Raw genomic sequence first — 56,537 nt, forward strand, 5'->3', positions numbered from 1 at the left:
AGCGCTACCTGAGCGCCGTTGCCGACGCCGAGCAACGCGACCCCCGGCACGTCCCAGAGGCTGCGCAGACGTTCGATGTCCGAGGCGGCATGCGAGTTGTCGTAGGCAGTGTCACCCGGCGCAATCGCGTCGGTGCAGCTCGTCGTCGCGTTGTTGGAGATGTCGGACAGATTAGCGACCGGGTCGTCGCCGCTCTGGAATTGCGCCTGATCGCGCATCGCCTGACGGTCGGCGCGATCCCGGCAATCGATCGCGGCCGACATGCCGATGCCGCGGCGGTCCACGGCGACGATCGGGTGGGCCTGCAGCAGATCGTTGCCCGACCGCGAGAGCCAGACCGGCAACTGCGTCGACGACGGCAGGTCGGAGCCCGTCGTGAAGACGACGGGGCCGGCGTCCTTCGGGGTCTGGTTCGACCGGGCACGCACCACGCCGACGGAAACCGTCCCCGATCCGCCGTTGACCGGGTCGAGATCGGCGTCGTAGTTCGCGCAATCCAGCCGCACGCCGACCGGGGCGTTGCGCACGCCGGCGTCGTTGAACACCTTCGACGTGCAGTCGCGCCACGACAAGTCGTTCTTGGGGGCGGCGATCGGCGGCGGACCGGCGGGCGGCGGCTTGGTCGTGGCGGCGCCCTGTGGCCGGGCACCGGAGTTGGTCGCGAAGCGCGGGTCGGCGGCCAGGCCCGGAACGCAGGCGGTCAACAGCGCGGTCACCGCGACCACGGCGGTCGCGGACCTGATGTGCCGACTCATGCCGACCACAGTAGCCATACCGCGCGGTATCACCCGGCTCGGCACGATGGCCCGCTTCACCCCCGGCCGCTTTCGCGGCTGGGGGTGCCGCCACCTCGCCCCCAAGCGCGGGGCGCACCGGTCTAAGAGGGCCGATTCCGCACGTAGCGCGTGTACAGGTAGCCCGCGTGGTCGCTGAGGATGTGGGTGCAGTCCATCCGGGTCAGCGACTGACCGGGACCCGTGGCGATGCGCCGGGCCAGCCCGCCGACGACAAACGGCGCGATCGTCAGGCACAGCTCGTCGAGCAGGTCCCGTTGCATCAACGCGCCCAGCAGCATCGGCCCGCCTTCGGTCAGCACTCGACGCATTCCGCGGGCCCGCAGAATCGCCAGCAGCGCGCGCTCGTCGACCGTGTCGGGATCGCTTCCGGAACAGTCGATCACTTCGGCCAGGTCGCCGAGGAAGCGGCGGGTTTCGTCGGCCGCGGCCGTGCAGGTGAGCACCAGCGGCGGCACCTCGGTACGGGTGAACACCCCCATCTCCCGTTCCAGGCGACCGGATCTGGTGACGATGGCCAATTGCGGCACTTCGGTCTGGCCGCGAGCCTGCCGGCGTTGCCGCTCGGCGATGCCCGCGTGCGCGCCGGAATAGCCCTCGATCCGCACGGTGCCCGCGCCGACGACGATGACGTCCGCGAGCTCGCGCAGCAGCAAGAAGATCAACCGGTCACCGGGCCCGGCCATCGAGCCGCTCTTGCCCTCGGCGGTGGCGCCGCCGTCGATGCTGCTGATGAAATTCGCCCGCACCCAGGTCTTGTCCCCGTCCGGGTAGGCGTAGAGCCGGGGGAGTTCGCCCTCGTCGAGTTCGCGCCCCGATCCGAGCAGGGTCAACGAGTTGTCGGCGGCTCTGCCGGTGCCTGACTCGGGCATGAGGACGATCTCAGCACGCCGTTAAAGTTTTCGCATGCATGGGTCCACGTCCGCGGATGGTCTCGCGGGCGTGGAACATCTGGTGGATCGGCATCCGAGCGTGTCGCCCGAACGGCTGATCGCCCAATTACGGCCTCCGCCAACGTTCGCCGACGTCAGCTTCGGGACCTATCGCCCGGATCCGGCGGAACCGAGTCAGGCCGCCGCCCTGGTGGCGTGTCAGGACTTCTGCCGTCAGGCGCAGGAGCGGCGTGCGGGCCGACGAAAGCTGTTCGGTAAGCGGGCGGTGCTGCCCGGCGTGGGCATCTACCTGGACGGCGGATTCGGGGTCGGCAAGACGCATCTGCTGGCCTCGGCCTACTACCAACTGCCTGGGTCGGGGCCGGGTGTGCCGGAGCATCCCAAGGCATTCGCGACGTTCGGGGAGCTGACCCAGCTGGCCGGGGTGTTCGGGTTTACCGAATGCATCGATCTGCTGGCCGACTACACCGCGGTGTGCATCGACGAGTTCGAACTCGACGATCCGGGCAACACCACGCTGATCTCGCGGCTGCTGTCGTCGTTGGTCGAGCGGGGAGTGTCGGTGGCCGCCACCTCCAACACGCTGCCGGAGCAGCTGGGGCAGGGGCGGTTTGCCGCACAGGATTTTCTGCGCGAGATCAACACGCTGGCAAGCATTTTCACGACCGTGCGGATCGAGGGACCGGACTATCGGCACCGCGGCCTGCCGCCGGCGCCGCAGCCGCCGTCCGACGACGAGGTCGTCGCGCGCGCCACCAACGTGGCCGGGGCGACACTGGACGACTTCGATTCCCTGTGTGCGCATTTGGCGACCATGCACCCGTCGCGGTATCTGACGCTGATCGACGGTGTGACGGCGGTGTTTCTGACGGGCGTGCACGGCGTCGACGACCAGAACGTGGCGCTGCGACTGGTGTCGCTGACCGATCGCCTGTACGACGCCGGCGTTCCGGTGGTGGCCTCCGGCGCGAAACTGGACACCATCTTCAGTGACGAGATGTTGGCCGGTGGCTACCGAAAGAAGTACTTGCGGGCTATCTCTCGGTTGCTGGCGCTGACGGCCGCGGCGACCCAAACTCGCGGATCATGACGTAGTCGTTTTCCAGGTGATCGCCGACTTGAAACGTCCTTCTGCCGTTGATCTTAAATCCACTCTTGGCGTAAAAGCGTTGTGCACGTTGGTTTGCCTTGCTGACGCCCAGCCACACGCAGCGCACGCCCCAGTCGGCCGTGACCGCCAGCGCGCTTTCCATCAGCGCCGCCGACGCCCCGCTGCCGTGGTAGTCGGGCAGCACATACAACTTGGATAGCTCTGCGGCCGGGCGGATTTCGACCGCCTGCTGCACGCCCGGGTGGTCGGAGACGCCGCGCACAAGCATGGCGTAGCCGACAATCCGGTCGTCGCGCCGCGCGGTGAGAATGGCCCGTTGCGGGTCATTGAGATAGTCGACGAAGCGGTCGGGCGACAGGTTGGCGTCGACGAACGACGCGATGTTCTCGGGCGTTGCCGTGGGCGGGCACGCCAACGGAAAGGTAAGGGCCGCAACGTTAGCCAGCTCTGTGACGTCGACGGAATCCGTCGCGACACGCTGGATGGCTAGCGTCAGAGGTTCCACTGAGCGAGATGCTTGCCGGTCTTGCGGTCCAGCAGCACGACGTTGGAGACCGGATCGCGGTAGGCGTCCCAATACACCCCGCCGCGCACGGTCGCGCCGTTCGGTGCGTTGGTGAGCACGTTGTCCAACGCGTCAGGTGCGTCGGAGGCGCGTGGTTTGTAGGCGTCGGCGAACGGAGTCACCCCGTCGAAGCTGAACGCGGTCGCCATGATGAACGGGTTGGGCACCTGAATCGCGCGGACCGTCACGTCGGCGCGGTTGGGGGTGCTGCCGGGGAAGCTTTTGATGGGAACGCCGCTGCGGGTGTAGCCGAACCCGGGCGGTGGATCGCAGGGCGTCACGCTGCTGACGGTGACGTCGGCGATGTAGGTGCCGGTGTCTACCCGCAGGGTGTCGCCGATGTGACCGATCGGCGCGTCCTGCGCCCGCGCAGGCGCAGCGGCAACGCCGGCCGTGCTCGCGGCGGCGATGAGCAAGGTCGACAGGACGATCAGCCAGCGGCGCATCTTCGAATAATTGCACATCGAATGCGCCCGACGGGAGGGGTCGCACCGCCCGGTCAGCCGCCTTGACCAGCGCCCGGGTCGGTCGCGGCGGCGCGTTTTGTCGCCGGTGAGCGACTCGAGTGCGGCCATCAGCTCCGACTCCACCCGGCCGGGGTGAAGCGTCCGGAACCCTGTGCCGGGTCTGCCGGCAGTGGGATGCGAATTTGCCGCTGGTCTGCGACGATCATGGGGCTATGAGACGCCTCGTGATGCTGGCAAGCGCCGTCGCCATGGTCGGCACGGCCGCCCCCGCGTACGCCGACGCTATGGATGACCAATTCCTCGCCGCGCTGACGGCGTCCGGCGTCACCTTCCCGGACCCGGGCCGGGCGATCGCGGCGGGCAAGTGGGTGTGCCAGGCGGTCGGCCAGGGCACGCAGATGGTGGACGTCGTCAAGACCGTGGAAGACCGTAACCCCGGACTGCGCGAGGAGAATGCGGCGAAGTTCGCGGCGATCGCGGCCTCGGCCTATTGCCCCGCATCGCTGCCGCACACCACCTCGACCACCGCTCCTCAATAACGACGCGCTAGTTGTCGCCTTCGGGGGGCTCGGCCGCGGGCCGCACTGCGCGACCCCGCCCGGGGGCCCGGCCCAGTTCCAGCGGCCCCATCCCGGCCACGGTGCGCGGGGGAGTCGTCGGGCTGCGGCGCCTGCGCCAATGGCCGGCGCGTGAGACGCGAAAGTCGGCCGCCCATCGCCACTCGTAGGTTCGCGCCGTGCCCAGGTTCGACGCCAGCGCGGCCATCCGCAAGTCGGAGTTCTCGGTCGACATCCACGAGGCGATGACCCAGACATTGTCGAGCTCGTCTTCGGAAACCTCGAAACCCCAATACATTTCGGCGTCCTCGCAGCCCATCGACGGACGCATCTCGGGCTTGGGCGTCGACACGTCGAACGCCTTGCCGTCTGCTTCCAGATCCAGGCCCACCTCGTAGCGCACGGTGGGTCCGACCATGCGCAGGCTCACTTGCACACGGGCGATGTTCCTTCGGCGCGGGGTGAGCCGATCGACAACCAGGACGACGCCGTTGGCGCCCGACCTGCGGCGGCGTGCCCGCAGTTGATTCCACGTGAACAACAGCCCGACCACGGCGATGATGCCGACAAAGACATCGAGAACAATCAAGATGGCAGCCACGTCGTCCTAGCCAACACCATCCGCCGTCGGCTCGCCCGGGCAACTAGGCGGGATGCGTGTTCCCAGCAACTCTGGGAGAATTTTGAACTTATGAGACGTCTCGTGATGCTGCTCAGCTTCGCTTTCACGATTGTCCTGGCGGTTCCGGCGCACGCCGACCCCAGCCCGAGTCCCAGCCCCGAACCGGATCCGGCCGCCGATGCCAACTTCCTCAAGGAGCTCAAAGACGCCGGGCTCACCTTCCAGGACCCGGCTGCCGCGATATCCGCCGGCAAAACGGTGTGCTCACTGGTGGACGCGGGCCATACCGACCAGGAAATCGTCAACAACCTCCAGCTGCGCAATCCGGGATTCGCCGACAACGGCGCGGCCAAGTTCACGGCCATCGCGGCCGGTTCGTATTGCCCGCATTACCTGACCGGCGAGGGGCGAGGACCCAAGCCTGACGGCACTCCGTAACCGGGCGCGGGCTAAGCCGCAATACGCCGTGCGCCATGCCCGTTGATTCGGGCCCGCCGACATTGGTTACTTCTGCGCCCGGCTGCAAGGCGGATCCCGTTGCGCGCAGCAACTGCGTACTACTCGACATTGCATCGCTCGTGGGGGCCGGATCAGCGACTCGACCCCGAACAGGCCGCTGCCTCGGGGCTGTGGTGGCAGAACGACCCGCAAATGCGTGACCGGTTCCGCCGGGGCCAAGTGGGCCGCACGCCGTTCACATGCCCGCAATGCCGCTTACGGCTTCGTGGTAGCGCTGCGGGCCGGGGTGTGATTTGTTAATCGGGCAATCCGCTATGTTTCGCGAGACGCTAGCAAATCGGGATGACAGTCAAGGGAGCCAATCGTGAAGAAGGTATCGGTGGCGGCAGCTGGTCTGGCGGCAACCACTTTGGTGGTCGGCGTCGCGGTGACGGGGTGCGGCAGCGACAAGTCGTCCAACCCCTCGTCGTCGTCGTCGTCGAAATCGTCGACGACGAGTTCCTCGGCGGCGTCCTCGTCGTCGGCGGCTCCGACGTCGACCAGCGCTGCCGCGCAGGACTACAGCAACCTGCTGCTCAAGGCCACCGACATCGTGGTGCCGGGGGACAGTTTCACCGGACCCAAAACGCGGCAACTGACCGATCCGGCGCCGGGCATCGAGGGTGTGTTCACCAACCAGGCCGGTTCGCGTAGCGTCGTCGACTCGTTGCTGGTGTACCCCGACCCCGGTGCGGCGGACAAGGACCGCGACTCGCTCACCAAGTCCTACACCGACCCGCAGAGCGGCGCCATCAAGGGCGGAACGCCGGCGCCGGTCGACGTGGGCGTCGGCGGCACGATCGTTTCGGGGCCCTCCGCCGACGGCAATAAGGCGAAGACGTCGGTGATCTTCGGCGAAGGCAAGGTCGTCGCGCTCATCGAGTTCGAAGGTGCGCCCAATGACCCGGTGCCGCCGGAGATCGCGCTCGACGTAGCCCGCAAGCAGGACGCAGCCATCAAGGCCGGACTGCCCGGGTAGGCATCGAATACACTGCGGCGCAGCGTATTTCAGATCAGCAGCAGCGCTCGCCGCGCCAGGCGGTGCGGCCCTCCCGGATCGCCACGGCGGCAATCACCAATGCCACCACGGGATCTGCCCACGCCCAGTCGAACAGGTAGTTCAGCAGCAGCCCTACCAGCAGCACGCCGGAAAGGTAGGTGCACAGCAGGGTCTGGTTCGAATCCGCGACCGCGCTGGCCGAACCCAGCTCGCGCCCGGCACGGCGCTGCGCGTAGGACAGCAGCGGCATGACCACCAGCGACACGGCCGCCAAAACGATTCCGGCAGTGGATGATCCAGCGGTCTGGCCGCCGGCCAGGGCACGGATGGATTCGACCGTCACGTAAATCGCCAAGGCGAAGAATGACAGCGCAATGACCCGCAATGCCGCGCGTTCGCGGGCCTCGGGGTCATGTCCGGAGAACTGCCAGTAGACGGCGGCGGCCGAGGAGACTTCGATCACGGAGTCCAGCCCGAACCCGATCAGCGCGGCCGACGAGGCCACCGCCCCGGCCGAGAGCGCGACGATCGCCTCGATGATGTTGTAGGTGATCGTCGCCGTGACCAGCAGGCGCACCCGTCGCGATAGCACGGCACGCCGTTGCGGCTCAACAAGGCTCGTGGTCTCGGTGCTGCAGCATCCGTCATTGCAGCAATCGGCCTGCGGTGCCGAGAGCGGCAGCATGGGGCCAACCTGGCCTGGGGCATCGCTATCGGTCATCGCGCCGCACCCGTCTTGCCGGCGGCGGACTCGTTTAGGCACGGCTGGTCGGTGTCTACGGCGAGCACCACCTGAACCAGCTCGCTCAGCGCTCGGGCCAGGTGCGCGTCGGCCAATGCGTAGCGGACCTGCCGTCCCTCGTAGCTGGCCACCACCAAGCCGCAACCACGCAGGCACGACAGGTGATTGGACACGTTCGACCGGGTCAGGCCAAGCTTGGATGCCAATTCGCCGGGGTAGCGCACGCCGTCGAGCAGCGCCACCAGAATTCGGCATCGCGTCGGATCCGCCAGCGCCCGCCCCAACCGGGCCAGCGCCGATTCTCGCGTCTCACACGTCAGCATTGGCAGAACAATACAGCCGTGGCTGTATTGACGCTAGCGCCCCGCGCGGGCGGCCTCTTCCAGGAGATCGGCCGCGCGGCCGACGCTTTCGGCCGGCGTGGCCATCAGGGCGGCAATCGCACGGGCGCGGGTGGCGTACTCCGGAGCCAGGATGCAGCGCAGTGCCGCGATCAACGAATCCAGCGTGGTCGTCCGAAATTCGCCGCCGGAGCCGACTTTCAGCCGTTGCACGGTCTCGGCCCAGACCTGTTGATCGTCGACCCCGAGGCCGAGGATCAACGCCGGGATGCCGGCCCGCATGCCCGCCGCCGTGGTGCCGGCGCCCCCGTGGTGCACGACCGCGCGGCATGCCGGGAAGACGGTCGCATGGTTGACCTCGCCGACGACTTTGACGTGGTCGAAGTGCGCAACGGCGGTGAAGTCATTGGGGCCAGAGCAAATCAGCGCCCGCTCGCCCAACTGTGCGCAAGCCTCGGCGATCACCGCGACCGTGTCGGCCGAGGCGACCCGCACGCCGCTACCGAAGCCGAAGTAGATCGGCGGCGTCCCGGCCTTGATCCACGCCAACGCCTCGCCGTCGGCGTCCGCGCGCAACTCCAAAGTCAAGGAGCCGACGAAGGGACGACGCAGACCCTGTTGGGCCCAGTGCGCGGCGAGCCCGGGGAAGCAGAGCTTGTCGTAGGCCTGGATCTCCAGCGCGCTCGTTCCCGGTACTTGCACCAGGCCCAGTTCGGCGCGCTGGGCGTCTTCGGCCTCGGCCGCCAGGCCGGCCAGCATGTCGTTGGTCTGAGCCGCGCCGTCGGGGAAGAAGTGCAGCGCGGCCTGCGGAATGCCGTAGTACTGCGCGACATTGGCGGCCAGTCCCTGCTCGCTCTTGCCCGTCAGCACCAAGTCGGCCCCGTTCGCCAGTGCCAGCAGCGACGCGCCCCACTGCGCCCAGGCCGCTCGGATCTGATCCATGACCGCGGCCATCATGAGGATCGGATTCTGCAGTGTCGTGTGCGAGAAATCGTGGTGCTGCGGCGGATCCGGCCCGAACGCGCCGGCGGCGAGCCCCGCCGATTCCACGAAGCCGATCATGTTGGGCGTGACCGCGATCGAAACGTCGTGACCCCGACGCAGCAGCTCCCTGCCGACGGCCGCAAACGGCTCGACGTCGCCGCGGCTGCCGTAGCCGGCGAGCGCAAATTTCACAGGGCGACCTCACTCGCGAAAATATCTACACGTCGACCGTTCGACCTTGACGGTCGTGGCGCTCGGGCGCAAGCGGGGAACCAACGGCCGACGCACCCCCGCATTCTTAGTATTTTCATATTTTTCTGCGCTTAACGCCCCCTTTGTGTCGGCACGTCCAGGCGGTTGCAGTAACTTCGGTGCGATCATGGAAGCTCTTTTGCTGGCGCTTGCCGGTCTGGCCTTCCTCGACTCGCTGAATGTCCTCAACGTGGGCGTCGTCTCAGCCGTCGTCTACGCCAGCCGACTCGATCGCCGCTCACCGATCCCGGGCGGGCTGAGCTTTATCGCAGGGTTGTTCGCGATCACCACGACGTTCGGCGTCTGCACCGTACTCGGACTGGGAATCTTGAAACACTCGGTCGACTTCAAAATCACTCCGGCGCTTCACTTTTGGGGCCAGCTAGTGCTTGGCGTCGTGCTGATGTGCCTGGCGTACTTTCCGTTGACCGCACAAACCTCGGCGCCGGGTTGGGCGCTGGCGGCCATGCGGCAGCGTCCCTGGCTGCTCGGAATCCTCGGCGCCGCGGTCGGCATCGGGCAGGCACCGACCTCCATTCCGTACATCACCGGGTTGGCCATGCTCGCCGCGCTGCATCCGCGACCGCCGGCCTGGCCGCTGCTGGTCTACGCCTACTGGACGCTGGCACTCACGCCGTCGCTGGTGATCCTGTTTCTCGCCACTCGCAAGACCAAGCGGGCTGTCCGGATACAGCGGGGCATCGTGCGCGGCCTGACTCGCTACGGTCCGATCTCGGTGCGCATATTATTTCTGGTCGTCGGTGTCGGACTCGTAGCGGATGCTCTGCTGTTCCGCAGCGTCCTGTGGTGAGGCTAGCTTGAGCGGTGAGAACAGCGATGGGGATACGGGCATTGAGATAAACCAGATGACGTCCCGGCCGATACGAATTCTGACCATCGGGAACGCCCCGGCGGGACCCAACAGCCGCGGCGGCATGGCGACGATGATGCGCCTGCTAGTCGAGGACAGCGACCCACGGTTCCGCGTTCGCATGATTCCCACCTACAACGACGCATCGCTGCCGGTGCGGCTGTGGACCGGCATCACGGGCATGCTCAAAGCGTCGGCCCTGCTGTTGTTCGGCTTGGTCGACGTCTTCCATGTGCACTATTCCTGGCGCGGCAGCATTGTGCGTAAGGCCGTCCCGCTTTTCGTCGCTCGGCTGCGCGGTGTGCCGACCATCGTCCACGGCCACACCACGCAGTTCTTCCCCTGGCTCGAGGAGCTGCCGCGGCCGTTGGGCCGCGCCGTGCGCCTGGCCTTGCGCGCTGACTATTCGGCGGTGCTCGGCCAATTCCACGTGCAGGAGTCATGTGCGAGCCTGGGCTTCGATGAATCCCGCACTCGAGTGCTGTACAACCCCGTGGTCGTGCCCGCTGTCGCACCCTCGCCGCGGACCGCGCAACCGGTACGGGCGGTGGCGTTGGGCAAGCTAGGCGAGAACAAAGGCACCTACGACCTAGTTCGCGCTATTAACATGCTGCCCAACGAGATTCGTGCCAACTTGCGAGTTACCGTGGCCGGTGACGGCGAAGTGGAGGAGGTGCGCGACATCGTTCGCGCCGACGGACTAGGTGACACCGTCGATGTCGTCGGTTGGGTCGGGCCCGAGGAGAGGGACCGGCTGCTAGCCGAGTCGGCGATCTTTTTGTTGCCCAGCTACAGCGAGGGGCTGCCGATGGCAGTGCTCGAGGCGATGGCCACCGGCGTGGTGGTGGTGACCACCGCTGTGGGCGCCATACCCGAGGTGGTGACCGACGGGGTGAGTGGTGTGCTGATCGAGCCCGGCAAGCCCGAGCAGCTGGCGGCAGCGCTGCAGTCCCTGATCGTCGACGTCGAGCTACGCAATCGCCTCGCGGCGGCAGCATATCAGCGCGCCCGCGAGTTCGACGTCGCTCATTGGCGGGACGCATTGCACGAATTGTGGCTTGCCGCCGCGTCGATCCGGCGTCCGGCGGTGAGTCGCTAGCGGCCGGGCAGGCCGCCCGACACCATCAGCCGGAAGTAATCGAAAGACGTGTCGCTGCCCACGGGTAGCCGCGGCAACGCCATGGGGTCGCAGCGGCGGTCGGCGAATCCGTACCTGGTCGACAACGCCCAGCGCACGCCGCGGCCGCGCAGCACCTCCTGGGCGCGTGCGTCGAAATCTTGCGGCCGCCCATTGGGGTAGGCGAAAACCTTTGGTGCCCGGCCGGTCTCACGTTCGACCATGTCGCAGGAATCCGTGATTTCTTGCGCGACCTTGTCGTCGGTACAGCGGGAAAGGATCGGGTGCGACACCGTGTGCGGGTAAAGCGTCACCAGGCCGTCGCTGACCATTTCGCGTGCTTCGTCCCAGGACAACATGCGGAACGGGCCGCCATCGCCGCCGTCGCGCTCGCCCAAGGCCTCCAGAACCTCGCTGAGCACCGTGATCCGATGTGCGTCCGGCAGGTCTTTCATCCGCGCCGCCGCCGACCCGTAAACCTTCCCGCGGTTGGCGTCCCCTTCGAGCGAACAAATGCCCAAGCCCAATGCCGCCAGGTCGACTTCAGTCGCGGCAGTGCCGGCGATCGCCAGCCATAGCCGGTCGGGCCATAAGGTCTCCTCGGTGCCCATGGGCCCGGTCGCGAGGAACACCGCGGCGGGCAGTCCCAGCTCGCGTAATACCGGGACCGCGTGCGTGAGGAGGTTGCGAGTGCCGTCGTCGAAGGTGATCGTCAACGCGCGCGGCGGCAACGTTGCCGCCGCAAGCCGATTTAGGGCGTCCTCGAGTGGCAGGACGTTGAAGTGCTCGCGGATGTACTCGAGTTGTCTCCGGTATGTCGCCGCATCGAGTACGTGCCAGCAGGCCGGCGACAGTGTCTCGTCCTCCACGCCGTGAAACATCACGATCCCCAACACATCGCGGTGTAGTCGCCGCGCAAGCGCGGGAACACCGACGGCGCAGAGCAGTCGGGCTGCCATGTTTTTGACCGCCACGCGCGCCGCGGGTGAGACGAGGTTGCTCAGGTGTGTCATCAACAAGGGAACTCTAGCGATTCCGGCCGATCCGGCGCGGCAACTCGTACCGTTGACTTTTGCTACAGCCTGCCGTGAGTATCGCCGTTTGCCTATAGTTCACCTAGAAGTTCGGGGGTGATCCTATGCTCGGTTCCATGAAAACAGCACTCGCGGCGTCTCTCATCGCCCTGCCCGCACTGCTGTGTTCAGTGCCGGCAGTGGCCAACGCTGACCCGGAGAATACGCCCGACTACATCAACTACCTGGACCAGAACAACATTCATTACTCCAGCCGCGAGACGATCGTCCATGTGGGCACGAATCTGTGCAACGAGCTGCGCAACAACCTCGTCTCGCCGGAACAGGCCCTGCAGCGGATTCAGAACCTGGGGTACAGCCAGCAGCAGACCAAGATGATCGCCTTCGCCGCGGTCGAGGCGTTCTGCCCGGACATGGATCTGGACGCCAAAAACGCGCCCAAGTCCTAGGCCGGTCACACCCGGTCCGGGATAGTTCTTGGCATTTCGCGCCGTCAGCCGTCTCTTTTGGTGACGGTGATGTTATTTGCTTGAAAGTTTGCTGAGCGCGCCAGCGTGGCCATGGCGTCTGTGTTGGGCGTCCGCCCGGCCGCACCCATCCCAATAACCCTGCGGGGGAAGCGGATACCGGAGCTGCCGTCGACCGGCGGGCAGAACTTGATCCTCAAACGACGGCCCGGCTGGGTATGGTGAGCCCGTGGAGGGAAGGGAGTTCGGTCGCTACCGGCTCGTCGAGTTGTTGGGCCGCGGCGACCTGGGGGAGGTGTGGCGCGCGCATGACACCGAGACCGCCAATCGCACAGCCGCGATCAAGCTGCTCCCACCCCAGCTGGCTGCCGATCCCGCGATCGTGGAACAGTTCCGCCGGGAAGCGGCCGCGGCGGCACGACTGAACAACCCACACATCGTTCCCATCAACGACTACGGCGAAATCGGCGAGCAGCTCTACATCGACATGGAGCTCATCGACGGGCGCAACCTGCAAGAGGTGTTGGCGGACGGGCCGATCGAGCCGGCTCGTGCGGTGCGCATCATCGGGCAGGTGGCCGACGCGCTGCACGCCGTGCACGAGATCGGCCTGGTCCATGGTGATGTCAAACCCTCCAACATCCTGATTGATCGCGACGACTTCGCTTACCTCGTCGACCTGGGGATCGCGCGGTTGGCGCCGTGGTACGAGACGCGATTGACGAACTCCGACAACGAGGTCGTCAGTTGGCATTACATGGCTCCCGAGCGATCCGGGGCTCGCGAGGCCGACGCCCGCGCCGACATCTACTCGCTGGCGTGTGTGCTCTACGAATGCCTGACCGGACAGCCGCCCTTCGCCGGGGATACCTGGCTGTTCGCCGCGCACCTGAGCACCCCGCCGCCGCGACCGTCCGTCACCCGACCAGGTGTGCCCCCGCGCCTCGACGACGTCATCGCCACTGGCATGGCCAAAGACCCCGCCAACCGGTATGCCACCACCCTTGCGCTGGCCGACGCCGCTAACGACGTCATCGCCGGTACCACCCGGGCACCAGTCCGGGCCAGACACGCGGCACCCGATGGGTACGAACAACCCGTGCCCCCACCGCAGCCGGAGCCTTACCCCGCCGCGAACGGGAATCTCGTGCAGCCGGCACCGCCCATCAGCTCGTATCTGGCTGACCCGCCGCCACCGGTGACCTCGTATCTCGCGGTCGAAGCAGCACCCGCCGACGAACCGTCCGATCTGGAACCGTTCAGGCAACCGTGGCCCGACGACGCCGACACCCCGCCGCGGCGCCTGTGGTGGCGACGACCGGTCATCGTGGTTCCAGCCGCGCTGGCGACGGTGGCCGCCGTCGTGCTCGCCTTCGTCGTCATCGTCGGACAGTTCGAGACCGATCACGACAAGCAGCCCAATCAACATCGCGATCCCTCCTACGGTGCCCAGGTCACGTTGCCGTTCAACGGGCTTGGCCACCCCGCGGATGTCGAGGTCGACCCCGCCGGCAACATCTACGTCGCCGACGACATCAACAACCGGGTGCTCAAACTGGCGCCGGGCTCCAACACCGCGATCGAACTTCCCTTCACCGGCCTCAACTCGCCCCAGGGTGTGGCCGGGGATGGCGCCGGAAACCTGTATGTCGCCGACACCAACAACAATCGGGTGCTCAAGTTGGCGGCCGGCTCGAGCACCCAGACCGTGCTGCCGTTCACCGGCCTGCACCGGCCCCAGGGGGTGGCGACGGACGAAGCAGGCGCTCTCTATCTCGCCGACACCGACGCCAATCGCGTGCTGGAGCTGCCCGCAGGCGCGAGCACCCCGATCGAGCTGCCGTTGACCGGCCTCAACTCACCCGAGGGGGTGGGGCTCGACAAGGCGCGCAATGTCTACATCGCCGACTCGGGCAACAGCCGGGTGGTGAAGCTGGAGGCGGACTCAAACCGCCAAAGCGTGGTGCCGTTCAGCGGCCTGTTCACCCCGGGCGACCCCAGCGGTGTCGCGGTGGACAGCGGGGGCGACATCTTCGTCACCGACTACAGCGACAACCGGGTGCTGAAAATGGAAGCCGGGTCGGGGCGGCAGAGCGTGCTGCCCTTCGTTGGGCTCAACCACCCCAGCGGTATCGCGGTGGACAAGGCCGTCAACCTGTTTGTCACGGACTACACCGGCGACCGGGTCGTCAAGCTGCCCGCGAAGTGATGCACCCGGCGAGCGAAGAGTTGGCCAAGTGCTCACATGGCGTAAACCCGCTCATGGCACGGTGACCGCGTGACAGCCGAATCGCGGGTCAGCCAATCGCGCGCGGTCGACCGATTCCACAAGTCCTGTGAGGCGGTGGTCAGCCGGCTTCCGTTCGGGCTCGATTCGATCATCGCCCCGACGTTCCTCGGTTTCTGCGTGATCAACGGCTTCACCTTCAGCGTCGATCTGGTGCTGCTCACCACGCTGCGCGATGGCCTCGACCTTCCGGTGCCGATTGCCGTCACCGTGTCCTACGCGTGCGCCTTCGCGCTGAGCTACGTGCTCAACCGCACCTTCAACTTTCAGTCCCACGGCGCGGTCGGCTCCCAGCTCGCGGTCTACGTCGTCGTGGTCGTCGTCAACTACCTGGCCTTCATCCTCGGGGTGACCACGCTGTTGTCGGCGATCGGGCTGCAGTACCAGCTGTCGCGAATCGTTGCGGGCATGTGCGAAGCGGTGTACATGTATAGCGCGATGCGGTGGGTGGTCTTCCGCCGCTGACAGGAGGCACCCGGTGAGCGAGCACGAAGTAAAGATGATCATCTTGTCGACCGACGACTTGGACGAGTCGATCCGGTTCTACAGCGAGACGCTGGGCATGGCGCTGAAATTCCGCGACGGCGCTCACTTCGCTGCCCTCGACGGCGGGCCGGTCACTCTCGCCCTGGCGACCGACGTCGACCATCCCATACCCGGGCAGGTTGTCGTCGGTATCAAGACCGCCGATGTCGATGCGGCGGCCAAGGCTGTCGAGGCCAGCGGTGGCGGCATCGTGAAGGGCCCGTACGACGACGCCCACGAGCGTCGTGCCGTGGTCTACGACAACAAGGGTAACGGCGTGGTCTTCTACAAGCCGCTGGCTCGCTGAGTGGCGCGACGGCATCACGCGGTGCGATGCCGCTCGACCTGACGTTGGCCGCCGCGGGAACCGGTGGCCTGGAAGAGAATCCGCTGTCCACTATCACGGCGTGATCGGCGAACCGAGTGCGTCGAGTTGGTGGGGAAACGCGGTCCGCTGGTGGACTAGCCGCACGAATTCCACCATCTTCATCACCAAGTCGGCGAGATTGAGACTGAGACTGAGACTCGTAGGTCGCGGATGCCACCATGGCCTCTGACCTGCGCTGGCCTGGACTCGAGCGGTCCGAGCTTCGGATCTGCGGAAGAACTCGCGAAAACGGCACGCGGATCGCGGGCGAAAGCTAGCATCGTTTAATGGCCGACGAGGCGGCCACCGGGAGGATCCTCGGTGGCCGCTTCACTTAATTTTTCGGCCGGCATCCCCTAACTCTGGGTAGCGCAAGACTCACGCTGCGGCCGAGTCTGTTTGTGTCCCAACGTTTTACGGAAATCTGTCGCGTGTTCCTGTGGTGTCCGCCGGCGGAGTACTGGCATTAACCCGCTACACCGCACCCATGTTGTCCGCTGATTCGAGTGCGGTTCGAATGCGGACTTGTGTGTGAGTTGCCCGGTGCCGGTAGCACCGCCCGACGCGGAGGCTGGGTAGGGGTTCAGGAGAATCGCAAACTCGGCATCCCATCACGTTCGCCGACATATCACAAATCCGGGTTAGCGGAGCGTGGAATTCGGCAGGCCGTGTGGAATTCATCCGGCCCGTAGGCGTGCGCCCTAGCAATTGGTCTGGGCTTCTGGCCGAATGATCTTGATTGAGGAGTTACTTGATCGTGACCGCTGATTAATCTGATCTTGATCGCCACATAATTGATCTTGAATGGCGCGGCAATTAGCGGCCCTTTAATGGACAGGTTGCCCCTGGTCAAAAGTAAGTCGACCGGGTTGGGGGGTCCATCCGCAACCGGAAGCGTCGAATGTCGTCGGCTGGCCGCAGCCGTCGAGACCACCGGCTGTTCGCTTGATCGCGACGGGGTCGACGGCGCGTCAGCCGGCAAAACGAAGCACCACCGTCGACCGCCGGTGCGTGGTGAAAGTTCTGGTTAACGGCCTATGGTGTGGTAGCCCAGCTTGGTCTGGCCGTCGGACGGGGAGTCGCACGTGGAGCACTTGATGCCGCTCGCGTTGCCTGCGCACTCACTGAAGCAGCCGACGTTGCCGAAGCCAAAAACGAGCATGAATGCGCCGATCATGGCCACTACCACTAGCGCTATCGTCTGCATTTCGTCCTCCCGCAGGAATAATAAATTTTTAGCAGCCGATTGTCCTCGAACGTAGGGCATCTAACTCGCCAAAATCAAGTAATCCCAGCAGGTTTGGCGCTATCTCTTGGCAACCAATAAATTCTTGATAAATCCCCGAGTCTGTCCCGATTGAGAAATTCATACCCAGCCCCTCCGGTGTTCCGAAAAACGGCCAAGAAATAAGGCCTCGAGTCTGAATTCTCCGAGAAACCCATACCTACAGCCTCTTTTTGACGGGCGCGTCAGAACTGTCGGAATGTCACGGTTGTCATAAGCCTCGACGCCCGTGACGGGGTGAAGTGCGTTGCGTCCCTCGTGCCTTTACGCTCCGGCTACTGGTGCAGACCTGCGATTGCTGCCTTGTCAACCGGGAAGGGGATCCGACGGTGTGTGACATCAACATCGATGTGGACCAGTTGACGGTTTCGGGAAGGCAGGTGAGCGATCAGGCCGAGGAGCTGGCGGCAGGGTTACTCACGGCCGACAACCGGATCGAGGCGGCTCAGGACGGATGGGCCGGCACGTCGGCGGTGGCCCTCAGTGCCCGGGCGGCGCGATGGCTGCCGGTGGCGCAGGCGTTAGTGCGCAAGGTCGGCGAGCACGGATTCGCGCTGCAAGACGCCGCGGTCGCGCATGCGGCGGCCGAGGCAGAGCGAGCGCGGGCGCTTGCCGGGGTCGCTGCCAGGGCCGCCGCGGTCGGCGGCCGCGGCTGAGAACAGTGGGGTATGGCCTTATCGGTCGCAGACATTGACCGCTGGAACGCCGAAGCGGTGCGCGAGGTGTTCCACGCGGCCTCCGCGCGCTCGCGCAGCGCCTTGGGCACGTCGCGTGAATTGGCGACGCTCTCGGTGTTCGCCGCCTGGGAGGGTGCATCCCGCGACGCCGCCGCACACCAGAATGCGGCAGTGCGCCAAGACCTCGACGCGCATGGGAACGAAGCGCTCGCCGTCGCACGGGCCGCCGAGCAAGCCGCCGGCGGGATCGACAAGGTCAAGGCCGAGCTCGCGACGTTGCGCGCGGACGTCGGCGCGGCTCGGCTGCAACTCGACGCCGCGACCAGTCAGGTGGTGGCGATTCCCCAATTGCGTTACACCGCAGCCGAATGGGCGAAGATGCAGACGCAGCGCGCCGAGCTGCAAACCCGCTTGAACGCGATCGTGGCCGAGGCCAACGGCGTCGACCAGGAGTTGGCGACGGCGATCAATATGGCCGACGGCGACGCGCCCATTCCGTCCGGGCCGCATGACAACCGGCCCGACGTGCAGCGGGCATTGGAGCAGCCGCTGCCGCAGGATGCCAAGCAGTTCGCCGATCTGTGGAACAAGCTCACGCCGCAGGAGAAGGACTGGCTCTACGGCCAGGACCACGACATCGGCAATCACCCTGGCATGCCCTGGGACCCGCCCGATCACCTCGGCAAGGACTACTACAACCGGCTTCATCTGCCCGAGCTTGCGCAGCAGACGCAAGCCGACGTCGACCGTCTGCAGCACCGCGTCGACGAACTGGCGGCCCAGATCTACCTGGGCGATCACACCGGAGCGACGACCGGTGAGTTCAATGCACTCGCGCCCCGACTCCTGGCGGCCCGGCACAGCCTCGACGGCTATCAGGCCGTGCAGACCGCGTTGAACCGCAACGACGGCGTGCGGCGCTACCTCGGCCTGATCGATAACCAGGGCCGCGGAGCGGTCGCGATCGCAAACCCCGACTACGCCAAGCGCAATGCAATCTTGGTGCCGGGCACCGGCCAGGACCTCGCGACCTTCGAAGGCAGCGACCTGAAGTCTTTGGCGATGTACAACTCCGCGATGGCGGCCGACCCTAACTTGAGGCCGGGCGATGTCGCGGTGACCACCTGGATGGGCTACGACCGTCCGATGGATCTCTTCGAGGCCGCGTGGCCCGATCGGGCGCGGGCGGGTGGGGGCGCGTTGGATGCGTTCGAGAGCGGGCAGCGTGCCTCGCACGTGGGAGCGCCGTCGATCGACACGGTGATCGGGCACAGTTATGGCTCGACGTTGGTCGGTGCGGCGGCATCCGGAGGCCATCACCTCGACGCCAACAACGTCGTCGCGGTGGGCAGCCCCGGGATGCTCGTCCGGCATGCCGGCGACCTGAACCTGGAACCGGGTGCGAATGTCTATGCGATGCGGGCCCGCAATGACATCATCGAGTTGGTGACCGACATGACCCTGGGCCACGATCCGGTGGCCGACGACTTCGGTGCGACGCGGCTGTTTGCGGCCGCCGGACCGAGCAGTGACCCGCTTGGGCTGACTCCGAGCGTGGCGGCGCACAGCAGCTACTGGAGCGAGGGAAACCCGGCGCTGCTCAATCTGGGCGCCGTGATCGCCGGTGTACCTGCGCCCCAGGCCATTCCGAGTAGTGGGGGAGGCTAAGCGATGAGCCGTGCGCGTCTTCTCGGTGCTCTGGTGATGATCGTGCTCGTCGTTGCCTGCAGCCACGACCGTCCGCCCGGACTGCCCACATCAACCGGCGCTACAGCCACTGGAGGATCATCGATGGAAGCAACACCACCACCCCCGCCCGGTTGGAAGCTGGAACCGGTGATCCCGAAAACCCAACAGCAGGCTCAGGATACGGTGATCGGTTACCTCAAGAAGACCCTGCAGGCGCTGCCGCCCGGCACCACGCTGGACGCCAGCCGCTACAGCGGCGGCGGTAGCGTGCACCCGTGCAAAGATGTCGAAACGGGGACGCCACCAATGGAATTCGCGACCAATGGTGATCTGACGCTGCCGGCCGGTGTCGACACGAACACGATCGTCGCGAAGGCCGGTGATATCTGGAAGAGCTGGGGCTGGCAGGTATACGAGCGGGAGGGCTTCTACAAGCCCAACCGATTCGGTTATGCCCCCGACGGCTACATCCTGCAGATCGTCGCTAGGTATGAGCCCGGCTATGCCCCTACGCTGCAAGGGGTTTCGCCGTGCTTTCCCGCCGATCTGCCAGCCGACCGCAGTCCGTTCCCGACGATCCTCACCGGGTGAATTATACTGCAGCGCAACGCTATTCTGGTCGACCGTGATCGGCGGGCGGTGCCAATGGTTCATGCGCGGGCCACTGGGCGCCTCTTTCACCCCCACTCGTCCTCGTCGAGGACATCGACCGTCAGATCGTTGTCGGCAGCGCCTTTCGTCCCGTAAGCGAAAGTGATCAAGGTGCGATCGTCGGGGAGGGCCTCAACCGAAACGACCGTGGCACGCCCGATCTTCATCCGTATCCGGTCGCCGGGCTGTAACTCGTCGACACGCTTAAGGGGCACAGCGATGGCACCCCCTTACCGAAGACCCCTATTATTCCCAATCCGCTGTCGCGTTATCCCCAATCCGGCGTCGCGGCGCGGGGTCGATAGTGGCCGATTACCCCGGGCCGGGCGGGCATATGCCGTAGATCCCGCGGTGCATCGCCGGCGGCCGGCCAGCCCTCCTGCCGAGGCCCGAACTGGCTCTAATGCGAACTGCACATTCGGCATCCCTGAACTTGGAAACGTCGTCGTCACCCGAAGGCACTGCCATATCGGAAGTGCCCGGCGCGCCGCTCAGCACGGGCTGGCACCGAGGCCCGCCGAACTCTGCTCGAGGTCGGCATTAGATGCGAAGTAGATCGGTAGGGAGCCCCCGTGTGGCTCGTCCCGGCTGGCGCCATTGTCTGGCTAGGGTCCTGTCGCGCGTTCCAACGATGCCTGCGCTGTCCGGGAGTGCACGGGGCAGTCTGCGATTTTCGCCCGAGGCTTGGAAATTGCGTTTGAGCTGCACAAACTCTGGTGCGCGATACTGGGATTGAACCTGTCTGAGCAAACTTCCCAATTAATTTCTCTACCTGCGTCTTCGGGCTCTCTACCTGCTGACATGTGAAACAGTATCACTGGCCAGAGATAGACACCATCACCCACTGGCATACACTGATGTGGTGCAAATGTGGTGCAAGGTAGCCGGCCGCTGATGGCGAGGGAACCTCGCTCAACACGCCGTAAGTTCGGCCGCTTGCGACAGTTCCGCTCCGGCCGCTGGAAGGCGAGCTACACCGGACCGGATGGTTTGCTCTACGAAGCCCCCCACACCTTCGGTGCGAAAGAGGACGCCGAAGCGTGGTTGACGGACCGTCGCCGTGAGATCGATCGCGAGCTGTGGTCGCCCCCTGCGACCGCCGAGCAGAAGACCGCAAAGCGCGCGGCTGACGTGAAGTTCGGCGACTACGCCCGCAAGTGGGTTGAGACGCGCACTGTCAAGGGCCGTCCACTACGTCCGCGCACCCGCGAGCACTACGAACAACTGTTGGAAGTACACATCTATCCGACGTTCAAGACGAAGGCTATCCGTGCCATCACTACGGAGTCGGTGGACCGCTGGTACGCCCGCACGCTTCCAGACAAGCCGACCATCCGGGCACATACTTACTCGCTGCTGCGCACCATCCTTGAGACCGCACGCGAGCGCGATCGCATCATCGACGTTAACCCGTGCCTCATCCGGGGCGCTGGAACGGCTGAGCGCAAGATCAAGCCCAAGCCGGCCACGGTAGAACAAATTGGCATCATTGCTGCGGAGATGCCCGATAACCTGGGCCTGATGATTATCTTGGCCAGCTGGTGTGCCCTCCGATTCGGAGAGCTAGTTGCGTTGCGCCGCAACGATATCGACCTTGATGACGCAATAGTCAGGGTTCGCCGCCAAGCCGTTCGTATTGAAGGCGGCTGGAAACTCGGTGACCCAAAGAGCGAAGCCGGTCGTCGAGATGTTGCGATCCCCCCGCACATCATCCCGGCCGTCGAGGGGCACTTGACGAAACATGTTGGACCACAAAAGAATGCGTTGCTGTTTCCCGCGAAGACGGGGGAGTACCTCCAGCCATCCACGTTGTACAGGCACTTCTACAAGGCCCGCGATAAAGCAAAGCGTCCAGACTTAAGGTTTCATGACCTACGCCATTCGGGGGCAGTGCTCGCGGCCCAGACCGGTGCAACACTGGCCGAGCTGATGGCGAGATTGGGGCATTCAACCCCCCAGGCCGCGATGCGATACCAACACGCGGCCCAGGGCAGGGACAGACAGATAGCCGAAGCGCTGTCTAAGCTCGCAGCTACCGAATGAAGGTCGTAAGTTACATGTAGCTAGTGGGTGCCAACGCCCACTACCCTTGGTGCATAGGGGAATCCGCCAGTAGCACTTCTGCGAAATCGCTTGACAAGCAACGGCTAGCGAAGGCAACCTGTGTCCAGACGCTCACAGCAATCGTTCTCCCGTTTTTGGGCGCGTCTCGTTTTCGGTCAACCATCGGGGTTGACCCTGCCCAAAGGAGAGAACGTGTCTGTTGACACCACCCCAACATCACTACCGCAATGGGTCGCGCCCAGTCGGGTGGCCGATCACCTGGGCGTTTCCGAGAAGACGGTGCGCCGGCTCATAGCGAGCGGTGACCTTGAAGCCCGCAGGATGGGCAAGCGTCTGATCCGTGTAAGCCGTGACTCCCTGCTCGCGCTGGGGCAGCCGGTCGGCGGTGGTTCCTGGTGAAGATCACGACCCACTACTACGACAGCCTGATTAAGACCCTCTCGGACCGCAACCTTCGCCGGCTCTCGCCGGATGAATTGTCGATCGTGGGCGGGTTACTTCACGACAGGCTTGAGTTTGTTCAGAATCTGGTATCGACGAAACCTCGAACGTGATCATAGGGTGCGCCAATGCGCATCCTCTTTTCCTTATTTAAAACAGCGACTTTGCTAAACTCAAGATAGGCATTTAATGCCAGGGACTAACCTGGATTTTGCGCGCAACTTGGGATGACACGGTGCGGGGTTAGCGAAAGTGCCTGTCCTGCAAGGGATAATGAGACTGCTGAAGGTCCATGATTCCGAGCGGGAGGGCACTTTCTAGGTGAAGGGTAGCGCAGCGGTTTCTCGGGTGAAAGTGTCGGCGGACGGGCACGGCGTGGTGTCGCATGCGGGGATGGGGTTGTTGCGTGAGTTGGCCGACCTGACCGGGTTGTCGTCGCAGGTCACGGCCTCATTAGCCGATACGTACCAGGGCCCATGGGTCTACGCACCGGGTGCGGTGTTCGCTGATTTGGCGGCGGCGGTGGCCGACGGCGCGGACTGTATCGACGGGATCGGGCAACTCTGCAGGGACCGCGAGCATGTATTCGGTGCGGCGGCCTCGACGACCACCATGTGGCGCCTGGTTGACCAGCGCGTCGATGCGGCGCACCTGGCGGGAGTGCGCGCTGCCCGCGCGGCGGCCAGAGCGGCGGCCTGGGCCGCAGGAGCCAACCCGCCACCTGGCAAGTGGCTGCATATCGATATTGACGCCACGTTGGTCATCGACCACTCCGACAACAAGGAGAGCGCGGCTTCTACCTGGAAAAAGTCGTTCGGACACCACCCGTTGTTAGCGTTTCTGGACCGCCCAGAGATCGCCGGCGGTGAGGCGCTGGCCGGGCTGCTGCGCAAAGGCAACGCGGGCAGCAACACTGCGGCCGACCACGTCACGGTCCTTGAGCAGGCATTGGCGTCGCTGCCGGCCGATTGGCGTCACGGCCCGCACAATCCCGAGGCGCCCAAGGTCGTGGTGCGCTCGGACTCGGCCGGTGCCACCCATGCCTTCGCCAACGCCTGCCGCGATCACGACGCCGGATTCTCCTTCGGCTTCCCGGTCGATGCCCGCGTGCAGGATGCCGTGGACACCCTCAATCTCGGTAATGCCTGGTACCCGGCGATCGAGGCCACCGGCGACATCCGCGACGGGGCCTGGGTGGCCGAGGCCACCGACCTGGTCAACCTGTCCGCGTGGCCTGCCGGAACCCGGTTGGTCCTGCGCAAGGAGCGCCCGCACCCCGGCGCCCAGCTGCGGTTCACCGATGCCGACGGCATGCGGGTGACCGCTTTTATCACCGACACACCCCCAGGTGTCATCCCGGGGCAGTTGGCCGGACTCGAGCTGCGACACCGCCAACATGCCCGCGTCGAGGACCGCATCCGCGAAGGCAAGGCCACCGGGCTGGCCAACCTGCCCTGCCACGGCTTCGACGCGAACGCCGCCTGGCTGGAAATCGTCTTGACTGCAAACGATCTCGTGACCTGGGCGAAACTACTCGGGTTCGCCGACCAACCCAAGATCGCCCGCTGCGAGATCGCCACGTTCCGCTACCGTGTGCTACACGTTGCCGCCCGCATCACCCGCGGCGCCCGACAACTGCGGCTCCGCATCGACTCCACCTGGCGCTGGGCCACAACGATCACCAACGCCTGGCACCGCATCCGCGCAGCCTTCCCCTGACCCGCCCAACCACCCCGTCCCAACGACCACGAAAGGCCCAAGGCCCTGGAAACCTCGCACACCCCGCGACACGGGGCGAGTAAACATGTCAAAACCCGAAAATACTGAATGCACAAGCCAATCCGCGGCCAACCCGCACCCCGGCCTACCGGTATGCAAAATCGAGGCTAACCATAACTAAATAGGGCTCCAATGACGATGAAGACGAGAAGATGGTCGATACCGGACCACCCGCGATACAGCTTTACCAGTGATGCAAGGGTTTTCGGCCCGCGCGGGCATGAGCTAAGGCAAACGCTGATTCGCGGCCTCCCCGCCATTACCGTCACCAATCCAAAGCGAACCATCTACCTGGCCAAAATGGCCGCGCAAGTGTGGTTCGGACCGATCGCCGATGACGAAGAACTCGCATATGTTGACGGTGATAAAACGAATTGGCAGTTGCCAAACCTCATCATCAAGGCACAGCTGCCGTGGTGGTGGTCGGACGTGCCGACCGCTCTTGAAGTGGAATACGAGCAAATCCGTGGCATTGAACGGCTCATGCAGCCGCCGAGCTGGTATGTGAAACGCAGGCGGCGCGATCTCGGGCACGGACCCGACCAATGACATTCGACAAACACGGCTACCTCAAGCTCCTGCGTGGCGTGGACATGACGTATTCCGAATACCGCGTGTTGGTGACGATGCTGTCCTACTCCGATGGCGACGGCACCCATGCCCATCCTGGCAACGCGCGACTGGCCGAGGATTGTGACATCTGCGAGCGGTCAGTGAAGAACGCCCTTGTCTCGCTGGTCAAGAGAGGCTGGCTAGTCAAGGTGAAGGAGGGTCGTGGACGCGGGCCAGGCAATCCAGGGGTGGCGGCCGAATACGCGCTGACGATGCCAGGGTCAACGTGCAACAGATTGCCCGCTGACTCAAGAGTCAAGGTGCAAAAACAAGACGTTTTCCCAGGGAGTCAAGGGGCAGCCCATTACCCCCCACCAGATCATTACCAAGACTTGGCAGTCAAAGACGTTGCCGAAAGTCCCTGGGGTGGTACGTCGTCCGTAGCGCGCTAGCGCGCGCCGGCTCTATCTCGCTTCGCGAGCGGGTCGCTTCCCATAGCCCGTTCCAAAGAGGGTCAGACGAGTCTTAAGACCCTCCACCAACTTTGGCACGCGACAACGAAATCCCGTTCCGAAAAGGTTTGATCGCCTAATCAATATTGTAAGAGGAGACCTCATGACGACGACGATAGAAGTCCACGGCGCACCGATACACGTAGTCGACCGCGGCAACGGCGGGGCCGTGATCATTCAGGGCACAAGCGCAGTGCGACTGTCCGCTGCCGAGGTGGGAGCACTTGTGACAGCGCTACGCCCGAGCATCACGAACACAAACGAGCCGCGAATCCTGCGGTACCCACAAACGAGGGATGACAACCAAACATGAACCAAAAAAACAAGACTGACGCGCCGATCCTGCTTCGCCCCGAGTTGCTGACCTTCTCGCCGATCAAGGCTGACGGGCAGCACGTGCTGCGGATCATCATTCACACCGGGAACCTGGGAAAGTTCGTGTTTCCGGTCGCCCCCACCCAAGCCAAAGCGCTGTCGGACACGCTGCTCGATTATGTCGGTCAGGTGTCCGAGTACGACCGTCAGCAGCTCGTGTGATTGCACGGCCGTGTATATCGTGTGGCCACTTGATCGCTAGCGGTAGCCGATGCTCCGAATGCCGGCTAAAGTACGCACCGAAGCTCACACCAACTGAGCGTGGCTACGACCACCGTTGGCGGAAACTCGGTGAGCGAGCACGCAAGATGTCGCCAGAATGTGAATGGTGCGGCAGTACGCACAACCTTCAGGCAGACCACATAGTGACGATCAAAGAGGACCCATCGCTACGGTTGTGCATCGAGAACGTCAGGGTTTTATGCGCTGATCACAACCGCAATCGACGACCCACTACTGACGCCGAACGGCAAGCCGTTCATCTGGCCGTAGAACGACGCAAACAGCGCACCCAAGCCCTATAGCAAGGTGAGTCCGCTCGCTAAGGATTGGCCAGCCAGTTAGTCACCAAGTCGCTGATGTACGAGCGCGCTTGGTCGATGGTCATGGTATGTCTGGGCGCCGTCGCGCCTTGAGGCACAGCATGTCGAGCAGTCTCCCCGCTGACATCGGGTCTGTTTGCGGACGCGGTAAACGCTGACTCTTCAGCGCTCGTGGTCCAACCACGGCTAACAAGGGTGTCGGGCCTTACCGCACGCCGAACGAGTTCGTAGACCTTATAAAGCTCGACCCAATCAAGCTGACCGTCGCGGCCCATAATCTTCAGTACTTCACCCACCGTGGGATTTGACTCGGCAGCTGCCAAATAACCAATCGATGGCGACGGTGGCTGGGGCTGAGGCTGTCCCTCCGGCCCGATCGCGATAGCTGCGACGCCGAGGGTCGCTCGGACTCCAAGCGTAGCTGCGGTGTAATGCTGGTTGTGACCATCGGGCATGGTGTATGTGCCGGTCAGTCTGACTGGCCGGAAATTAGCGTCACTGGCACGCGCTAGCCCGTTGATTCGGGTGACGAGTGTCTGCGCCGAAATGTCGTGCCGGTTGGTTTCAGGCGGGTTATCGATCTCGGGTGCGGTCAGGTAGTAAGCGCCGTCTGCCGTTTCGCGCAATACCCGCACAGGGCCATCAGCGAACAGCGCGGCGAGTGCTTCCAGATCGGGTCGATCACCATTGAGCCATGCCTTGACGGTCACGGGTGGGATGGTAAGTGACACAGGTGTCGAGTCAAGGTCAGTCTCGGGCTGCCTCTGGGCGCAGGCCCAAAGCGCGCGCACTGCTCGGACGGCACAACGCACTAGCCGAACCGTTCAAGGGCAGCCTGTTCGCTGATACCGAGCGCAAGAGCGATCACCGACCATGGGTCGCCAGCCTCACGTGCTGCGGCCACTGCTGCATCCAGTTCATCAACCGCGGCGTTGATGCGGCGAATGTGCTTCGCATCTCGCGCCGGCCCCGTGGGTTCCAGGCTGTCGAGCCACTGGTCGATGTCCATCAACGGGATGGTAAGCCCGGATGTTGCACGCTCAGTTAACGAGGTGAGAGAGACAGTCGGAATCGCTACAGCGCGTCTCGACACCGATGTCGAAAGGCAGCGTGGATTGCAAAGCGTAGTAAGGGACGGTTCGAGTAAACAGCTTCGCGCCGCACATGCTGCACGGCTTAGCGGCCACTCGCCAGGGCGACGGACCAGTCATCAGGACTCCTAGAACTTGCGGACATATTCATCAGCTATCACGGTACGAGTGACCGCCGACAGATCCGCCCACGCCACGCCCATGCATCCGGGTGACCACTGTCACCGAGACAATGCCCACCGCTCCACGATGTGGCAGATGATAAGGCCGACCACTCCCACGGCGATCAGAACGATCGGTGAAAGTATGCCTAATGTGGACGCGCCAAAGAATAACGCAATGCCAAGCAAAATTGCGTGCGTTGCATTCATAAAAGAATGATACCGCGGCATGTACCAACAGGCCAGAGAAAGAACTGGGGGTATACCCCTAAATCAAGCATGCACTACTCGAACCGCACAGCGCAGGGGCGATTACACTCGCCGGCCCTTCTTTATCCGACGTACAGAGTCGAATTCGCGATAAGGGAATTCTTGCCTGATCACGTCGCCTATGGCGGCGGCGGGTGGTGTTTCGCAGGTGAATCTGTAAACGCCATGCTCGGTTTTGACGATCTTCTTTACGATCATCCATGGAAAAGCCGCGCGATTAGGCATTATTCGATTCCCGACCTTGATGTCGGATGGACTGACCTGCTCTACGTCGCTTGGGTAGACGACCATCTCAGCTTACGCAGGATTAGAGCATGCTATCGCGTACGTCGTACGGCTCATTATCGATTTTCGCTTCCAGCCAGTGTCCAGGTGCGTAAAAGCGAATTGCATTCGCCGACGGAATGTGGACCTGAAGCACGCCGCCTTCAACGACCTCAACTTGAGCGTCAGAAACCAAAGGCATTTCCGAGGTTCCGCGGTCGGTTCTAAATGTAACGGTAATTGCCATGATTAGAGAGTAGTGCATTGAAGGCTGGGCCAAAACATGCTGTAAACGAAAGTTCACTTCCGTGGCGTCCGCGCTCCACCGGCTCGGCCCGGTTCGCCGCCTTCTGCGAGCACTATATCCGCGTTCCGAAGGGTACCGGGGCTCGGAAGCCCCTCAAGCTCCGACAGTGGCAGCGTGAGTTGACCGGCAGCGTCTTGGACGCCGAACAGCAGCCCCGTATTGCCGGATGGTGCCTACCGCGGGGTCAGGGAAAAGCACACTCGTCGCCGCGCTAGGGCTCTTTGAGCTCATGCTCGGTGGCGAAGGCGCGACCGTCGTGGTCGTTGCCGTGGACGAGCGCCAGGCCGGGATCGTCTTCGGTGCCGCCGTCCGGATGGTCGAACTACACACCGACCTAGCCAGCCGCGTGGTCGTCTACAAAGACAAGCTCGTTGTGCCGTCGCGCGGTGCGTCGTTCCAATGCCTACCCGCCTCGCCGGCTGGCCTGGAAGGGCTCGATTACACGTTGGCCCTGGCCGACGAGATTGGCCGAATCAACCGCGAAAGCTGGGAAGTCCTCGCCCTTGCCCAGGGAAAGCGGGAACGCTCGACACTCATCGGCATTGGCACCCCTGGCCCGACCGAGGACACCGTGCTCGCGTCCCTGCGTGCCCACTGGATCGCCAGCCCTGATGACCTCAGTCAGGTCTACGTCGAGCACAGCGCGGCGGGGTTTGAGGACCACCCTCCCGACTGCGAGCACTGCTGGACCCTAGCCAATCCGGCGCTGGACGACTTCCTGCACCGGGACGCCATGCGGGCGCTGCTGCCGCCGAAGATGACCGAGGCGATGTTTCGGCGCGCCAGGCTATGTCAGCACGTGACCGGCAACGCCGACCCATTCGTTGACCCCGAAGTTTGGGATGCGATCGGCACCGGCTGCGGTATCCCCGACAGGTCCGAAGTGGTGATCGCCCTGGACGGCTCCTTTGGTGGCTCGCACGCCGACACCACGGCCCTGTTGGTGGGCACCGTCGACGGGGCACCGCATTTCGACACGCTAGCCGTGTGGGAGTCCGATGGACGCCCCGACTGGCGCGTAGACGTGCTCGCGGTAGAGGACGAGATCCGGGCCGCGTGCGAGCGCTGGAACGTCCGCGAGTTGGTCTGTGACCCATTCCGCTGGACACGAACGATGCAAGTGCTGGCCGGCGAAGGCATCACGGTAGCCGAGTTTCCGCACAGCCCTAGCCGGCTCACCGCGGCAACGACTGACCTCTACAACGCCATCGTGAACGCCCGCATGAGCCACAGTGGCGACAAGACGCTAACCCGCCATGTCATGGCCGCCACCGTTGTCGAATCCGACAAGGGGCTCAAGCTGAGCAAGGTGTCGCGGGAGCGTTCGGCCGCCAAGATCGACCTAGCCGCCTGCCTAGTGATGGCGCACAGCCGTTGCACGTGGCTCGCGATGAACCGAAAGACAAAGCGGTACGCAAGCTTTGCCGCCTAGAAGGACAACAACTTAATAGTGACAAGCAGTAACAACTTGCTCGTTGAGCTTCTACAACGGCTCGACGCGCCACAGGCCCGGATCTGTGAGCTTGAGCGGTACTCCACAGGCACACAGCCGCTGGCGTTCCTGTCCACGGATCAGAAAACCGCGCTCGCCCGCTTCGGGCGCATGGCCTCCAACATTCCGCGTCTGGCTGTGACGAGCCTATCCGAGCGTCTCCGAATCTCGGGATTCGACGGGGCTGATATCTGGAACGACTGGGTGGCACAGGATTTGGACCAACTCTCCGATGTCGCACATCAGGAGGCGCTGACCTTCGGAAGCTCGTATGTGATCGTGTGGGGCTCAAATGGCAAGCCGCAGGTGAGCATCGAATCTCCGAAGCAGGTTGCGGTGATCCGCGATCCCGGTTCACGCCAAGTTCTCCGCGCGGTCAAGCGCTGGCGCAACAACATCGGCGGCACGGCTGAAACCTTGGCGGTCGTGTACTACCCCGACCGAATCGAGAGGTGGCACGCCAGCCAGGTCGCCTTCACGGCGGGATTCAACCTCGTCGAGACACTGGACAACCCAATTGGTGTCGTTCCGGTGGTCCCCATCAACAACACGGCGTTGCTGGAGGGCGTTGGGTCTGAATCGGGCTACATGTACGACTTCGGCCACAGCGAGATTAGCGACCTGATCCCACTCTGCGACGGGCTAAACAAGCTTCTGACCGACATGCTCGTGAGCGCCGAATACACTGCGCGCCCGCGGCGTTGGGCCACCGGCATCGAACTGGTGGAACGCCCCAAGCTGGACAGCGACGGAAACCCAGTCCTGGACGAGGATGACAACCCCGTCATCGAAACAGTCAACCCGATCCCCGAAGGATCGCGGGCAATGATCAGCGAGGCATCCGAAGCCAAGTTCGGACAGCTTCAGGCAGCTGACCTCACCGGCTACGAGAACGCAGTGAATGTGCTTCTGGGCCAAATCATGGCCGTCTCAGCACTTCCCGCCCACTATATTGGCGTCCTCCATGACAACCCGAGTAGTGCCGATGCGATCCGATCCGCCGAAGCTTCGCTTACTGCGCGCGCCGAAGCGCGCCAAAAGACGTTTGGCAGAGCGTGGGAGCAGGTTGCCCGCTTGATGGTCGCCGTCCGCGATGGCGCGGACCCGGCCGACGTGAATGTGCGCGTGCAGTGGTGCGACCCGTCAACGCGCAGCGAGGCACAAGAGGCCGATGCAGCGACCAAACTGTTTGCGGCCGGCATCCTCTCTCGCGCGGGAACCCTTAGACGCCTTGGCTTTACCGCGGACGAGATCCGCCGAGAGCTTACAGATAAGCGTGCGGAGTTGCTATCCGAGGATCTGTACGGCTCCTACGTGCATAGCAACGATCCCCGCATTGCATTAGCGAACGAAGGACTAATGAATGAGTGACGAAGTGCAGCCCGATGCTGCCGCCGACACAACCACCGACGAGTCAACGCCTGATGCCGAGACCGTCGAAGCCGTTGCCGGTCAACCTGATGTTGATGCCGGCGACAAGGCCGACGATGCCGACCACTTTCCCCGAAGCTATGTAGAAGAACTGCGCAGGGAAAGCGCCGGGTATCGCGAACGTGCCGACACTGCTTCACGACGACTGTTCACAGCCCTGGTGGCTGCTGACGGACGCTTGCAGGACGCGACCGACCTGGAATACCACGCGGAGTTCCTAGACGACTCTCAGAAGCTCAACGAGGCCATCACGGACCTTGTCGAGCGTAAGCCACATCTGAAGGCCCGCAAGGTTGCCGGCGATGTCGGCCAGGGCAGACGTGACACCGCGGACACCGTGGATCTGGCCGCGCTGTTGAGGGCTCACGCCTGACGCGCGTTGCCCCACAAGCACTTACAAATTCATGAAGGAAAAACAACTTAATAATGGCAATCGAAGTAACCAGCGGCAATACGACGCTGTTGCAGTCGCAGGTCGCCAACCTGCTCGTTCAGCCGCTGGCACAGGCAAGTACTTTCTTGGCGGCCGGCCCCCGTATTTTCGATACCTCTGACCAGTTGCGCATCCCGCGTATTGCGTCGGGAATCTCGGCGGGATTCGTGGCCGAGGGTGCCCAAATTACGGACAGTGATGTCAGCTTCGACGAGGTCACTTTGCTTCCGTCAACACTGAAGTCGCTCAAGGTGTTGGTGCGGTTCACCAACGAAATGGCGCGACAGGCCGTGATTGGGCTCGACGCGACACTGCGGGAGATGCTCGTAAGTGGTGTCGCCCAGGCTCTCGACGCATCCCTGTGGGACGGCGCCGGAACCTCCAACACGATCAAGGGAGTCTTCCGCCAGAGCGGAATTGAGACCGGAACGCTCGACCTCACCGACGCTGACAGCCTCATTGACGGCCTGGCGAAGGCTCAGGCCAACAAGGTCAGCCCCACGCACTGGGTCATGACATCGAATAGCTTTGCCGCGCTGCGAAAGCTGAAGGTCGCCGTTCCTGGCGAAGGCGCCGACCAGGACTACCGCCAATACTTGTTCGACCCGTCGACCATCCAGAACGGAACCTCGTTCCAGGTCTTCGGCCTGCCGGTAATCATCACCGACAACATCCCCGCAGTGTCAACCAAGAACCGTGTCGGACTGGTCGACTTCTCGAAAGTCGCTGTGGCACGGGACGTTGACGCTGTCGTCAAGATTTTAGATCAAACCTGGGGGGACTGGGACAGTGTCGGTATCCGCGTTGTGACTCGCTACGACGTTGGCCTGTTGCAACCCCATGCGGTGACCCTGCTGACCGAGGCTTGATGGCCGACCTGACTGCGGAGGACATCGATGCCCTTGAGGATGCGCGGTCTGACGTGATCGCTTTGGCTTCCTCATACACAAGGGGGCGCGGATTTGAGCGGGGTCCAGCAGCCCTTCCTGCCGATCTGAGGGCCGTTGTACACGCCGCGTCGGTGAGAATGCTTTGGCATGTTCGCCATCCGGCCGGCGTCAGGTCTGAGAGCATGGGACCGTTTGCGGTTCAATACGATACGGCCGGATTTGGCTGGACCGTAGCCGAGAAATGCGTCTTGGACCGCTACAGGGTCCGAGCACAATAAGACTTGCGCGGGGAGGGTCGCCCGCGTCGAAAGACAAAATTCATGAACGACTGGCGACGCTCTGGTTACCCTCCCCGGCAGGAAAAGAATGCGGAATTAGTTCGACATGTCAAGATCTCGGGCAATAGGAAGCCCGACCTTGGTCATGGAGAAATGTGTGGCAACCGCTGTCTGTAGTTGGGCGAAGCGCCGGGTCTGCTCGTGATGGTCCAGACCCGGCGCTTTTGCTTTTTCTACCCACCACCACGAGCTGTCGTGGCGAGCTGCGATGTGACCCATGCGTCGATGTCCTCGCGCTGGTACTTGACATGCCGCCCTACGCGGAAACTGCGCGGGCCAATGTCCATGTATCTCCAATAGCGCAGTGTCCCAGGCGCTACGCCTAGAATCTCTGCCGCGGTGGCTGTACTAACTATCTCCCTCACTTCACTCCCTTTCCGGGGCAACGCCCACGAGCGTGAACCGTTCTCGCGTGCTAGTTGTGGCCGGTAGCGTCTGCGTCGGCCGCGGTATCGGATCGACCACGCACCGGTGAATACAGCTTGGCTCCGCAGGGGCAATGGACGCGGTAAACACGCCAAGGCCCATTAGACCAACGATCGCTGCGCACATAAGCACTCTCATGCGGCGACCAGCCCGTCCAGTTCATCCATCTGGTCCGCGTGCTCCGCTGCCGTGAGAAGGATTTCGGCCAGCCTGCGTAGCTCCGATGAATCAAATGTGGTCGCCTCGGCACCCGCGATAGTGATGTGTCGGGTGACGCGACGGAGGCTTTGGGTGCCCGAGATTTCTACGGTGACCGTCAAGCCCTCAGCCTCGACAGTCCATGAGGCGCCCTTGAATGGGCGGACCGATTGGCCCTCATCGCCTTCCCAGGGGGAGAGCTTCACGTAACCCGCTGGCGCGGGGATAGCGATGGTCATGTGCTGTAGTTCCTTTCCCATGCGTTGGGAAAGTCAGCTCTGACACTTCGCGTCCACCAGAGGCAACCACGACCCCAGAGGGTGTCCATGTGGTGCAAATGTGGTGCAAACCTCAGTAAGGCTATCTAGCTACCACTTCTAACCTGTGAGAACTCTGGTGCGCGATACTGGGATTGAACCAGTGACCTCTTCCGTGTCAGGGAAGCGCTCTCCCGCTGAGCTAATCGCGCTGGGAGGAAAATTTCGGAGGTGGAGACGGGAATCGAACCCGTGTGCACGGCTTTGCAGGCCGTTGCCTCACCACTCGGCCACTCCACCGCTGGGATTGATGCCTCTTGCACCTTCGAGCGGATGACGGGATTCGAACCCGCGACCCTCACCTTGGCAAGGTGATGCGCTACCAACTGCGCTACATCCGCGCGCAACGGGCGAGATCGTCGCCCGGTGCGAAGGACGACGATAGTCCACCCAAGCGGGCGTGCACAAATCTCTAGGCCGTGTCGCTCTAGGCTATAGGGCGACCCCTGGGGGCGCATAAGTCATGTGCTGGTAGCCGACCGTTCGTGCTAGTCTTCGACGTCGTTCGCCTCTCGGCGCCGGTCCCGTGGCTCAGTGGAAGAGCGTCCGCTTCACACGCGGAAGGTCGCTGGTTCGATCCCAGCCGGGACCACAAGCTGTTTATGCCGGTCAGAGTTGCATCCTTCACTCGACCTGGTCGCCATAGTCATCCAGAGCTACGCCGGTGCCCGGCACAGGCTTTTGCTGGCCGTTGCCCGGCCGCCCCCGTCTTTCGCCGCGAAGTCAACTGCGCTCTCGGCTCGCCATTGAAACCAATTCGAATAATCGGCAGCACCACATTGCAGCCGGTGCATTCGCCCGTGATCGCCGCCGAACTATGGAGCTGAAGAACGCGTACTCGCTGGCGCGTAATTGACCCAAAACCGCCCCAGTCATTACGAAAAGTGCCGAGACTTTCACCAGCGGAACCGGAGGCGGCCCACTACGATGAACACCGGCCCCACGGTCCGGTCGGGAGCTCAAAAACAAAGTGACCGCACACGCCGGGGTGGTTCATCTTGACGTGAGGCAACAGGCGCCCGACGTCGACGCAGTTTCAGCCAGGTTGCTGCAAACCGTCGACTACGAGAAGATCACGGCGATACGACCGGAGACAGCGTAAAGGGAGCCCGTGTTTTCAAGGGAAGCCCAGCCAAGAGTAATCGAGGGGATAACGGAAGGCGTTGGGTGAGAGGCATTTCGGTTACGAGCGCGGTAACACGAATGTGGATCCCACTGGTCATCGTGGCCGTGGTGGCTGTCGTGGGGTTGGCCGTCTATCGGGTCCGCGGCATCTTCGGCGTCGACCCCCGCCCGCCGGCTGTCAGTGCCATGTCTGATGACACCAAGCCGTTTAACCCCAAGCAGGTGACCTACGAAGTCTTCGGCGTTAACGGTGCCATCACAACCGTCAACTACTTAGATGTAGATGCTCAGCCGCAGCAGATTCTTAACACCACGATTCCATGGTCGCTTTCGGTAACCACGACGGCGCCCTCAGTCAGTGTCAACGTGGTGGCTCAGAGCGACGAAGACTTTATCGGCTGTCGCATCATCGTGAATGGGGTCGTCAAAGACGAAAGGGCCATTCACGGAGTGAAAGCTCAGACGTACTGCCTGGTGAAGTCGGCATGAGCGACCGACCCGAACCACCGTCGGGCCCACCTTTGCTGTCGCGGACGATCCACCGGTTTGCGGTGCCGATCGTCCTGTTCTGGCTGGGGCTCACCGCCATTGTGAATATCGCCGTGCCGCAACTCGAAGCGGTGGCAAAAGGACACACGGTAGGGGTGAGCCCCCAGCGGGCGGCGTCGCTGCAGGCGATGAAGCGCGTCGGCCAGGTGTTCCACGAATTTGATTCCGATAACGCGGTCATGATCGTGCTCGAAGGCGACAAGCCGCTTGGTGATGCGGCCCACCGTTTCTACGACGAGCTGGTCCGCAAGCTTTCGCAGGACAAGAAGCATGTCGAGCACGTCCAGGACTTCTGGGGGGATCCCCTGACGGCCGCCGGCTCGCAAAGCTCGGACGGCAAAGCGGCCTACGTCCAGGTGTTTCTTGCGGGCAACCAAGGTGAGAGCCTGGCGAACGAGTCCGTCGAGGCCGTGCGGCACATCGTGAGCACCACACCGGCACCGCCCGGGGTCAAGGCCTATGTCGCGGGCCCCGCGGCGGTCACGGCCGATCAGTCCGAGGTCGGCGACAAAAGTATCGCTAAGGTCACCCTGATCAGTGTCGCGGTGCTTTTTTTGATGTTGCTCTATTTCTACCGCTCTATTGTCACCGTGATCGTCGTCCTGGCTATGGTGTTTATTGAGCTGGGCGCCGCCCGGGGAATGGTCGCCTTTCTGGCCCACTATGACGTCATCAGGCTTTCGACGTTCGCGGTTAACCTGGTCGTGTTGATAATCATCGCCGCGGGCACCGATTATGCGATATTCTTTCTTGGCCGTTACCAAGAGGAGCGTCAGGCCGGTACCGATAGAGAAACGGCGATCTACCGGATGTATCACGGCACAGCCCATGTTGTCTTGGGTTCGGGTCTGACCATCGCCGGCGCAATGTTCTGTCTCAGTTTCACTCATTTCCCCTATTTTCAAACCCTGGGTTTTCCGTGCGCAATTGCCGTGCTTGTCGCCGTCCTCGGCGCCCTCTCGATGGCGCCCGCCATCTTGACCATGGGCAGTTTCCTGCGCCTTTGTGACCCCAAACGAGACATGAACACTCGGGGATGGCGACGGGCGGGAACCGCGATTGTTCGTTGGCCCGCACCGATTTTCGTGGTGTCGGTGGCGGTGGCTCTGATCGGACTGCTGGCCCTGCCCGGATACCAGCCAAATTACGCCCTTCGCTTCTACTTGCCTGACGATACGCCGTCCAATATCGCGTACGCGGCAGCGGACCGCCATTTTCCGTCGGCGCGGATAAATCCCGAGCTGCTGCTGCTCGAGTCGGATCACGATATGCGGAATTCGGCAGACATGCTCATCTTGGATAGGGTGGCCAAAGGCGTCTTTCACATCCCCGGCATCGCGCAGGTGAAAGCGATTACCCGACCCTTGGGCACTCCCATCGCGCATAGCTCCATACCGTTCTTGATCAGCATGCAAAACACGGGCCAGATCGAGAACATGAAGTATCTGAAGGACCGCATGGCCGACATGCTGACGCAAGCGGACGCGATGCAGCAAGCGATCGATGCATTGGAGCGCATGTATAACGTCATGGGCGAACTGGTCAGAAATACTCACCACATGGACGGCGTCACGCATGACGTTTCGGCGGTGACGGATGAATTGCGAAATCGGATCGAAGATTTCCAAGATGTCTGGCGGCCGATCAGAAGTTATTTCTACTGGGAAAAACACTGCTTCGACATCCCCGTGTGCTGGTCGCTGAGGTCGATATTCGACGCACTGGACAGCATCGACAAGCTCAGCGAGAAGCTGGCAGCTCTGACGACAGACTTCGATGTCCTCGATTCACTGATGCCGCAGCTGCAGGCGCAGGTCCCACCGGAGATCGCGTCGATGAAGGTCATGAAGAACATGACGCTGAGCATGCACAGCACAATGTCCTCGTTCTACGACGAGATGGACACCATGAGCAAGAATTCGACCGCTCTGGGAAAGGCCTTTGACGCCGCGAAAAACGATGACTCGTTCTACATACCGCCCGAGGTTTTCGACAACGCCGACTTCCAGCGGGGCGAGAAAATGTTCCTGTCACCGGACGGCAAGGCCGCGCGGTTCATCATCTCCCATGAGGGAAATCCGGACAGCCCCGAAGGCATCTCCCACGTCGATCCCATCAAGCGAGCCGCCAAGGAGGCCATCAAGGGAACCCCCTTGGAAGGCGCCCAGATCTACCTGGGCGGCACCGGCTCGGCGAACAAGGACCTACAAGAAGTCGCCAAATACGATCTCCTGATCGCCGGGATGGCCGCGGCCGGTCTGATTTTCATCGTCATGCTGATCATCACCCGAAGCGTGGTGGCCGCGATCGTCATCGTGGGCACCGTGTTGCTTTCGCTCGGCGCCTCTTTCGGGCTCTCCGTCCTTGTCTGGCAGGACCTGCTCGGCATCGAATTGCACTGGATGGTGCTTGCGATGTCGGTGATCCTTCTCTTGGCGGTGGGATCGGACTACAACCTGCTGCTGGTCTCCCGGTTCAAAGAGGAAATCGGCGCCGGCCTGAAAACCGGAATTATCCGGTCAATGGGTGGTACGGGCTCGGTCGTGACGTTCGCCGGCCTGGTGTTCGCCGCTACCATGGCCGCCTTCATCGCCAGCGATCTTCGGGTCATCGGACAGATGGGAACCACGATCGGGCTGGGTCTGCTGTTCGACACGCTGATCGTGCGCTCCTTCATGACGCCGAGCGCCGCGGTGCTGCTCGGGCGATGGTTTTGGTGGCCGCAAAAAGTGCGGCCCCGCCCCGCCAGCCAGTTACTTCGATCCGTCGGGTCCCGGCCCTTGGTCCGTTCGCTGTTGTTGCCGAAGGATGCGCCCTAGCCTACGGGATTATGTTGCGCTGCAACTAAAGCCACGAACGAGATGCTCAGCGGTCCGGCTAGTTCGCCTTGCACGCGGCGATGAGCGCATCGGGGTCTGTCACACTGACCCACAACTCGCTGAGGGAGCGCGTCTTTCCCCACGCCTTCGCCTGTGCCGGTGGCTCGATCGTCAGGACCACCAACCCGTCCAACGACGCGTTGACCAGCCAGCGGTCGCCCCAAACGTGCACTCCGAGCGCGTAAATCCGCTCGGTCTTCGCCTCGGCCCTCGTGATCGCCTTCACACTCGTGATCGACGTCAACGGGATGTCGGCTTTAAAGGCCCACCCCATCTTCACGTGCAGCGTCCCTGCCTCAACCCGCGCATTGCTGTTCATGGGGCCGACTCCCAGGGGCATCGACAACGGCAGAAACCACCCCGCAAAGCGCAATCTCGTTTGCACGGCCGGGACTTTACCTTGCCGGTCTCCGGCATCTCCGGTAATTGACAGTGTCGTGCAGGTGAACAATGCACTGCCTCAACGAGAATCGGCGTCGACGAGATTCTCATCAGGTCATGATCGCTGGCCCATCACCTCCTAATGCATTGGGCGCGCGCAACTTCGGTCAAAGCGACCCGGCGAATCGGATCGATACGGAGGCCGTCTAACCGTAGACTGCCGCCAGGTCAACCCCCATCTACTCAAGGCAAGGTGGGAACGACGCGCGATAGCGAAGGCCTTCGAGTCGAGGACAAATCGCGCTAACCGCAGGAAGGTTGAACGATGAGCGATGGGCCGACGCCCTCGATCGCCACGAGCACACCCCGTCGCCGCCTGCGCGTCGGCCAGCCGCGCTGGGCCGGCCAGGAGTTGGTCGCGCTGACCGAACGCCGCCAGCCGTCGCCGACAGCGGTTCTGCTGGTCGCTTCTTCCGGCGCCTTCCTGACTTTCCTCGACACGACCGTCGTTGCCGTGGCGTTCCCAGACATCCGACGATCCTTCCCGTCTGCCGACATCGGCAGCCTGTCGTGGATATTCAACGGCTACAGCCTCGTCTTTGCGGTATTCCTGGTGGTGGCCGGCAGCCTGGCCGATGTGCTCGGGCGCAGGCGGACATTCGCGTTCGGGGTGGCGCTGTTCACGATCGCGTCCGGGTTATGCGCTGCCGCCGACAGCGTCGAGGCGTTGGTTGGCTTCCGCGTGCTCCAGGGCTTCGGGGCGGCGATGCTCGTGCCCGCGTCGCTGGCACTGGTCATCGAGGGCTTCGGCGCCGCGCGCCGCGCGCAGGCGGTGACCCTGTGGGGTGCGGCGGCAGCAATCGCGGCCGGCCTGGGCCCGCCGGTCGGCGGCCTGCTGGTGGCGTGGGGAGGCTGGCGGTTGGTGTTTCTGGTGAATCTTCCGCTGGGCATCGCCATGATGATGGTTGCCTCGCGGGTGCTCGTCGAAAGCCGTGCCGCGGGGCGTCGGCGGCTACCCGATCTGCGCGGTGCGACGCTGCTGGCGATGGCGCTCGGGCTGTTGGCGCTCGGGTTGGTCAAGGGCGGCGAGTGGGGCTGGACGAGTGCGGGAGTGACCGGCTCGCTGGGGGCCGGCGTGCTCGCTCTGGTCGGGTTCGTGGTGGGCTCGCGGTCTCATCCCGTGCCGCTGATCGATCCGGCGTTGCTCCACATCCGGTCCTTCGTCGCGGCCAACCTCCTGTCGGCCGTCGCCGTCGCCGGTTCCTATAGCTACTTCCTGACCCAGGTGCTGTACCTCAACTACGTATGGGGTTACTCGCAGTTGAAGGCGGGTCTGGCGGTCGCGCCCGCCGCACTGGTTGCCGCCATCGTCGCGGCGGTGCTCGGCGGCGTCGCGGACCGGCACGGGCACCGGATGATCGTCACGGTCGGCGCTCTTGTCTGGGCCGCGGGCGTGGGGTGGTTCCTGCTTCGCGTCGGGCCCGAACCCGACTTCCTCCACGTCTGGTTGCCGGGCCAACTGCTGCAGGGGATCGGCCTCGGCGCGGTATCGCCGCTGCTGGGTAGTGCCGCAGTGGCCAGGCTGCCGGAGGGCGCCAACTATGCCACTGCCTCGGCAGTCAACGGCGCCGCCCGCCTGTTCGGTTCGGCGACCGGCGTCGCGGTGCTGGTGATCCTGATCGGGAAGACCGAGCATGGCGCTTCCGCGGAGGCGCTACGGCGGGGGTGGGTCATGTCTGCCTGCTGTTTCCTAGCGATCTCGATCAGCGCCGTATCCCTCGGCAGAACCCGCAACCAGCATGCCCAAGTGATCGAGCCCGCACGCATGCTCGCGCCGCGCGTCGAGCCGTCGGGGCCGCCGCCGGTTGCCGCCCCGGCCGAGCCGGTGCCAGACGTAACCAAAGATGCTGACCTGCTCGGGCGTCTGCCCTTGTTCGCCGGCCTGGACACGGACACCGTCGCGGAGCTCGCGCACCACGCCGAGGAGTTTGAACTGCAGGCCGGTACGTATCTGTTTCACGCGGGTGACCTGTCGGACTCGCTGTACGTGGTGCGCCGGGGTCGCCTGCAGGTGCTCCAGCAGGACATCGCGCTCAGAGAACTCGGCCGCGGCGAGGTGGTCGGCGAGCTCGGGCTGCTCGTCGACGCGCCCCGTTCAGCGTCGATTCGGGCCTTGCGCGACTCGACGCTGGTGCGGCTCACCAAGGCCCAATTCGACCGGATCGCCGAACGTGGTGCGTTGACGGCGCTGATTCGGACATTGGCACGCCGGTTGCACCAGGCACCGCCACCGGCGGTGCCTCCTCCCATGTCACCTGAGGTAGTTGTCGTGGTGATCGGCGTCGGCGCCGACGCGCCCGCGCAGGCGGTGGCCGGTGCACTGGTGATCGCGCTGTCGACCCGGCTGCGGGTCGTGGATCCCGGCCGGGTTGACCGCGACGGCCTTGATCGCGCGGAGCGGTCCGCGGACAAGGTAGTGCTGCACGCCCTGATCAGCGATGAAGGCTGGCTTGACTTCTGCCTTCGCGTCGCCGATCGGATCGTGCTCGTCGCGGGAGATCCGGCACCACCGTCGGCACCGCTGCCACCGCGAGCGATCGGCGCCGACCTCGTGTTAGCGGGTCCGGCTGCCACCCGGGAGCATCGGCGCCTCTGGGAGGAACTGATTGCGCCGCGATCGGTTCATGCGGTCGACCACCGGCGCCTGCCAGTTGACTTGGGCCCGCTGGCTGCGCGTATCGCGGGCCGCTCAGTTGGGCTGGTGCTCGGCGGCGGAGGCGCGCGCGGTCTGGCCCACATCGGCGTACTCGAGGAGCTGGAGCGGGCCGGGATCACAGTCGATCGCTTCGCCGGTACCAGCATGGGGGCGATCATTGCGGCGTCCGCAGCCGGCGGCCTGAACGCGGCGGCCGTGGACGCACAGGTATACGAGTGCTTCGTTCGGCGAAATCCAGTCGGCGACTACACCTTGCCGACCAAGGGGTTGATTCGTGGTCGACGCACGGCGGCCCTGCTGCAGAAGGCCTTCGGAGAACGTCTCGTGGAGGAGCTGCCGAAGCAGTTCCGTTGTGTCAGTGTGGATTTGCTTTCCCGACGAGCCGTCGTGCACCGCCGGGGCCTGCTCGCGGATGCCGTTGGGTGTTCGCTGCGAGTGCCCGGTCTCTATCCGCCACAGGTCTACAACGGTCAGCTTCATGTGGATGGCGCTGTGCTGGAAAGCATTCCTGCATCTGCGCTGGTGGGCTCCGACGGCCCACTGATCGCGGTGCACGTCGGGTATGAGCCTGACGCACCGACTGACCCGGACAGTCCGCCAAACGTGCCAGGCATCGGCGACACCCTGATGAGTTCGATGGCGATCGGTGGTCAGAAGGCGGTGGATTCTGCCTTGGCACAGGTGCAGGTCGTTATTCGTCCTGACATCCGTGCCATCGGGTTCCTGGAGTTCCACCAGATAGACGCTGCCCGCGAGGCCGGGCGCGCCGCGGCTCGCGAAGCATTGCCGCAGATCGCCGCGCTACTGCACTGACCTTCGAGCGTGGGGTGTACTGACGGCGTAACGCTGGCCCTAGGCTTCCGGCATGTGGTCCCACATCGCCCATATGGTGACGCACTGGCCCTGGGCCAACATCGCCGCTTTTTCCGCGGTGGCAGTCGCTCTTGCGATAGCGCTCGTCGATACCCGCGAGCGTCGCCAACTTCTCGGGCGTGAGGCGATCGCCGAGGTAGCCGCGGCCGCGACCAGCTGGGAGCTCGCCGGAAAGACGTTCCTGGCGACTGCCCGGCGAGCCGCGAACGGACGGGTTCCACTTACCGCGGTCAACGGGGAAGCCTTCGCCCTGGTGTCGACTGCCTACGCCAGCAGGTTCGCGTCTTCACCAGCGCGAAACTGACTGCAACGACCGCCGGCTACTCGACAGCGTGCGGGAAGCGGAAACCAAACTGGGCGCCTTCATGCAAGCCCTTACCCTGCCCGCCTCCGAATCGGCTGACGAGGAGAGGGAACGGATCGACCGCATCATCGCCAACGGCGACAAAGCGCTGCGCGACTTCCTGCGCCTTTGTTGGTGTCTATTGTTACTAGTCTACCGGCCAAAGGCCAAGTAGTACAACGGAATCCGCCTCTGACCAGCGTATCATCTCAGCAAAAAAATCTAGTTCGATCCCAGCCGGGACCACTTCGAAACGGCCAGAGGCGCATTTCTATATGTCGGTGGCCCGAGCTCGCATCTGCACGGCGAAAATCCGCAATTTGTCGTGACCTAAATCCAAATCGGCGATCGCAGATCCTATTTCGTCAGCGCTCACGCCGGACACAACGGTGCCTCGTGATGACCGCGGTCCCGAGCCCTGGGCAAACCCACACCGCTCTCGTTGTGTTTGTGCTCGTCAAATCCTTCCAACTAGTGAACAGTGGGGGGATGACCTGGCCGCCAAGAACCTCGGGCACTAACGCAGCCGTCCAAATCCCGTTCGGCTGAAGGTGGCGATCCATGAGCAGCTTCTCGCGGCCGTCGACGGCCGACGCGGGGTAGAAGCCGCCGACCGGCTGTGCGAGGCCTGCGTGCTCCTTCTTGACATTGACGAAGCAGCGATTTCGATCGTCTTCGACGGCGTGAGCAGCGGTACGCTCGGATCCAGCAGCCCGGCCGCGCGCAAATACGACGAGCTTCAATTCACCCTCGGCGAGGGACCGTGCCTGGACTCCGTCACGCGGCGGATCCCGGTCCTGGTCGTCGACCTCGCCGATCCCGAGGAGGCTCGCTGGCCCGCGTACCGGCCCGCCATGCTGGTCCACCAGATCAGAGGCGTCTATGCGATACCCGTCGTCTTGGCCGGCGAATTCGTCGGCGCGCTCGACCTCTTCCGAGTGCAGCCGGGCCAACTACCGGGGGAAGAGCTGACCGGCGCGGTCGCCGCCGCGGAGCTCGCGGGCATCCCGCTGTTGGACCTCCTGGACGGCGACCTGCAGGCCGCCATAACCGACCCCAACAGCAATGCCTGGGCCGAACTCACCGCGCTGAGCCGCGCGGAGGTCAGCCAGGCCACCGGCATGCTCGTCGCCCAGCTGGAGGTCGAGCCGGCCGAGGCCCTGGTCCGGCTACGCGCCCACGCCTACGCGACCGGTCGCAGTGCCACCGACGTCGCCCGCGACATCCTCGACCGCCGCCTGCAGCTCGAGGCCGACTGATGCGCGCTCACACGGACTGGAACAGGCCGGGAAGGAGAGCAACGTGACTGACACTCCTCGTGAAACCCGTGTGCTGGACGCGGTGGTCTCGCTCGTCGATCGCCTGCTCGAAGACTTCGACGTGGTCGACCTGCTGACCGCGCTCACGGAGCGCTGTGCTGAGCTGCTCGACATCGAGGCCGCGGGATTTCTGCTCGCCGACCCACTGAACCAGCTCCGCCTGCTGGCCGCTACCTCGGAGCAGGCCCGCGAACTCGAGCTCTTCCAGCTACAGGCCGACGAAGGCCCGTGCGTGGACTGTTACGCCACCGGCGAACCGGTCTCGATCGCCGACGTCCAGGAAGTACGAGAGCGGTGGCCGCGCTTCGTGCAGGCCGCGGTCGAGGCCGGCTTCGTGTCCGTGCACGCCGTCCCGATGCGGGCCGCCGGCATCGTATTGGGTGCGCTCGGCTTGTTCGGTGTCCGCTCCGGCGAACTCACCAAATCCGATCTGCTCGTCGGCCAGACCCTGACCCACATCGCCTGCGTTGCGATCCTTCAGGAACACCCGCCCACACCCTCCACCGTCATGCCGCAATTACGTTCAGCGCTGACCAGCCGCGTGATCGTCGAGCAGGCAAAAGGCTTCCTCCGCGAGAGGCTGGATGTGTCCGTCGAGGAGGCGTTCAATCTGTTGCGGACCTACGCGCGGGCTAACGGCGAACACCTAACCGACGTCTCCCGTCGATTGATAGCCGATCGGTTTTCCCGGCTGCTGCTGGTGTCGGAGTTAGCCGAATTTTTGGCCGCGCCGCCGCAATAACGGGTCAGCGGTGTCGCGCGTGGGCGCGCCGCACGGCCTCCTCGACCAGCCGCTGGGCTACGGCGTACAGCTTGATGTTCTCGGTTTGGCTGATACGGGAGAGCCGTTCGAAGGCCTCATCGGCGCTGCCACCTGACCGGCTGCGGATGATTCCGATCGCCTGATCGATCACCGACCGGCTGTCCAGGGCGCGCTGCAGTCGCAGTGTGCGTTCATGCGCGTCGGCCAGCAACTGCGCGTTGTACACCGAGACCGCGGCGGGTCGGGCGAACTGGGATCCCAAGTGCACCGCGTGTTCGCTGAATGCATCGCGGCTTTTGGCATAGGCATTGATCGAGCCGATCACCTGGTCGCCGACGATCAACGGCAACGCCAGCGCGGAGTGCATACGCATCCGGGCCACCCGGCCGCCGAAGTGCGGCCAACGGCTGTCACTGCCCAGCGATCCGCTCACGGTGGGTCGTCGTGACTGCATGCAGGTGATGCATGGTCCCTCGTGCAGTTCGTTGTACTGGACTGCGTCGATCTCTTGGACGAGTACCGCGGTCGCCGCCCAGGTCTGGACGCTGGATATGCCGTGCTGCGGATCGATCAATGCGACGCCCACGCCATCGGCGCCCGGAATGGCCTGGACCGCGAACTCCGCTACGTCCCGGAGCAGATCAATCACCCCGCGGGCGCCGGCCACAGTTCCGGCCACTCCGCGAAGCCCCGCGTAGAGTTCGGCCTCGTCCGCTTCCCGTTGGCTAACGGAGAGTTCGGGCGATAGCGGCACTCTACGACCGGGCTGGGCGTCGAAGTCGGTCAACATGCCTCCTCGCGTACACCCTGATTGCCATAAACGTACTCGCCTTCGCGTCTCTGGAAGTCAGCCGACGAGTGCCAACGTATGGCCGCGCCGCAGCTTCCCCGACGGCGTCTTGGGGATCATCCCGGGCTCGAGCACGGCAACGTTGCGGGGCCGGACGTCGACCTCGGCAACCACCTCGTGGGCCACCTGATGCTCGATGCGGCGCACCTCGGCCGGGTCCTGCCAGTCGTTGGACTCCACGGCAACGGCGAACGTCTCTCGCGAGTGTCCGGCGTCCAGGCGCACCGCAACGGCACAGCCCGGCCGCACCCCGGAAACTCGTGCGGCGGCGCGTTCGATGTCCGTCGGGTAGATATTGCGGCCGGCCATGATGATCACGTCCTTGAGTCGGCCGCAGACTACGACGTGGCCGGTTTCGGTGAGGTAGCCCAAATCGCCAGTGTCATACCAACCCTGGTCGTCTTGAGCCGCGACGAAACCGGCCATCGTCTCGTAGCCGAGCGTGACCGGTCCGCCGCGCACCTCGATGACGCCGACGCCCCGGGCGGGCAGGATGCCGCCGTCTTCGTCGACGACGCGAGCCTCCAGCCCCTGCAGTAGCCGACCGAGCGTGGCCAGCCGGCGGGTATTGCCCTTGGTCGCAGGGACAGCTCGGTGCAGTAAGGCGAGCAGGTCGGCATCGACCTCATCGACCACTAGGCCTGCGCCGCACTCGGAGAACGACACCGCCACGGTCGTCTCGGCCATGCCGTAAGCCGGCAGGATTGCCTCCGGACGCAACCCGAACGACCTGCCGGCTTCGCAGAGGTCTTCGACGTCGGCGGGCTCGACCTGCTCGGCGCCCGATAGCGCCCAGCGCAGGGTGGACAGATCGAACTGGCCGGGCTGGGCCAGCTGGCGAAGGCGTCTCGCGAACAGCTTGTAGGCAAAGTTCGGCGCCGCGGTCATCGTGCCCTTGTACTTGTCGATGAGCTTGGCCCACAGCAGGATGTCATGCAGGAAGTCCATCGGAGTGATCTTGACCAGCTCGGCGCCGAAGTACATTGGGACGGTTAAGAATCCGGTCATGCCCATGTCGTGGAACAGCGGCAACCAGCTCACGATCACATCGGTATCGATGTCGACGTGGGCGGCGGTGAACATGGCCTCAGCGTTCGAAACGACGTTGCGGTGGGTGATCTTTACGGCCTTGGGCGACCCGGTGGACCCCGACGTCAACTGCAGCAGCGCGACGTCGTCGTCATCGGTGTCGACCGGATCGATCGGTCGGCTGTCGAGTAGCTGCTCGATGATCAGCACTCGCATACCCAGCTCGGACAGCAGCGGAGCCGCCGCCAGGAACGGGTCGGAGATGACGACTGCGTTGGCGCCGATCATCTTGATGACGGCGGTGGTTTCCTCGGCCCAGCGCCGAAGGTCGGTGCGCGGCGTCGGCTGGTGGAGCATGGTAAGGCTGGCGCCGCACATCCAGATGCCTTGCCCGGCTGGTGCGATCTCGACTGGGGCACCGGCCAGCACCGGGACGGCGTCACCGCGGCCGACGCCGGCCGAGGCCAAGCCACCCGCGATCCGACGTGCCCGCTCATGCACCTGGCCCCAGGTATGCCGGACGGGGCTGTTCGGCTCCCCGGTGACCAAGCCATTCGAACTGGATTGGGCGGTGCCATACATCGTTTCGGTGAATTTGCTCACGGCTATTCCTTTGGCTCCGGCGCCGCGGCGCCGCAATTGGCCTCCGGCCATGTGCCGGGGTGATTGAGTGCGTGGTGAAGCCAATGCGTGGATGTTGGGCCGCGACTTTCAAAGACACTGTCAAAGACACTTTCAACGACATTGCAAGCACGCCAGCATTTCTGATGCCGCGCTATGAATGCCACCCGCCGGGGAATGAGGCGGACGATGCTTGAAGCGGCACAGCGTGCTCTCTTCACGCACACCCCAGAAGTTTCTTCGCTCTGGACGAAGCGAGGTCTCGAGCATGTGAGACACGCTGACAGTACGCATTCGCGGGCGATAATCCAGCAAGGCGCGCCGCTGTCTTGGACGGGTGCCGCGACCAAAGCCTCTGACCACCAGACTCCGTCAGGAGCAGTCCGAAAGTAGGACCCTTGACCGTCGAATAACCGGGTGTGCAGTCACGTTTCGGCGGGGATCTGTTCAAATCGCCACCGGACGTTTCCGGGGGGCTGCGGAGTCAACCGTTATTAACCATACCGCAGGGGCGCTCAAGAAATGCTGAACGCGGTACGGTCCCGGACTGCCGCGCTGGAGGGCGTCTTGGAGCGCGAGCCACCCCATCGCCACTGGGCCCGCCACGGTGGGCGGGTACTAGCCCGGGATGCGCGAGGCGTAGCGCTGATGCCGCTGTCCATCGGCCAGTCGGGGCGCGAGTGTGGCTGTGCGCCAATGGAGTTGATCCGCATCGTTGGCGAGTCAGCGGTCGAAACGCTCGTTAGCCCCGAAGTTCAGGGGCCGCTCGCGCACGCCCGTGACGCCGAGAACTCGGCCGTACAGAGGTTGATCGAATTCTTCTGCGACGGTTGATATTTGGCAAAGTGATGGGCAATTGAAATTCGTTGCGCATCGTCGCGACGCAAACGCCTGCGTGGCGGGCGGTCGTGACGTTTGTCGGCCCGTTTCTCCTTGAGCGACTTGCCGGACTTCGTGCTCGTCCTAAGGGCCTGGCTCCAGGGGCGCCGAGGTCGGATGGCGTGCTCCCGAGCCCATCGTCGCCACCAAAACCACCGGTAGCGGTGGGTGTTTAGTCTTCGATCGTTGTCTGGTCATCGCATGTGAGATACCGTCGGAGTTAGCAGCCGATTCGAGCAGGTTGCGTTTATAGTCTGTTGCTAGATGGCCGTTGGTGCGCAACTGTGGTGTTAAGCAGTCAGCACCAGGCTGGCCGCCATCGAATCTTTACTGTGTGTACAAACGCAGCACGGCTCTTCGACAGAGCCGTTGACCGGTTGCGGATCGTCGGACTCGACGCCCCTGCGCCGGCCAGTCACGAAGCGCAGGGTTTGGTCGATCTGCGGCCCGGCGGCCGGCCTTCGCGACTGCTTCGCACCATTAGGCGCAGGCGAACTGGCACCTCGTCGCTGAGCACGACGGCACCCAGTGTTAGACGTCATGGCTCAAGGGGTTTCGTTGTGAAGGGGGTGCGCTGATCGTTACGCGATTGACGGGGCCGGATGCGCTCTCGCTGCACACACAGACCTCCAGGATGCCGGCGCACACGGTTACGTTGGTGATCATCGATGCGTCCGATCAGCTCAGCCACCAGCGGCTACACCAGCTGGTGGCCGCGTCGCTGCCGCAGCTGGCCCGATTTCGCAGCCGACTGGTGACCAAGCCGCTGGGTGTGGGACAGCCCGTCTGGGCCGAGATTGCCGACTATGACCCTGCGCCGCAAATTCATTGCGCTATGGTCCGCGCTCCCGGCGGCCGTCACGAGTTCGCCGATCTCATTTCGGAATTGAGTACCCGGCGCCAGGATTGTCCTAGCCGGCTGTGGGAAGCGTGGAGTATCAACGGACTGGCGGGCGGCCGGTGGGCGTTGGCGGTGAAGATGTCGCCTGTGCTCAACGACGGCGCCGCCGGGGCGGCTTCCTTGTGGCCGCGGCTGCTGACTACCCGACCGCACGCCGACCCGGCCAACAATCTGCCGGCCGAGCCCAGCTTGGGCTGGGCGCCTTCCGCTGGCGAACTCGTTACCGATGTGATGGCCGAGATGGTGGAAAACCAGGTGGCCGGGATGTGGCTGATCGCCGAGACGGTGGCTGGCGTGCTGCAGGCCGCGCGTGGTCGGCTGCTGCGCATGCGCGTCGGCGCCCCGATGGCCCCGGTGGCATCGGCGATGAGCGGGCCGGTGCCGCACACGGTGTTCAATGCGCCGCTGACCAAGCGGCGCGCCGTGGCCTTCGCCTCGATCCCGTTGTCAGACGTGGAGACGGTCAGCAACGCTTTCGGGGGCAGCATCACCAACGTTGTTCTGGCTGCCTGCACACTGTCATTGCGGGCCTGGCTCCAACGGCACGACAAGGTGCCCGACGATCCGCTGCTGATGTGGATGCCGTTCGAAGCGCCGGCCACGGACCCCCCCAAAATGCGCAACGCGTTGACTAGGGGGCCACTTCGCATCCCGGTACACCTCGAGGACCCCGTGCAGGTCCTCACCAATCTTCATACCGCCACCGAAAGACTGAACGCGCTGCGGGCCCTCGACAGCGAAAGTAGCTATCGCACAATTGATTTGGAGAGCATTGCCGCACTTATCCCGCCGGTCGTAGCTCAGGTGGGCATGCAGCTTTACGCCCGGTCAGGCGTGCGGCACCAGTTCAGATCGATCTGTCACGGCGGTGTCTCCTCGATTGCCGTTGAGCCGGTGCCGGCCTACTGTGCCGGCGCCAAGGTCGTCGGCATGCATACGGTGGCGCCCCTAGCCGAGGAAAGTGGGTTACACATTGCGCTGGCCTCCCGTGGTGACGAGCTGGATGTCAGCGTGTGTGTGTGCCCGGACAACGTACCTGCGGTCGATGATCTCGCGACCGGGATCGTGCACTTTCTCGATATTCTGGTGGCGGCCGCACAGAAATCTCCTCGCGGGCAAGGCCGTTCCGTTGTCACAGAGATGACGTCACACCCCGCGAATCGTTCACGCGGCCAGCCCTATTGACAGGAAGAGAGCGCGGCAGCTCTCGACGTTTGTCAATCCCGGCGTCACGAGGCCCGTCGTCGGCCGATGACACCCTCGGTCCACGCCCGGTCCTCGGTGTAGATCGACTCGTCGCCGTGCTGCACGCGCTTGGCCTTGACGCCGTCTTGGCCGTGGCCAGCAGGCGCTGCGCCCATCGGCATGCCCATGCCACCGCCCTTGTTCAGCGCCGCGTACGCGGCCGGGATCGGGACGCCTCCACCGGCGGTCGCTCCGAGCCGAGACACCGCTGAGGAATCCTGCGCGAGCTGCAATGGCATCTTCGGCATCGCCGGCAGGCCGGCGCCGCCGGCTCCGGCCGACGCCGGCTTGACGCTCGCCCCTTTGGGCAGGCCGGGCGCCGCCTTCAGGTTCGTCGGGGCATCCTTGCGCGTCGCGTCGGTCGGCATCGACGGCATCCCGCCCGACGGCAGCACGGGCATGGCGCCCCCGAACGGAGGCAGTCCGCCGTCTGGAAGGGGCAAGGGCTCAAGTCCAGGACCAGGCCGCAGATCGGGTGCGGACGGCACATCGATCTTGCAGGCGACCGGAGGCCGCGGCGGATTAACCGGCCCCAGCTCGACCCGCTGCTCGTATTCGGCCAGTACCGCCTCCGACTTCGCCTGGTACTGCGCGTAGACCCGCAGCAGCGCAGGCTTCCCAACTCGTTCCCAGCCCGGCACCGACTGGTTCGATATCCAACGCTCGTCGACCTGCCGCAGCTTCTCGAGGGTGGGGTGCTCACTGACCGCCCAGCGGTGCGCGGCAACCAGGTTTCGGGCCTGGGTGGACAGCTGGCCGCACAGTCTCGCCATGTGGTCCAGCCAATTCCGATCCAGATCGAAGTGCCGCTCGACGGCGTCGCTCGCCTCGCTGTCCCAATCCGTGAACGGCCGGAACCGGAAGCTGGCCTGCGACAACGTCCGCAGATATGCCGCCCACTCGTCGGCGAAGTCGAGAAGAGACCTGCCCTGGTCGCCCTGCATCAAGGCTTTGGCGGCCTCCTTGACCGGGTAGTAGGGGATCGGGTCCAAGCCACGCAACGAAACCGTGCTGGCCAGCATCGCCGGCTCCGCGTCGTCCGGTTCCGCGTGCGCGGGCGCGGCCGCGGCCACCGGTGTGTCATTGTCCAGCGCGTCGGCGGCCAGCTCGTCGAGGTCCTCGTAGGCCTTGGCCGCATTCCGCAGCGATTGCGCGAGTCGGGCGTGCTCCCGTTCGCCGGCGGCCAGATAAATCCGCATGTTGTCGGCGGAGAAGGCGAGTTGTTGTGCAGCCCTGGTGGCCAGCTCGAGAGCGCAGGGCGCGTGGCCGTTGTTGGCGGGAACGCCCGGGATTGGGGCATCCAGCTCGTCGGCTCGGGCGATCAGCTCCGCGTGCTCCACGTTCAGCGTCTTTGTCATCGCGATTCGTCTCCTGGCTGCCTTGGGCGGTCGGTGTGGTTATCGATCGATAACTTGAGCAAAGGTTATCACCTGATAACCGAATGTCAAGCGTCGGCCAGTCCGGTGTGTGTCGAGCGATTGCTACCGGCCGAAGCGGCGGTTAGACGCTGATATTCGGCCGGGCGGTCTGAATGTCCAAAGCGTCTGCAGCTAAACGGATTTCGGGTAGACGAGCCTGGTCGATCAACAGTCCGATCATGGCGAACTCCACGATCTCGTCCGGGTTGACCGTCAGTTGCGGGGTCAGCGCGTCGAATAGCGCCTGCAGGAGTCTCGACGCCGAGATCGGGTTCATTGCGCGCACATCGCCTTCGGCCTGTGCCGTTTCGACCAGGTCGGCGAGCGCATGCTCGATTTTCAGGGCCAGGGCCTGCTCCGCGGTGAAGCTGTCCTGCCACAGGTCCGGAGTCGCGATGACCGAGACCACCACCTCGGGCGAGGCGTGCAGGTGGTCCAGGGATTCCCGCAACATGCGGTGCAGCTTGACGACGGCCGGTGCGGGCAGCGTCGCGAGCTCGTCGGCCAACTCATTCGGCCACTCCAGGGCCAGCCGGACCAGCGCGGCGAAGATGTCGCTCTTGGCTTTGAAGTGCTTGTAGAGGGCCGGCTGCTCGACGCCGACGGCGGCCGCGATGTGCCGGGTGGAGGTGGCGGCGTATCCCTGCTTGGCGATCAGCTCCGCGGCGGCACGCAGGATGCGAACCTTGGTCGGGCTCGGGTGCTGGGCATCTGCGGGCATGTGGCTGAGGTTAGCCGTAACCCCGATATGCCCGCGGCAGCTGCCCTGAAACGGCGACAGCCCCCACTCAAGTCGAACGGGAAGGGATGACTTCCGTAGGGCTAATCAGCAGGGGGACAGCGGATTTCGACGAGGTGGTGTCTGCTTCATCGGCAACGCCACCACCCTGATGCGTTGCTACCTCAGCCACAGCGAGACCTACACGTTTCAGCCCGGCGCGTGACGACGACAATGAGAGAGCACGAGCGCCAGACCAGGACCCCTAAAGGAGTGGACGATGAGTAACCATGAAGGGATCGGCATTCTGAAACTCGAGTGCCCGCAAAGCCATCCCGTCGGCAGAATCCTCAAGGAAGCCCCTCACCAGCAGGTCTGCTTCGACCCGGGGGTCCAGGTCGGGCCGCGCCGATTCTGGCCGGACGAGCAGGATCAGCCGAAATTCACCATCCGCTGCCCCCAGTGCGACCGGGCCGTCGGAGATGCCTCGACGACGCTGCAGGACAGGCACCGAAACCTGGTCATGAGCATGTCCGAGACCAGCGAGATCGCCACGCTGCCGTTCCTCTAGGGCGCCCGGCGCATACTGTAAGCGTTTCAGTAGCGAGCGAGATCCTGGAGGAGCCCCGTGGCGCAGACCCCGACGACGTCGCCGAGCACGCCCCTGCCGCCGGACGGGGATTGGCTGGGCACCCCGTATCTGTCGTTCGAGCGCCAGGGACCGATCGCGGTCTGCACGATCGATCGTCCTGGGGCGCGCAACGCGTTGACGCCCGCGATGTACTTCGGAATTCGTTACGCCGTAGGCCTTGTCAATTCAGACCCCGGCCTGGCCGGGTTGTTGATCACCGGCACCGGTGACGTGTTCGCGCCCGGCGGTGACATGACCGGCGGGGCAGGCGTCGACGACTGGATCACCTTCGGCGCCGCACTGGGCATGGACATCACGCCGTTTGACGCCGTGCGGACCTCGGCCAAGCCGATCGTCTCCGCCGTCAACGGGCTATGCCAGGGCGGCGGCATGCAGATCGCACTCTGCAGCGACTTGTCCGTCGTGAGCGAGCGGGCGACCTTCCGGGTGCCCGAGCTGTTCCGTGGCTACGCCGACACCTACTACAGCCAGATGCTGCTGCGCCTGGTCGGTCCGGTGCGCACCCGCGACCTGATGTTCACCGGCCGGGTGCTCACCGCCCAGGAGGCACTCGACTGGGGTCTGGTGACCAGGGTGGTGCCCCACGAACATCTCTTCGAGGTGGCCCGTGACCTGCTTGCACAAAGCTGCCGGACCGCGCCGCGCGCCCGCAACGTCATCAAATCCAGCATCGACAGCTACCTGGGCCTGTACGACCGCATCGGCATGACCAGCAGCCTGATGGATGCCGAGGCGCGCGAAGGGGTCCGCGCGTTCAAGGAGCGACGCTCGCCGGACTGGGTGCATCCGGAGTTGCGCACCGAAGGACGCCTTTAGAATTTCAGTCGATCTTCAGGTCGATCCACTCGCCGTGCGGAGCCGTGTGCAGCACCCGCTTGATGCCCGCTTGGTCGAATGCCGCGGCGAATTCGCTCGGACCCTCGCTGAAGTGGGCCCAGCCGTCGACGTGGGCCGGGATCACCACCTTGACGCCGAGCACCTCGGCGGCCGCGGCAGCGCGCGCCGAGGTCAGCGTCAGCGGACGCCCGCGGTCCTTGGCCGGCACGCTCGCGGCGCCCGCGAACAGCACCGCGACGTCGATCTCGCCGATGCGATCGGCCACCTCGGCGACCGCGCTCAGCGACGCGTTGTCCCCGCTGAGATAGATGGTGGGCAGCCCGGGCCCGTACAGCACGAAACCCGTGACCTCGCAGTTGACATGGCCTTCCATGTCGCGCATCCCGTCGGCCGGACCGTGCACGGCCGGAACTGCTTGTGCCGCAACGCGTCCGGGCCCACCCGGCAGGTAATACGACTGCCACGGCTTCAGCCCCACCGACGGCGGGCCGAAGCGGCCGGCGGCACCCGGGTTGGTGACGATCAGCGGCGCGGCCTGCGCCATCCGCCGTCCGGCGTCGTCCAAATTGTCGGAGTGCTGGTCGTGGCTGATCAACACCACGTCGACCTGCCCGAGGTCGTCGGCGGCCACTGCCGGGCCGGTGAGCTTGTTCAGGTAGTCATGCGGGCCGGGCGGGTCGAAGGTCGGGTCCATCACGATCCTGCGGCCCGCGATATCGATCACCGTCGTCGGGCCACCCAGCACCGCGATCGCGCCATCCCGTCGCTTCGCGTCGACTACCTCGCCCATGTGGCCCCTGATTGCATTCGCGGAGAATCGATATCGGGTCGAAAGCAGGCTATAACATCGCGGGTCGGCGGACCGCGGTGACTTCGACTTCCACCCGGATATCCGGCCTTACCAGCGCCGGGACCACCGCGAGCATGAATACGGGTTCGTGTCTGATCACCGACGAGCGCACCGCGGCATAGGCCGGAATGTCGGCCGCGTCGGTAAGCCACTGCCGCACGCTGACGATGTCGGACAATCTCGCCCCGGCCCGGCTCAGCGCTGCCTCGACGTTGCGCCACGCCTGGGTGGCTTCTTCGGTGAAGTGCTTCGGCAGCGTTCCGTCTGGTCGCAGCCCGGGCGTGCCGGAGGTGTAGATGACCTCAGAGCCGGCGGGCACGCGTACCGCGTCGGCGTACCTGCCGATATGAGCGGCGACGCCGGTGTTGACGGATTCGAACGGCCTGCTCATATCGTCCTTTCGTCGTGGATCGTGCAGCCGGTGTCATACCTTGCGGGCGCGATCCTTCCAATATGGTTCGCGGAGCTGATTTTTCAGAATCTTGCCGCTGGCGTTGCGGGGCAGCTCGTCGACGAAGTCGACCGTCCGCGGGCATTTGTAACCGGCCATGTGCTGGCGGCAGAACTCGATCACCTCGACGGGTTCCAGGTCGGGGGCGACGACGATCGCCTTGACGGACTCGCCCCATTGGTCGTCGGGCACCCCGATGATTGCGGCGTCGGCGATCCCGGGATGTTCGAGGAGCACGCTTTCCACCTCGGGCCCGTACACGTTCTCGCCGCCGGTGATGATCATGTCCTTGAGCCGGTCCTCGATGAACAGGTAGCCGTCGGCGTCGAGGCGTCCGATGTCACCGGTGCGCACCCAGTCGTCGGCGGTGATGGTTTCGGCGGTGGCTTCGGGCCGATTCAGGTAGCCGATCATGCGCTGATCGCTGCGCACCCAGACCTCGCCGGACTCGCCGTGCGGCAGCTGCTCACCCGACTCGGGATCGACGATGCGAATCTCGTTGCCCTGAGCGGCTTTTCCGGCCGACATCAGCAGTTCGGGTCGGCTGGAGTTGCGGTGGTCGTCGGCGTCGAGCGCCGCGATCGCGCCGCACAGCTCGGTCTGCCCATACACCTGCACGAAGTTCATCTCGGGCCAGGCCGCGAGCGCGCGCTGCAGCAACGGCACCGGCATCGGGGCCGCGCCGTAGACCAGGTAGCGCAGGCCCGACATCGCGGCGATCGCCGCCTCCCCGGCGTCCAGGAATCGGGCGATCACCGGCGGCACCAGAAATGCATGCGTCGCACCGGCTTTCACGGCGCCGATCAGCGTCGCGGCGTCGGGCTCGCGGGTCAGGAACGTCGGTGCGCCGGCCCGGATACCGAAGAACGCATACGCGATACCACCGACATGGAACAGCGGCATGGCAACGAGGTTGGCGTCGCCTTCGGAGAACGGAAAAGGTGGCGACAGATTGACGATGTGATTGACCAGCGCGCGCTGGGTCAGCTGAACGCCTTTCGGGCGACCGGTGGTGCCGGAGCTGTAGATCGTGATCGCGGCATCGGTGTCGGCGACCGCCGGATCGACCTCGACGGGTGGTGCTGCGGCGACCAAGGATTCGTAGTCGTCCTCGGCGCCACCCACCACGATGACGCGCTGCACGCCGGGTACCTTCGCGCGGATCGCCTCGACCGCCGGCGCCAGCTCGGCGCCGACGACAAGCACCTGCGCGCCGCTGTCGTTGAGCACGTGGACGAGCTCGTCGCCGATCACCCGCCAGTTGACGATCGTGGCCACCGCGCCGATCGACGTGGCAGCCAGCAGGGTTTCCAGACAAGCGGGGTGATTCTTGTCCAGGAATGCCACCACCTGGCCGCGCCGCAGACCCGCGGCCCGCAGCGCCCCGGCCGTCCGGCGAATACGCGACGCCCATTGTGCCCACGACCACTGCCGCTCACCGAACTGGATCGCCACGTCG

General features: G+C 64.3%; 56 protein-coding genes, 4 tRNA genes and 1 pseudogene (2 of these 61 cut by a window edge). 35 read left to right on the forward strand and 26 right to left on the reverse strand.

The window, feature by feature from the left end; genetic code table 11:
• A protein-coding gene (locus MJO58_RS10070) for an alpha/beta hydrolase (protein ID WP_090601349.1) crosses the window boundary here: on the reverse strand, positions 1-773 show its start. It extends 808 nt beyond the left edge of the window; 773 of the gene's 1,581 nt are visible here — the first part of the coding sequence; its start codon is at positions 771-773; its stop codon lies off the left edge, out of view.
• Between the two features lie 104 nt (positions 774-877).
• Positions 878-1,666 carry a pyrimidine reductase family protein gene (locus tag MJO58_RS10075; RefSeq protein ID WP_239722740.1) on the reverse strand — a complete coding sequence of 263 codons (789 nt, stop codon included), beginning with the start codon at positions 1,664-1,666 and terminating at the stop codon, positions 878-880.
• Between the two features lie 34 nt (positions 1,667-1,700).
• Here MJO58_RS10075 and zapE point away from each other — a divergent pair, with 34 nt between their 5' ends.
• Positions 1,701-2,777 (forward strand): cell division protein ZapE, encoded by a 1,077-nt coding sequence (zapE, locus tag MJO58_RS10080; RefSeq protein ID WP_239722741.1) that lies wholly within the window; start codon positions 1,701-1,703, stop codon positions 2,775-2,777.
• Here the strand turns inward: zapE and MJO58_RS10085 are convergent.
• Positions 2,722-3,303, reverse strand: coding sequence for a GNAT family N-acetyltransferase (locus MJO58_RS10085; protein WP_090601352.1), 582 nt, complete (start codon positions 3,301-3,303; stop codon positions 2,722-2,724). The genes zapE and MJO58_RS10085 overlap by 56 nt on opposite strands.
• Positions 3,291-3,809 (reverse strand): hypothetical protein, encoded by a 519-nt coding sequence (locus MJO58_RS10090; protein ID WP_090608734.1) that lies wholly within the window; start codon positions 3,807-3,809, stop codon positions 3,291-3,293. The genes MJO58_RS10085 and MJO58_RS10090 overlap by 13 nt, the downstream gene beginning before the upstream one ends.
• 233 nt (positions 3,810-4,042) lie before the next feature.
• Here MJO58_RS10090 and MJO58_RS10095 point away from each other — a divergent pair, with 233 nt between their 5' ends.
• Positions 4,043-4,369: a DUF732 domain-containing protein gene (locus MJO58_RS10095; RefSeq protein ID WP_239722742.1), complete on the forward strand. Its 327-nt coding sequence runs from the start codon at positions 4,043-4,045 to the stop codon at positions 4,367-4,369.
• A 7-nt stretch (positions 4,370-4,376) separates the two neighbouring features.
• Here MJO58_RS10095 and MJO58_RS10100 read toward each other — a convergent pair whose 3' ends face one another.
• The gene (locus MJO58_RS10100; RefSeq protein ID WP_239722743.1) at positions 4,377-4,988 is read right to left on the reverse strand and encodes a hypothetical protein; all 612 of its coding nucleotides are present in this window, start codon (positions 4,986-4,988) and stop codon (positions 4,377-4,379) included.
• Positions 4,989-5,078: 90 nt separating this feature from the next.
• Between MJO58_RS10100 and MJO58_RS10105 the strand changes: the two genes are divergently transcribed.
• Both MJO58_RS10105 and MJO58_RS10110 read left to right on the forward strand, forming a co-directional pair.
• Positions 5,079-5,447, forward strand: coding sequence for a DUF732 domain-containing protein (locus tag MJO58_RS10105; RefSeq protein WP_090601355.1), 369 nt, complete (start codon positions 5,079-5,081; stop codon positions 5,445-5,447).
• A gap of 385 nt (positions 5,448-5,832) precedes the next feature.
• Positions 5,833-6,486 (forward strand): hypothetical protein, encoded by a 654-nt coding sequence (locus tag MJO58_RS10110; protein WP_239722744.1) that lies wholly within the window; start codon positions 5,833-5,835, stop codon positions 6,484-6,486.
• A gap of 34 nt (positions 6,487-6,520) precedes the next feature.
• Here MJO58_RS10110 and MJO58_RS10115 read toward each other — a convergent pair whose 3' ends face one another.
• The 3 genes from MJO58_RS10115 to MJO58_RS10125 are packed head-to-tail and all read right to left on the reverse strand — an operon-like array spanning position 6,521 to position 8,766.
• The gene (locus MJO58_RS10115) at positions 6,521-7,228 is read right to left on the reverse strand and encodes a cation efflux transmembrane domain-containing protein (protein ID WP_239722745.1); all 708 of its coding nucleotides are present in this window, start codon (positions 7,226-7,228) and stop codon (positions 6,521-6,523) included.
• Positions 7,225-7,572, reverse strand: a complete 348-nt coding sequence (gene cmtR / locus MJO58_RS10120) for a Cd(II)/Pb(II)-sensing metalloregulatory transcriptional regulator CmtR (protein WP_090601358.1) — start codon at positions 7,570-7,572, stop codon at positions 7,225-7,227. The genes MJO58_RS10115 and cmtR overlap by 4 nt, the downstream gene beginning before the upstream one ends.
• A 33-nt stretch (positions 7,573-7,605) precedes the next feature.
• The gene (locus tag MJO58_RS10125; protein ID WP_239722746.1) at positions 7,606-8,766 is read right to left on the reverse strand and encodes a glycosyltransferase; all 1,161 of its coding nucleotides are present in this window, start codon (positions 8,764-8,766) and stop codon (positions 7,606-7,608) included.
• A 187-nt stretch (positions 8,767-8,953) separates the two neighbouring features.
• Here MJO58_RS10125 and MJO58_RS10130 point away from each other — a divergent pair, with 187 nt between their 5' ends.
• Together MJO58_RS10130 and MJO58_RS10135 are read left to right on the forward strand one after the other, a co-directional pair.
• The gene (locus MJO58_RS10130; protein WP_239722747.1) at positions 8,954-9,637 is read left to right on the forward strand and encodes a GAP family protein; all 684 of its coding nucleotides are present in this window, start codon (positions 8,954-8,956) and stop codon (positions 9,635-9,637) included.
• A gap of 55 nt (positions 9,638-9,692) precedes the next feature.
• A complete protein-coding gene (locus tag MJO58_RS10135) occupies positions 9,693-10,796 on the forward strand; it encodes a glycosyltransferase family 4 protein (RefSeq protein ID WP_175364397.1) in 1,104 nt (367 codons plus the stop codon).
• On the opposite strand, the gene MJO58_RS10140 is transcribed toward MJO58_RS10135, so the two are convergent.
• The gene (locus MJO58_RS10140; RefSeq protein WP_239722748.1) at positions 10,793-11,827 is read right to left on the reverse strand and encodes a polysaccharide deacetylase family protein; all 1,035 of its coding nucleotides are present in this window, start codon (positions 11,825-11,827) and stop codon (positions 10,793-10,795) included. The genes MJO58_RS10135 and MJO58_RS10140 overlap by 4 nt on opposite strands.
• A 137-nt stretch (positions 11,828-11,964) precedes the next feature.
• Here MJO58_RS10140 and MJO58_RS10145 point away from each other — a divergent pair, with 137 nt between their 5' ends.
• The 7 genes from MJO58_RS10145 (at position 11,965) to MJO58_RS10175 (ending at position 19,736) form a co-directional block, all read left to right on the forward strand.
• Positions 11,965-12,297: a DUF732 domain-containing protein gene (locus tag MJO58_RS10145; protein WP_239722749.1), complete on the forward strand. Its 333-nt coding sequence runs from the start codon at positions 11,965-11,967 to the stop codon at positions 12,295-12,297.
• Positions 12,298-12,544: 247 nt separating this feature from the next.
• Positions 12,545-14,524, forward strand: coding sequence for a serine/threonine-protein kinase PknD (locus tag MJO58_RS10150; protein ID WP_239722750.1), 1,980 nt, complete (start codon positions 12,545-12,547; stop codon positions 14,522-14,524).
• Between the two features lie 69 nt (positions 14,525-14,593).
• Positions 14,594-15,067 carry a GtrA family protein gene (locus tag MJO58_RS10155; protein ID WP_090601365.1) on the forward strand — a complete coding sequence of 158 codons (474 nt, stop codon included), beginning with the start codon at positions 14,594-14,596 and terminating at the stop codon, positions 15,065-15,067.
• Positions 15,068-15,080: 13 nt separating this feature from the next.
• On the forward strand, positions 15,081-15,434 hold the full coding sequence (locus MJO58_RS10160) for a VOC family protein (RefSeq protein ID WP_090601366.1): 354 nt from the start codon (positions 15,081-15,083) through the stop codon (positions 15,432-15,434).
• A gap of 1,626 nt (positions 15,435-17,060) precedes the next feature.
• Positions 17,061-17,435, forward strand: coding sequence for a WXG100 family type VII secretion target (locus MJO58_RS10165; protein WP_239722751.1), 375 nt, complete (start codon positions 17,061-17,063; stop codon positions 17,433-17,435).
• Positions 17,436-17,447: 12 nt separating this feature from the next.
• Positions 17,448-19,124, forward strand: a complete 1,677-nt coding sequence (locus MJO58_RS10170) for an alpha/beta hydrolase (RefSeq protein ID WP_239722752.1) — start codon at positions 17,448-17,450, stop codon at positions 19,122-19,124.
• Positions 19,125-19,247: 123 nt separating this feature from the next.
• Positions 19,248-19,736 (forward strand): hypothetical protein, encoded by a 489-nt coding sequence (locus tag MJO58_RS10175; RefSeq protein WP_239722753.1) that lies wholly within the window; start codon positions 19,248-19,250, stop codon positions 19,734-19,736.
• Positions 19,737-19,822: 86 nt separating this feature from the next.
• Here MJO58_RS10175 and MJO58_RS10180 read toward each other — a convergent pair whose 3' ends face one another.
• Positions 19,823-20,011: a hypothetical protein gene (locus MJO58_RS10180; RefSeq protein ID WP_239722754.1), complete on the reverse strand. Its 189-nt coding sequence runs from the start codon at positions 20,009-20,011 to the stop codon at positions 19,823-19,825.
• A 679-nt stretch (positions 20,012-20,690) separates the two neighbouring features.
• Between MJO58_RS10180 and MJO58_RS10185 the strand changes: the two genes are divergently transcribed.
• From MJO58_RS10185 to MJO58_RS10215, 7 genes are all read left to right on the forward strand, one after another.
• Positions 20,691-21,839 carry a tyrosine-type recombinase/integrase gene (locus MJO58_RS10185; protein WP_090608738.1) on the forward strand — a complete coding sequence of 383 codons (1,149 nt, stop codon included), beginning with the start codon at positions 20,691-20,693 and terminating at the stop codon, positions 21,837-21,839.
• A gap of 213 nt (positions 21,840-22,052) precedes the next feature.
• Complete coding sequence (locus tag MJO58_RS10190; protein ID WP_090601389.1) at positions 22,053-22,259, forward strand: helix-turn-helix domain-containing protein; 207 nt, start codon at positions 22,053-22,055, stop codon at positions 22,257-22,259.
• Complete coding sequence (locus tag MJO58_RS10195) at positions 22,256-22,414, forward strand: hypothetical protein (RefSeq protein ID WP_175364404.1); 159 nt, start codon at positions 22,256-22,258, stop codon at positions 22,412-22,414. Before MJO58_RS10190 ends, MJO58_RS10195 begins: the two co-directional genes overlap by 4 nt.
• 208 nt (positions 22,415-22,622) lie before the next feature.
• On the forward strand, positions 22,623-24,020 hold the full coding sequence (locus MJO58_RS10200; protein WP_065132487.1) for an IS1380 family transposase: 1,398 nt from the start codon (positions 22,623-22,625) through the stop codon (positions 24,018-24,020).
• Positions 24,021-24,212: 192 nt separating this feature from the next.
• Positions 24,213-24,629, forward strand: a complete 417-nt coding sequence (locus tag MJO58_RS10205; RefSeq protein ID WP_139043252.1) for a hypothetical protein — start codon at positions 24,213-24,215, stop codon at positions 24,627-24,629.
• On the forward strand, positions 24,626-25,084 hold the full coding sequence (locus tag MJO58_RS10210; RefSeq protein WP_090601391.1) for a helix-turn-helix domain-containing protein: 459 nt from the start codon (positions 24,626-24,628) through the stop codon (positions 25,082-25,084). The genes MJO58_RS10205 and MJO58_RS10210 overlap by 4 nt, the downstream gene beginning before the upstream one ends.
• 369 nt (positions 25,085-25,453) lie before the next feature.
• Complete coding sequence (locus MJO58_RS10215) at positions 25,454-25,681, forward strand: hypothetical protein (RefSeq protein WP_239722755.1); 228 nt, start codon at positions 25,454-25,456, stop codon at positions 25,679-25,681.
• A 379-nt stretch (positions 25,682-26,060) separates the two neighbouring features.
• On the opposite strand, the gene MJO58_RS10220 is transcribed toward MJO58_RS10215, so the two are convergent.
• The 3 genes from MJO58_RS10220 to MJO58_RS10230 form a co-directional block, all read right to left on the reverse strand.
• The gene (locus MJO58_RS10220; RefSeq protein WP_239722756.1) at positions 26,061-26,771 is read right to left on the reverse strand and encodes a hypothetical protein; all 711 of its coding nucleotides are present in this window, start codon (positions 26,769-26,771) and stop codon (positions 26,061-26,063) included.
• Positions 26,772-26,872: 101 nt separating this feature from the next.
• Positions 26,873-27,070: a hypothetical protein gene (locus tag MJO58_RS10225; protein ID WP_090601397.1), complete on the reverse strand. Its 198-nt coding sequence runs from the start codon at positions 27,068-27,070 to the stop codon at positions 26,873-26,875.
• Positions 27,071-27,890: 820 nt separating this feature from the next.
• Entirely contained in the window at positions 27,891-28,094 is a 204-nt protein-coding gene (locus MJO58_RS10230; RefSeq protein ID WP_139043253.1) for a hypothetical protein, read from the reverse strand.
• Positions 28,095-28,111: 17 nt separating this feature from the next.
• Between MJO58_RS10230 and MJO58_RS10235 the strand changes: the two are divergent.
• From MJO58_RS10235 to MJO58_RS10250, 4 genes and pseudogenes are all read left to right on the forward strand, one after another.
• Positions 28,112-29,586, forward strand: a pseudogene (locus MJO58_RS10235) (terminase large subunit domain-containing protein).
• Positions 29,587-29,622: 36 nt separating this feature from the next.
• Positions 29,623-31,017: a phage portal protein gene (locus MJO58_RS10240; RefSeq protein WP_239722757.1), complete on the forward strand. Its 1,395-nt coding sequence runs from the start codon at positions 29,623-29,625 to the stop codon at positions 31,015-31,017.
• Positions 31,010-31,450 (forward strand): hypothetical protein, encoded by a 441-nt coding sequence (locus MJO58_RS10245; protein WP_090601400.1) that lies wholly within the window; start codon positions 31,010-31,012, stop codon positions 31,448-31,450. Before MJO58_RS10240 ends, MJO58_RS10245 begins: the two co-directional genes overlap by 8 nt.
• 53 nt (positions 31,451-31,503) lie before the next feature.
• On the forward strand, positions 31,504-32,379 hold the full coding sequence (locus tag MJO58_RS10250; RefSeq protein WP_090601401.1) for a phage major capsid protein: 876 nt from the start codon (positions 31,504-31,506) through the stop codon (positions 32,377-32,379).
• A gap of 532 nt (positions 32,380-32,911) precedes the next feature.
• Here MJO58_RS10250 and MJO58_RS10255 read toward each other — a convergent pair.
• The 5 genes from MJO58_RS10255 to MJO58_RS10275 form a co-directional block, all read right to left on the reverse strand.
• Positions 32,912-33,103: a helix-turn-helix transcriptional regulator gene (locus tag MJO58_RS10255; RefSeq protein ID WP_090601403.1), complete on the reverse strand. Its 192-nt coding sequence runs from the start codon at positions 33,101-33,103 to the stop codon at positions 32,912-32,914.
• Positions 33,104-33,298: 195 nt separating this feature from the next.
• A complete protein-coding gene (locus MJO58_RS10260) occupies positions 33,299-33,601 on the reverse strand; it encodes a hypothetical protein (protein ID WP_139043254.1) in 303 nt (100 codons plus the stop codon).
• A gap of 155 nt (positions 33,602-33,756) precedes the next feature.
• Positions 33,757-33,831 (reverse strand) — tRNA-Val (locus tag MJO58_RS10265).
• Positions 33,832-33,848: 17 nt separating this feature from the next.
• A tRNA-Cys gene (locus MJO58_RS10270) sits at positions 33,849-33,919 on the reverse strand.
• A gap of 28 nt (positions 33,920-33,947) precedes the next feature.
• Positions 33,948-34,020 (reverse strand) — tRNA-Gly (locus MJO58_RS10275).
• A gap of 179 nt (positions 34,021-34,199) precedes the next feature.
• Between MJO58_RS10275 and MJO58_RS10280 the strand changes: the two genes are divergently transcribed.
• From MJO58_RS10280 to MJO58_RS10290, 3 genes are all read left to right on the forward strand, one after another.
• A tRNA-Val gene (locus MJO58_RS10280) sits at positions 34,200-34,271 on the forward strand.
• Positions 34,272-34,882: 611 nt separating this feature from the next.
• Positions 34,883-35,293 carry an MmpS family transport accessory protein gene (locus MJO58_RS10285; RefSeq protein ID WP_090601424.1) on the forward strand — a complete coding sequence of 137 codons (411 nt, stop codon included), beginning with the start codon at positions 34,883-34,885 and terminating at the stop codon, positions 35,291-35,293.
• Entirely contained in the window at positions 35,290-38,172 is a 2,883-nt protein-coding gene (locus tag MJO58_RS10290) for an MMPL/RND family transporter (RefSeq protein ID WP_239722758.1), read from the forward strand. The genes MJO58_RS10285 and MJO58_RS10290 overlap by 4 nt, the downstream gene beginning before the upstream one ends.
• A 58-nt stretch (positions 38,173-38,230) precedes the next feature.
• Here MJO58_RS10290 and MJO58_RS10295 read toward each other — a convergent pair whose 3' ends face one another.
• Positions 38,231-38,572 carry a hypothetical protein gene (locus MJO58_RS10295; RefSeq protein WP_239723213.1) on the reverse strand — a complete coding sequence of 114 codons (342 nt, stop codon included), beginning with the start codon at positions 38,570-38,572 and terminating at the stop codon, positions 38,231-38,233.
• Between the two features lie 366 nt (positions 38,573-38,938).
• Between MJO58_RS10295 and MJO58_RS10300 the strand changes: the two genes are divergently transcribed.
• The 5 genes from MJO58_RS10300 to MJO58_RS10320 all read left to right on the forward strand — a co-directional run bounded on the left by MJO58_RS10300 (position 38,939) and on the right by MJO58_RS10320 (position 44,606).
• On the forward strand, positions 38,939-42,142 hold the full coding sequence (locus MJO58_RS10300; RefSeq protein WP_239722759.1) for an MFS transporter: 3,204 nt from the start codon (positions 38,939-38,941) through the stop codon (positions 42,140-42,142).
• Positions 42,143-42,194: 52 nt separating this feature from the next.
• The gene (locus tag MJO58_RS10305; protein ID WP_239722760.1) at positions 42,195-42,506 is read left to right on the forward strand and encodes a hypothetical protein; all 312 of its coding nucleotides are present in this window, start codon (positions 42,195-42,197) and stop codon (positions 42,504-42,506) included.
• A gap of 28 nt (positions 42,507-42,534) precedes the next feature.
• Positions 42,535-42,720, forward strand: coding sequence for a hypothetical protein (locus MJO58_RS10310; RefSeq protein ID WP_239722761.1), 186 nt, complete (start codon positions 42,535-42,537; stop codon positions 42,718-42,720).
• Between the two features lie 376 nt (positions 42,721-43,096).
• Positions 43,097-43,804: a GAF and ANTAR domain-containing protein gene (locus MJO58_RS10315; protein WP_239722762.1), complete on the forward strand. Its 708-nt coding sequence runs from the start codon at positions 43,097-43,099 to the stop codon at positions 43,802-43,804.
• Between the two features lie 43 nt (positions 43,805-43,847).
• Complete coding sequence (locus MJO58_RS10320; protein ID WP_090601430.1) at positions 43,848-44,606, forward strand: GAF and ANTAR domain-containing protein; 759 nt, start codon at positions 43,848-43,850, stop codon at positions 44,604-44,606.
• Positions 44,607-44,610: 4 nt separating this feature from the next.
• On the opposite strand, the gene MJO58_RS10325 is transcribed toward MJO58_RS10320, so the two are convergent.
• Positions 44,611-45,414: a GAF and ANTAR domain-containing protein gene (locus tag MJO58_RS10325; protein ID WP_239723214.1), complete on the reverse strand. Its 804-nt coding sequence runs from the start codon at positions 45,412-45,414 to the stop codon at positions 44,611-44,613.
• Between the two features lie 60 nt (positions 45,415-45,474).
• Positions 45,475-47,109: a fatty acyl-AMP ligase gene (locus MJO58_RS10330; RefSeq protein WP_239722763.1), complete on the reverse strand. Its 1,635-nt coding sequence runs from the start codon at positions 47,107-47,109 to the stop codon at positions 45,475-45,477.
• Positions 47,110-48,595: 1,486 nt separating this feature from the next.
• Between MJO58_RS10330 and MJO58_RS10335 the strand changes: the two genes are divergently transcribed.
• Positions 48,596-50,092, forward strand: a complete 1,497-nt coding sequence (locus MJO58_RS10335) for a wax ester/triacylglycerol synthase domain-containing protein (protein ID WP_259608754.1) — start codon at positions 48,596-48,598, stop codon at positions 50,090-50,092.
• A 44-nt stretch (positions 50,093-50,136) separates the two neighbouring features.
• Here MJO58_RS10335 and espB read toward each other — a convergent pair whose 3' ends face one another.
• Together espB and MJO58_RS10345 are read right to left on the reverse strand one after the other, a co-directional pair.
• Positions 50,137-51,510, reverse strand: a complete 1,374-nt coding sequence (espB, locus tag MJO58_RS10340; RefSeq protein WP_239722764.1) for an EspB family ESX-1 secretion system-associated protein — start codon at positions 51,508-51,510, stop codon at positions 50,137-50,139.
• Positions 51,511-51,652: 142 nt separating this feature from the next.
• Complete coding sequence (locus tag MJO58_RS10345) at positions 51,653-52,291, reverse strand: TetR/AcrR family transcriptional regulator (RefSeq protein WP_239722765.1); 639 nt, start codon at positions 52,289-52,291, stop codon at positions 51,653-51,655.
• Positions 52,292-52,568: 277 nt separating this feature from the next.
• Here MJO58_RS10345 and MJO58_RS10350 point away from each other — a divergent pair, with 277 nt between their 5' ends.
• Positions 52,569-52,859 (forward strand): hypothetical protein, encoded by a 291-nt coding sequence (locus MJO58_RS10350; RefSeq protein WP_239722766.1) that lies wholly within the window; start codon positions 52,569-52,571, stop codon positions 52,857-52,859.
• 57 nt (positions 52,860-52,916) lie between these two features.
• Positions 52,917-53,756: an enoyl-CoA hydratase/isomerase family protein gene (locus MJO58_RS10355; RefSeq protein ID WP_239722767.1), complete on the forward strand. Its 840-nt coding sequence runs from the start codon at positions 52,917-52,919 to the stop codon at positions 53,754-53,756.
• Between the two features lie 4 nt (positions 53,757-53,760).
• On the opposite strand, the gene MJO58_RS10360 is transcribed toward MJO58_RS10355, so the two are convergent.
• The 3 genes in view from MJO58_RS10360 to MJO58_RS10370 are tightly spaced (at most 49 nt apart) and all read right to left on the reverse strand, a layout consistent with a single transcriptional unit that may run on beyond the window.
• The gene (locus MJO58_RS10360) at positions 53,761-54,567 is read right to left on the reverse strand and encodes an MBL fold metallo-hydrolase (protein WP_239722768.1); all 807 of its coding nucleotides are present in this window, start codon (positions 54,565-54,567) and stop codon (positions 53,761-53,763) included.
• A 49-nt stretch (positions 54,568-54,616) separates the two neighbouring features.
• The gene (locus MJO58_RS10365) at positions 54,617-55,018 is read right to left on the reverse strand and encodes a RidA family protein (RefSeq protein ID WP_090601437.1); all 402 of its coding nucleotides are present in this window, start codon (positions 55,016-55,018) and stop codon (positions 54,617-54,619) included.
• 33 nt (positions 55,019-55,051) lie between these two features.
• Positions 55,052-56,537 carry the 3' portion of a long-chain-fatty-acid--CoA ligase gene (locus tag MJO58_RS10370; RefSeq protein ID WP_239723216.1) on the reverse strand. It continues 68 nt past the right edge of the window, so 1,486 of the gene's 1,554 nt are visible here — the last part of the coding sequence; its start codon lies off the right edge, out of view; the stop codon is at positions 55,052-55,054.

Source organism: Mycobacterium lentiflavum (genome assembly GCF_022374895.2).
Classification (GTDB): Bacteria; Actinomycetota; Actinomycetes; order Mycobacteriales; family Mycobacteriaceae; genus Mycobacterium; species Mycobacterium lentiflavum.

Coding starts and splice junctions, on each gene's coding strand:
- MJO58_RS10345 (WP_239722765.1), bottom strand. CDS start 52,291: ATGCCCGCAGATGCCCAGCACCCGAGCCCGACCAAGGTTCGCATCCTG.
- MJO58_RS10075 (WP_239722740.1), bottom strand. CDS start 1,666: ATGCCCGAGTCAGGCACCGGCAGAGCCGCCGACAACTCGTTGACCCTG.
- MJO58_RS10185 (WP_090608738.1), top strand. CDS start 20,691: ATGGCGAGGGAACCTCGCTCAACACGCCGTAAGTTCGGCCGCTTGCGA.
- MJO58_RS10365 (WP_090601437.1), bottom strand. CDS start 55,018: ATGAGCAGGCCGTTCGAATCCGTCAACACCGGCGTCGCCGCTCATATC.
- MJO58_RS10095 (WP_239722742.1), top strand. CDS start 4,043: ATGAGACGCCTCGTGATGCTGGCAAGCGCCGTCGCCATGGTCGGCACG.
- MJO58_RS10290 (WP_239722758.1), top strand. CDS start 35,290: ATGAGCGACCGACCCGAACCACCGTCGGGCCCACCTTTGCTGTCGCGG.
- MJO58_RS10300 (WP_239722759.1), top strand. CDS start 38,939: ATGAGCGATGGGCCGACGCCCTCGATCGCCACGAGCACACCCCGTCGC.
- MJO58_RS10230 (WP_139043253.1), bottom strand. CDS start 28,094: ATGGCAATTACCGTTACATTTAGAACCGACCGCGGAACCTCGGAAATG.
- MJO58_RS10210 (WP_090601391.1), top strand. CDS start 24,626: ATGACATTCGACAAACACGGCTACCTCAAGCTCCTGCGTGGCGTGGAC.
- MJO58_RS10140 (WP_239722748.1), bottom strand. CDS start 11,827: ATGACACACCTGAGCAACCTCGTCTCACCCGCGGCGCGCGTGGCGGTC.
- MJO58_RS10175 (WP_239722753.1), top strand. CDS start 19,248: ATGGAAGCAACACCACCACCCCCGCCCGGTTGGAAGCTGGAACCGGTG.
- MJO58_RS10295 (WP_239723213.1), bottom strand. CDS start 38,572: ATGCCCCTGGGAGTCGGCCCCATGAACAGCAATGCGCGGGTTGAGGCA.
- MJO58_RS10305 (WP_239722760.1), top strand. CDS start 42,195: ATGTGGTCCCACATCGCCCATATGGTGACGCACTGGCCCTGGGCCAAC.
- MJO58_RS10215 (WP_239722755.1), top strand. CDS start 25,454: ATGAACCAAAAAAACAAGACTGACGCGCCGATCCTGCTTCGCCCCGAG.
- MJO58_RS10260 (WP_139043254.1), bottom strand. CDS start 33,601: ATGACCATCGCTATCCCCGCGCCAGCGGGTTACGTGAAGCTCTCCCCC.
- MJO58_RS10170 (WP_239722752.1), top strand. CDS start 17,448: ATGGCCTTATCGGTCGCAGACATTGACCGCTGGAACGCCGAAGCGGTG.
- MJO58_RS10115 (WP_239722745.1), bottom strand. CDS start 7,228: ATGACCGATAGCGATGCCCCAGGCCAGGTTGGCCCCATGCTGCCGCTC.
- espB (WP_239722764.1), bottom strand. CDS start 51,510: ATGACAAAGACGCTGAACGTGGAGCACGCGGAGCTGATCGCCCGAGCC.
- cmtR (WP_090601358.1), bottom strand. CDS start 7,572: ATGCTGACGTGTGAGACGCGAGAATCGGCGCTGGCCCGGTTGGGGCGG.
- zapE (WP_239722741.1), top strand. CDS start 1,701: ATGCATGGGTCCACGTCCGCGGATGGTCTCGCGGGCGTGGAACATCTG.
- MJO58_RS10105 (WP_090601355.1), top strand. CDS start 5,079: ATGAGACGTCTCGTGATGCTGCTCAGCTTCGCTTTCACGATTGTCCTG.
- MJO58_RS10360 (WP_239722768.1), bottom strand. CDS start 54,567: ATGGGCGAGGTAGTCGACGCGAAGCGACGGGATGGCGCGATCGCGGTG.
- MJO58_RS10225 (WP_090601397.1), bottom strand. CDS start 27,070: ATGGACATCGACCAGTGGCTCGACAGCCTGGAACCCACGGGGCCGGCG.
- MJO58_RS10135 (WP_175364397.1), top strand. CDS start 9,693: ATGACGTCCCGGCCGATACGAATTCTGACCATCGGGAACGCCCCGGCG.
- MJO58_RS10090 (WP_090608734.1), bottom strand. CDS start 3,809: ATGCGCCGCTGGCTGATCGTCCTGTCGACCTTGCTCATCGCCGCCGCG.
- MJO58_RS10285 (WP_090601424.1), top strand. CDS start 34,883: ATGTGGATCCCACTGGTCATCGTGGCCGTGGTGGCTGTCGTGGGGTTG.
- MJO58_RS10130 (WP_239722747.1), top strand. CDS start 8,954: ATGGAAGCTCTTTTGCTGGCGCTTGCCGGTCTGGCCTTCCTCGACTCG.
- MJO58_RS10145 (WP_239722749.1), top strand. CDS start 11,965: ATGAAAACAGCACTCGCGGCGTCTCTCATCGCCCTGCCCGCACTGCTG.
- MJO58_RS10250 (WP_090601401.1), top strand. CDS start 31,504: ATGGCAATCGAAGTAACCAGCGGCAATACGACGCTGTTGCAGTCGCAG.
- MJO58_RS10245 (WP_090601400.1), top strand. CDS start 31,010: ATGAGTGACGAAGTGCAGCCCGATGCTGCCGCCGACACAACCACCGAC.
- MJO58_RS10350 (WP_239722766.1), top strand. CDS start 52,569: ATGAGTAACCATGAAGGGATCGGCATTCTGAAACTCGAGTGCCCGCAA.
- MJO58_RS10205 (WP_139043252.1), top strand. CDS start 24,213: ATGACGATGAAGACGAGAAGATGGTCGATACCGGACCACCCGCGATAC.